The organism is Thauera sp. 27, assembly GCF_000310125.2.
GTDB lineage: Bacteria > Pseudomonadota > Gammaproteobacteria > Burkholderiales > Rhodocyclaceae > Thauera > Thauera mechernichensis.
The window spans coordinates 1-56,651 of record NZ_AMXB01000006.1; the positions used below are offsets into that span (position 1 = coordinate 1).

The 56,651-nt window shown below is 66.4% G+C and carries 51 protein-coding genes and 1 pseudogene (1 of these 52 running past the window's edge); 19 read left to right on the forward strand and 33 right to left on the reverse strand.

Annotated elements, in window-relative coordinates; translation table 11 throughout:
- Positions 1-66: 66 nt before the first annotated feature.
- Positions 67-906 carry an aldo/keto reductase gene (locus tag B447_RS04195; RefSeq protein ID WP_002936902.1) on the reverse strand — a complete coding sequence of 280 codons (840 nt, stop codon included), beginning with the start codon at positions 904-906 and terminating at the stop codon, positions 67-69.
- Positions 907-1,150: 244 nt separating this feature from the next.
- On the opposite strand from B447_RS04195, the gene B447_RS04200 reads away from it, so the two are divergent.
- A complete protein-coding gene (locus B447_RS04200; protein ID WP_002936905.1) occupies positions 1,151-3,799 on the forward strand; it encodes a molybdopterin-dependent oxidoreductase in 2,649 nt (882 codons plus the stop codon).
- A 68-nt stretch (positions 3,800-3,867) separates the two neighbouring features.
- Here B447_RS04200 and torT read toward each other — a convergent pair whose 3' ends face one another.
- A complete protein-coding gene (torT, locus tag B447_RS04205; RefSeq protein WP_002936907.1) occupies positions 3,868-5,007 on the reverse strand; it encodes a TMAO reductase system periplasmic protein TorT in 1,140 nt (379 codons plus the stop codon).
- Positions 5,008-5,160: 153 nt separating this feature from the next.
- On the opposite strand from torT, the gene B447_RS04210 reads away from it, so the two are divergent.
- Positions 5,161-8,151 (forward strand): ATP-binding protein, encoded by a 2,991-nt coding sequence (locus B447_RS04210; protein ID WP_002936909.1) that lies wholly within the window; start codon positions 5,161-5,163, stop codon positions 8,149-8,151.
- Between the two features lie 187 nt (positions 8,152-8,338).
- On the opposite strand, the gene B447_RS04215 is transcribed toward B447_RS04210, so the two are convergent.
- The 7 genes from B447_RS04215 to B447_RS04240 all read right to left on the reverse strand — a co-directional run bounded on the left by B447_RS04215 (position 8,339) and on the right by B447_RS04240 (position 13,677).
- Positions 8,339-9,082, reverse strand: coding sequence for a response regulator (locus tag B447_RS04215; RefSeq protein WP_037982345.1), 744 nt, complete (start codon positions 9,080-9,082; stop codon positions 8,339-8,341).
- Complete coding sequence (gene pgi, locus B447_RS04220; RefSeq protein ID WP_002936913.1) at positions 9,075-10,760, reverse strand: glucose-6-phosphate isomerase; 1,686 nt, start codon at positions 10,758-10,760, stop codon at positions 9,075-9,077. Before pgi ends, B447_RS04215 begins: the two co-directional genes overlap by 8 nt.
- Before the next feature lie 122 nt (positions 10,761-10,882).
- Positions 10,883-11,797, reverse strand: a complete 915-nt coding sequence (gene yghU / locus B447_RS04225; protein ID WP_002936915.1) for a glutathione-dependent disulfide-bond oxidoreductase — start codon at positions 11,795-11,797, stop codon at positions 10,883-10,885.
- An 88-nt stretch (positions 11,798-11,885) separates the two neighbouring features.
- Positions 11,886-12,164: a DUF2789 domain-containing protein gene (locus tag B447_RS04230; RefSeq protein ID WP_332306956.1), complete on the reverse strand. Its 279-nt coding sequence runs from the start codon at positions 12,162-12,164 to the stop codon at positions 11,886-11,888.
- A complete protein-coding gene (locus B447_RS22810; protein WP_269745235.1) occupies positions 12,061-12,381 on the reverse strand; it encodes a thioredoxin family protein in 321 nt (106 codons plus the stop codon). Before B447_RS22810 ends, B447_RS04230 begins: the two co-directional genes overlap by 104 nt.
- 15 nt (positions 12,382-12,396) lie before the next feature.
- On the reverse strand, positions 12,397-13,101 hold the full coding sequence (locus B447_RS04235; protein ID WP_002936916.1) for a hypothetical protein: 705 nt from the start codon (positions 13,099-13,101) through the stop codon (positions 12,397-12,399).
- 129 nt (positions 13,102-13,230) lie between these two features.
- Positions 13,231-13,677 carry a MarR family winged helix-turn-helix transcriptional regulator gene (locus tag B447_RS04240; RefSeq protein ID WP_002928192.1) on the reverse strand — a complete coding sequence of 149 codons (447 nt, stop codon included), beginning with the start codon at positions 13,675-13,677 and terminating at the stop codon, positions 13,231-13,233.
- Positions 13,678-13,738: 61 nt separating this feature from the next.
- Between B447_RS04240 and B447_RS04245 the strand changes: the two genes are divergently transcribed.
- The 3 genes from B447_RS04245 (at position 13,739) to B447_RS22025 (ending at position 16,840) form a co-directional block, all read left to right on the forward strand.
- Positions 13,739-14,923, forward strand: coding sequence for an aminotransferase-like domain-containing protein (locus B447_RS04245; RefSeq protein WP_002936918.1), 1,185 nt, complete (start codon positions 13,739-13,741; stop codon positions 14,921-14,923).
- A gap of 95 nt (positions 14,924-15,018) precedes the next feature.
- Positions 15,019-15,630, forward strand: coding sequence for a sigma-70 family RNA polymerase sigma factor (locus B447_RS04250; RefSeq protein WP_002936920.1), 612 nt, complete (start codon positions 15,019-15,021; stop codon positions 15,628-15,630).
- A gap of 262 nt (positions 15,631-15,892) precedes the next feature.
- Positions 15,893-16,840, forward strand: a complete 948-nt coding sequence (locus B447_RS22025) for a toll/interleukin-1 receptor domain-containing protein (RefSeq protein WP_083491417.1) — start codon at positions 15,893-15,895, stop codon at positions 16,838-16,840.
- A 25-nt stretch (positions 16,841-16,865) separates the two neighbouring features.
- Here B447_RS22025 and B447_RS04260 read toward each other — a convergent pair whose 3' ends face one another.
- From B447_RS04260 to B447_RS04300, 9 genes are all read right to left on the reverse strand, one after another.
- On the reverse strand, positions 16,866-17,063 hold the full coding sequence (locus B447_RS04260; protein ID WP_002936924.1) for a zf-HC2 domain-containing protein: 198 nt from the start codon (positions 17,061-17,063) through the stop codon (positions 16,866-16,868).
- Positions 17,064-17,389: 326 nt separating this feature from the next.
- Positions 17,390-18,505, reverse strand: a complete 1,116-nt coding sequence (locus B447_RS04265) for an FAD-dependent oxidoreductase (protein ID WP_002936927.1) — start codon at positions 18,503-18,505, stop codon at positions 17,390-17,392.
- Positions 18,502-19,158, reverse strand: coding sequence for a TIGR04282 family arsenosugar biosynthesis glycosyltransferase (locus tag B447_RS04270; protein ID WP_002936931.1), 657 nt, complete (start codon positions 19,156-19,158; stop codon positions 18,502-18,504). Before B447_RS04270 ends, B447_RS04265 begins: the two co-directional genes overlap by 4 nt.
- The gene (locus tag B447_RS04275; RefSeq protein WP_232431524.1) at positions 19,155-19,856 is read right to left on the reverse strand and encodes a TIGR04283 family arsenosugar biosynthesis glycosyltransferase; all 702 of its coding nucleotides are present in this window, start codon (positions 19,854-19,856) and stop codon (positions 19,155-19,157) included. The genes B447_RS04270 and B447_RS04275 overlap by 4 nt, the downstream gene beginning before the upstream one ends.
- A gap of 45 nt (positions 19,857-19,901) precedes the next feature.
- Positions 19,902-20,672, reverse strand: a complete 771-nt coding sequence (locus tag B447_RS04280; protein ID WP_002936935.1) for a DUF3047 domain-containing protein — start codon at positions 20,670-20,672, stop codon at positions 19,902-19,904.
- A gap of 97 nt (positions 20,673-20,769) precedes the next feature.
- Complete coding sequence (locus B447_RS04285) at positions 20,770-22,914, reverse strand: FAD-dependent oxidoreductase (protein ID WP_002936939.1); 2,145 nt, start codon at positions 22,912-22,914, stop codon at positions 20,770-20,772.
- A 20-nt stretch (positions 22,915-22,934) separates the two neighbouring features.
- Positions 22,935-23,897 (reverse strand): arsenosugar biosynthesis radical SAM (seleno)protein ArsS, encoded by a 963-nt coding sequence (gene arsS, locus B447_RS04290; RefSeq protein WP_002936942.1) that lies wholly within the window; start codon positions 23,895-23,897, stop codon positions 22,935-22,937.
- 153 nt (positions 23,898-24,050) lie between these two features.
- Positions 24,051-24,929, reverse strand: a complete 879-nt coding sequence (locus tag B447_RS04295; protein ID WP_002936945.1) for a universal stress protein — start codon at positions 24,927-24,929, stop codon at positions 24,051-24,053.
- Between the two features lie 10 nt (positions 24,930-24,939).
- Entirely contained in the window at positions 24,940-26,415 is a 1,476-nt protein-coding gene (locus tag B447_RS04300; protein ID WP_002936948.1) for a SulP family inorganic anion transporter, read from the reverse strand.
- 478 nt (positions 26,416-26,893) lie between these two features.
- Between B447_RS04300 and B447_RS04305 the strand changes: the two genes are divergently transcribed.
- Complete coding sequence (locus B447_RS04305; RefSeq protein WP_002936951.1) at positions 26,894-28,249, forward strand: permease; 1,356 nt, start codon at positions 26,894-26,896, stop codon at positions 28,247-28,249.
- 18 nt (positions 28,250-28,267) lie between these two features.
- Here B447_RS04305 and B447_RS04310 read toward each other — a convergent pair whose 3' ends face one another.
- Both B447_RS04310 and B447_RS22815 read right to left on the reverse strand, forming a co-directional pair.
- Complete coding sequence (locus tag B447_RS04310; protein WP_002936953.1) at positions 28,268-28,498, reverse strand: thioredoxin family protein; 231 nt, start codon at positions 28,496-28,498, stop codon at positions 28,268-28,270.
- Positions 28,495-28,728: pseudogene (locus B447_RS22815) on the reverse strand (hypothetical protein); the annotation flags it as partial. The gene B447_RS04310 and the pseudogene B447_RS22815, both read right to left, overlap by 4 nt.
- Positions 28,729-29,033: 305 nt before the next feature.
- Between B447_RS22815 and B447_RS04315 the strand changes: the two are divergent.
- The 6 genes from B447_RS04315 (at position 29,034) to arsH (ending at position 34,075) form a co-directional block, all read left to right on the forward strand.
- Entirely contained in the window at positions 29,034-30,077 is a 1,044-nt protein-coding gene (locus tag B447_RS04315) for an ArsJ-associated glyceraldehyde-3-phosphate dehydrogenase (protein ID WP_002936954.1), read from the forward strand.
- A gap of 5 nt (positions 30,078-30,082) precedes the next feature.
- Positions 30,083-31,342 carry an organoarsenical effux MFS transporter ArsJ gene (gene arsJ / locus B447_RS04320; RefSeq protein ID WP_002936955.1) on the forward strand — a complete coding sequence of 420 codons (1,260 nt, stop codon included), beginning with the start codon at positions 30,083-30,085 and terminating at the stop codon, positions 31,340-31,342.
- 22 nt (positions 31,343-31,364) lie between these two features.
- Positions 31,365-31,697: an ArsR/SmtB family transcription factor gene (locus tag B447_RS04325; protein ID WP_002936956.1), complete on the forward strand. Its 333-nt coding sequence runs from the start codon at positions 31,365-31,367 to the stop codon at positions 31,695-31,697.
- Between the two features lie 164 nt (positions 31,698-31,861).
- Entirely contained in the window at positions 31,862-32,923 is a 1,062-nt protein-coding gene (gene arsB / locus B447_RS04330; protein ID WP_002936957.1) for an ACR3 family arsenite efflux transporter, read from the forward strand.
- The gene (gene arsC, locus B447_RS04335) at positions 32,923-33,345 is read left to right on the forward strand and encodes an arsenate reductase (glutaredoxin) (RefSeq protein WP_002936958.1); all 423 of its coding nucleotides are present in this window, start codon (positions 32,923-32,925) and stop codon (positions 33,343-33,345) included. Before arsB ends, arsC begins: the two co-directional genes overlap by 1 nt.
- A complete protein-coding gene (gene arsH / locus B447_RS04340) occupies positions 33,305-34,075 on the forward strand; it encodes an arsenical resistance protein ArsH (RefSeq protein ID WP_051018751.1) in 771 nt (256 codons plus the stop codon). Before arsC ends, arsH begins: the two co-directional genes overlap by 41 nt.
- A 66-nt stretch (positions 34,076-34,141) precedes the next feature.
- Here the strand turns inward: arsH and B447_RS04345 are convergent, their stop codons facing one another.
- The 4 genes from B447_RS04345 to B447_RS04360 are packed head-to-tail and all read right to left on the reverse strand — an operon-like array spanning position 34,142 to position 38,255.
- On the reverse strand, positions 34,142-35,434 hold the full coding sequence (locus tag B447_RS04345; protein ID WP_002936962.1) for a TRAP transporter large permease: 1,293 nt from the start codon (positions 35,432-35,434) through the stop codon (positions 34,142-34,144).
- On the reverse strand, positions 35,431-35,931 hold the full coding sequence (locus tag B447_RS04350; protein WP_002936964.1) for a TRAP transporter small permease: 501 nt from the start codon (positions 35,929-35,931) through the stop codon (positions 35,431-35,433). Before B447_RS04350 ends, B447_RS04345 begins: the two co-directional genes overlap by 4 nt.
- 49 nt (positions 35,932-35,980) lie before the next feature.
- Positions 35,981-37,018, reverse strand: coding sequence for a TRAP transporter substrate-binding protein (locus B447_RS04355; protein WP_002936967.1), 1,038 nt, complete (start codon positions 37,016-37,018; stop codon positions 35,981-35,983).
- 10 nt (positions 37,019-37,028) lie between these two features.
- Positions 37,029-38,255, reverse strand: a complete 1,227-nt coding sequence (locus B447_RS04360) for a M20 aminoacylase family protein (protein WP_002936971.1) — start codon at positions 38,253-38,255, stop codon at positions 37,029-37,031.
- 104 nt (positions 38,256-38,359) lie between these two features.
- On the opposite strand from B447_RS04360, the gene B447_RS04365 reads away from it, so the two are divergent.
- From B447_RS04365 to B447_RS22040, 6 genes are all read left to right on the forward strand, one after another.
- The gene (locus tag B447_RS04365) at positions 38,360-39,262 is read left to right on the forward strand and encodes a LysR substrate-binding domain-containing protein (protein WP_002936974.1); all 903 of its coding nucleotides are present in this window, start codon (positions 38,360-38,362) and stop codon (positions 39,260-39,262) included.
- A gap of 100 nt (positions 39,263-39,362) precedes the next feature.
- Positions 39,363-40,679 carry an enoyl ACP reductase FabMG family protein gene (locus tag B447_RS04370; protein WP_037982349.1) on the forward strand — a complete coding sequence of 439 codons (1,317 nt, stop codon included), beginning with the start codon at positions 39,363-39,365 and terminating at the stop codon, positions 40,677-40,679.
- Entirely contained in the window at positions 40,679-40,900 is a 222-nt protein-coding gene (locus B447_RS04375; protein WP_002928273.1) for a VF530 family DNA-binding protein, read from the forward strand. Before B447_RS04370 ends, B447_RS04375 begins: the two co-directional genes overlap by 1 nt.
- Before the next feature lie 153 nt (positions 40,901-41,053).
- Positions 41,054-42,466, forward strand: a complete 1,413-nt coding sequence (locus tag B447_RS04380; RefSeq protein ID WP_002936982.1) for a YdgA family protein — start codon at positions 41,054-41,056, stop codon at positions 42,464-42,466.
- A gap of 110 nt (positions 42,467-42,576) precedes the next feature.
- Positions 42,577-43,995 carry a hypothetical protein gene (locus B447_RS04385; protein WP_232431526.1) on the forward strand — a complete coding sequence of 473 codons (1,419 nt, stop codon included), beginning with the start codon at positions 42,577-42,579 and terminating at the stop codon, positions 43,993-43,995.
- Between the two features lie 214 nt (positions 43,996-44,209).
- Positions 44,210-45,157, forward strand: a complete 948-nt coding sequence (locus tag B447_RS22040) for a M23 family metallopeptidase (protein WP_083491412.1) — start codon at positions 44,210-44,212, stop codon at positions 45,155-45,157.
- Positions 45,158-45,181: 24 nt separating this feature from the next.
- Here B447_RS22040 and B447_RS04395 read toward each other — a convergent pair whose 3' ends face one another.
- Both B447_RS04395 and B447_RS04400 read right to left on the reverse strand, forming a co-directional pair.
- Positions 45,182-45,415, reverse strand: coding sequence for a YdcH family protein (locus tag B447_RS04395; RefSeq protein ID WP_002936987.1), 234 nt, complete (start codon positions 45,413-45,415; stop codon positions 45,182-45,184).
- 121 nt (positions 45,416-45,536) lie between these two features.
- Positions 45,537-46,532, reverse strand: a complete 996-nt coding sequence (locus B447_RS04400) for a cytochrome-c peroxidase (RefSeq protein ID WP_002936989.1) — start codon at positions 46,530-46,532, stop codon at positions 45,537-45,539.
- Between the two features lie 319 nt (positions 46,533-46,851).
- Between B447_RS04400 and B447_RS04405 the strand changes: the two genes are divergently transcribed.
- A complete protein-coding gene (locus B447_RS04405) occupies positions 46,852-47,709 on the forward strand; it encodes a hypothetical protein (RefSeq protein WP_002936991.1) in 858 nt (285 codons plus the stop codon).
- Between the two features lie 24 nt (positions 47,710-47,733).
- On the opposite strand, the gene B447_RS04410 is transcribed toward B447_RS04405, so the two are convergent.
- The 7 genes from B447_RS04410 to B447_RS22820 form a co-directional block, all read right to left on the reverse strand.
- On the reverse strand, positions 47,734-48,927 hold the full coding sequence (locus B447_RS04410) for an HlyD family type I secretion periplasmic adaptor subunit (protein WP_198291743.1): 1,194 nt from the start codon (positions 48,925-48,927) through the stop codon (positions 47,734-47,736).
- A 2-nt stretch (positions 48,928-48,929) separates the two neighbouring features.
- Positions 48,930-51,110, reverse strand: coding sequence for a type I secretion system permease/ATPase (locus B447_RS04415; RefSeq protein ID WP_002936995.1), 2,181 nt, complete (start codon positions 51,108-51,110; stop codon positions 48,930-48,932).
- Positions 51,107-52,333 (reverse strand): TolC family protein, encoded by a 1,227-nt coding sequence (locus B447_RS04420; RefSeq protein ID WP_002936997.1) that lies wholly within the window; start codon positions 52,331-52,333, stop codon positions 51,107-51,109. Before B447_RS04420 ends, B447_RS04415 begins: the two co-directional genes overlap by 4 nt.
- Positions 52,334-52,429: 96 nt before the next feature.
- Entirely contained in the window at positions 52,430-53,725 is a 1,296-nt protein-coding gene (locus B447_RS04425; protein WP_002936999.1) for a tetratricopeptide repeat protein, read from the reverse strand.
- Positions 53,722-54,651, reverse strand: a complete 930-nt coding sequence (locus tag B447_RS04430; protein WP_002937000.1) for an ExeA family protein — start codon at positions 54,649-54,651, stop codon at positions 53,722-53,724. Before B447_RS04430 ends, B447_RS04425 begins: the two co-directional genes overlap by 4 nt.
- Before the next feature lie 50 nt (positions 54,652-54,701).
- On the reverse strand, positions 54,702-55,016 hold the full coding sequence (locus B447_RS04435; protein ID WP_002937003.1) for a hypothetical protein: 315 nt from the start codon (positions 55,014-55,016) through the stop codon (positions 54,702-54,704).
- A 27-nt stretch (positions 55,017-55,043) separates the two neighbouring features.
- Positions 55,044-56,651: the 3' portion of a calcium-binding protein gene (locus B447_RS22820; RefSeq protein WP_002937009.1), read on the reverse strand. The gene runs 33 nt beyond the window's last position; the window shows 1,608 of its 1,641 coding nt (coding positions 34-1,641); its start codon lies off the right edge, out of view; the stop codon is at positions 55,044-55,046.

Here is a 56,651-nt window from a genome sequence, read left to right on the forward strand (position 1 = left end):
TTTTCGGACCCGCGCCCGCCCCCCCCCCGCCACAGGCGTGAGCGTATGCCGTGGCGGGCGGACCGATCAGTGCCCGAAGCGATCGGCGTCGAACATCTCGGGGTCGGGGCGGTCGAGCCTGCCCAGCGCCGCCATCTCGTCATCGCTGAGAGCGAAGTCGAAGATCGCCAGGTTTTGCGCCATGCGGGTCGGGTTGGAGGATTTCGGCGTGGCGACGAAGCCCTGCTGTACCAGCCAGCGCAGCACGATCTGCGCGCTCGTGCGACCGTGACGCTCGGCGATCGCGGTGATCGCCGGGTCGGCCAGCATGGCGTTGCCGCAGCCCAGCGGGCGCCAGGCGCCGGTGACGATGCCGCGCTCGCGGTGGAGGGCGACGAGGTCGTCGCGCAGGTGGTAGGGGTCGAGCTGGATCTGGTTGAGGTGCGGCACCAGGCCGAGGTCGAACAGGCGCTGCAGGTGGGCGGGCTTGAAGTTGGAGGTGCCGATTGCACGCACGACACCAGCCTCGAGCAGCTTCACGAGGCCCTGGAAAGCTTCGAGGTAGCGGTCCTGGTCAGGGTTGGGCCAGTGCACGAGCAGCAGGTCGATGTAGTCCAGCCCGAGGCGTTTCAGGCTGGCCTCGCAGGCTTGACGGGCGCCGTCCACGCTGTGCCACTTGCGATTGAACTTGGTGGTAACGAACACCTCGCGGCGCGTGACGCCCGAGTTGCGGATGCCTTCGCCGACGCCACGCTCGTTCTCGTAGTTCTCGGCGGTGTCGATATGGCGGTAGCCCATCTGCAGCGCGGCGGCCACGGTGACGGCGCACTCGGCATCGTTCATCGGCCAGGTTCCGAGTCCAAGCTGTGGAATCTGCACGCCATTGAGCAGACTGAGGCAGGGCGCGGGCTGGATGTGTTGGGTCATGGTCTCGTTCTCTGAGATCGTTGGCGGGGAGCGCCGGGGGGAGTGGCTTCGAGCATAACGCAGGGCTGTCCGCTGCCGCCAGCCGTGGTGGCGTGTGCCGCCATGTGAATGTGATTAACACATCCGCAGCGTCCATTCGCAATTCTCCGGCCGGTGTTAACCGTGGGTGTGGAAGATGATCCTCAGCAAAGGCACTCGCCAAGCGAGGCCTCACGCAAACCAGATCCGCTCGAGGAGAATCGTCATGTCGCTCAGCCGCCGCGCCTTCCTGAAATCCACCGCCGCCATCGCCATTGCCACGGGTGGCCTCAAGCTTTTCGGCGTCAACGAGGTGTTCGGTTCGGACACCATACTGATTCCGCACGCCTCGCACTACGGCCCCTTCAAGGCGGTGGTTAAGAACGGCGTGCTGATCGGTGTGCAGCCGCTGAAGGATTTCGACCCCATGCCCACGCAGATGCTGCTCGAGGGCGTACTCAGTCGCACCTACCACCCGACCCGCGTGCAGTACCCGATGGTGCGTCGCTCCTACCTCGCCAATCCACGCGGTGACACCAAGCCCCACCTGCGCGGCAAGGAGCCGTTCGTGCGCGTGTCCTGGGAAGATGCGCTGGCCCTCGTGGCCGACGCCAGCCTGCGCACGATCGAAGAGCACGGCAACGATGCGCTCTTCAGTTCCTCCTATGGCGGCTGGTCGCACGCCGGCGTGCTGCGCCCGCAAGTGCTGCAAGGTCGCCTGTTCGGTCTCATCGGCGGCCACAGCGTGACCACCGGCGACTACTCGGGCGGCGCTTCGCAGATCAGCCTGCCTCACATCATCGGCGACATGGAGGTGTATTCGCCGCAGACCTCGTGGGAGGTGATCCGCGACCACACCGAGGTGTTCGTGCTGGTCGGCTGCGACCCGTGGAAGAACAACCGCATCGAATACACGGTGGCCGACCACCAGATGTATTCGCGCTGGGAGGCGATCCGCGACGCCGGCGTGAAGTTCGTGTCGATCAACCCGCAGCGCACCACCACCGATGAGGCCATGCGCGCGGAGTGGGTGAAGATCATCCCCAACACCGATACCGCGTTGTTCCTGGCGATGTGCTGGCATGTGTATACGACCGGCAAGGTCGACAAGGCCTACCTGGACAAATACACCGTTGGCTTCGAGAAATTCCTGCCCTATCTGCTGGGCAAGGACGCCGACGGCACCCCGCCCAAGACCCCGGAATGGGCCGAGAAGATCACCGGCATCCCGGCGACCAGGATCGTCGAGATGGCCGATCTGTTCGCCAGCAAGCGTACCGAGTTTGCCGGTGCCTGGTCGCTGCAGCGCGCCCACCACGGCGAGATGAGCCACTGGGCGATCATTGCCTTCGCCGCCATGACCGGCAAGATCGGCAAGCCGGGCGAAGGCGTCGGCTTCTCGTGGCACTACGGCGGTGGCGGCATGCCGGTGTCGGGCAAGCGCGGTGCAGTCGGCATTCCGCAGGGGCGCAACCCGGCCAAGGGGCGCTGCCCGGCCTCGCGCATCTCGGAAATGCTGCTCAACCCGGGCAAGGCCTATACCCGCGACGGTCAGCGCTTCGAATACCCCGATGTGCACATGATCTACAACGCCGGCAACAACTTCGTCCATCACCAGCAGAACACCAACGAACTGATCGAGGCGATGGCGAAGAAGGTGCACACCGTGGTCAATCAGGACCCGTGGTGGTGCGCGTCCTCGCGCTATGCCGACATCGTGCTGCCGGCCACCAGCCACCTCGAGCGCGACGACATCAGCACGGGCGGCACCTACAGCAACGACAAGATCTGGGCGATGCGTCAGGTGATCCAGCCCTACGGCGAGAGCCTGGACGACTTCGAGATCTTCCGCCGCCTGGCCGAGCTCTTCGGTGTCGAGTATGGCTTCACCGAAGGCCTGACCGTGATGGACATCGTCAAGAACAGCTATGCCAACACCGACGCCACGATCCCGTTCGAGGCGTTCTGGGAAGCCGGTGTCGCCGAGATGGAGGTGCCCGAGTCCGCACGCGGCTGGGTGCGCCATGGTGACTTCTACACCGATCCGCAGAAGAGCCCGCTGCACACCGCATCGGGCAAGATTGAACTCTACTGCGAGAGCTTTGCCCGCTTCGGTACCGAGGAATGTCCGCCGATCCCGAAGTATCTCGAGCCCGCGGAGTTTCTCGGCAACGCCAAGCCCGGCCAGGTGCACGTGGTCAGCCCGCACCCCTACATGCGCGTGCATTCTCAGATGGCCAACGCCGAGTGCGCCAAGCACCTCAACATCGACGGCCGGGAGTTCGCTCTGGTCAGCGAGGAGGATGCCCGTGAGCGCGGCATCAAGGACGGCGACCTGATCGAGGTCTACAACGACCGCGGCGCGCTGATCGTCGGCGCCCGCGTGTCGCCCAACATCATGAAGGGTGTGATCAGCATCTACGAAGGCGCCTGGTTGTCGAAGGACAGCAAGGGCCGCTGCAACAGCGGGGCGATCAACGTGCTCACTACCAGTGTGGCGGCGAGCGATCTCAGCCAGGCGACCAGCGCCAACACCTGCCTAGCCTACTTCCGCAAATGCACCGACGTCGAGGGGCCGAACCGTGCCTACGAGCCGCCCCTGGTCGAAAACGCCTCCGGTCGCATCGAGGCGGCTGCCTTCAGCCTCACCGAGCGTGCCGCCAAGGCCAAGGCCGCGGCCACCGCAGGCATGACGCCGGGCGAGAAGCTGTTCTACGAGCGCTGCACACTGTGTCACGTGCCGCGCGAGCCGGGCGACTTCACGGTCAAGCAGTGGCATGGCATCACCGAGAGCATGTTCCCGCGTGCCGGGCTCACCGACGAGGAGCGCAAGCTGGTGCTGGACTTCCTGCACAAGAACGCGCGCGCCGATTGAGCGCGCGATCCTGATGGCACGCCCGGGTGTGCAGCCAGGGCGTGCATCTGCGAGACGCCGGTAGTGGCCTATGGCCGGGCCGGCGTCGTCGTACGAGGCTTCTCCGGCTCGACGGGGATAACCTCGTAGATGGGGACGAAACCGGCTGGCGGTAGCATCCAGTCGAGCGGATACTGAGCCAGATTATCCGCATCCAGGCGTTCAACCCTGGGGCCCAGGTAGGGGGCGACAGCCCGGCCTTCGAGCAGGTGCAGGGCCTGGCGCACGGCCAGGCGACCCTGCAGCACCGGGAAATCGCTTACCGATACACGGATGCGACCGCGTGCGAGGCCGCTGTGCACGCCTGGCGTGATGTAGGAGGCGATGATGCCGACGCTGTCCTCGCGGCCACGTCGGCGCAGTTCGGCAATTGCCGCCTCGGCCATCGGCGCGTTGCCCACCAGATAGTCGAGCCGGGGGTGAGCGTCGAGCACCGCCTCGATCAGCTGACGCTGAATGGAGCGCCCCGTGTCGCCGCCGCTAACGACCACGATGCGCACCGCGCTGCCGTCGAGGGCGGCGCGAAAGCCACGGTCGACGAAGTTGACCCAACTCGCTTCGAGCGGCCCGGGGAGCCAGGCCATGGTCGCCTCCGCACTGCCCGCCGGGTGGCGTTCGGCCAACCAGCGGCCGATCTGCCAGCCGAGCTGGTACCAGGGCACGCCCACCCGGCTGCTCACCACGCTGGCATCGATGTCATTCACCAGCCCCAGCACGGGGTGCTGCGCCGCATAAGGGCGGAGCAGGTCGTTGAGGCCGGCAAAGCTCACCGTGCCGACCAGCAGCGCATCGGTGCGCGTGTCGGCGATGCAGTCCGAAACGCCCGCGCGCTGGCTTTCGAGATTCTCGTAGCCCTTGCCCATCAACACTCGCAAGCCCAGCCCGAGCGCGCGTGCTTCATCGACCATGCCGTAATTCACCGCCAGCCAATAGCTGTCCTTCAGATGCGGGTACACCGCACACAAGGTCCACGGCCGTGATGCAGGGATGCGCGGCAGCTGTGGCGGCGCGCGGGTGGATTCTGGGGCGCCAATATCCAGGCGGGCTGGGCCATCACCTTCCCAGCGCTCGAGCGCCCATTCCATGCCGTTTGACGCCGATGCGGCCGGCACCGGGGCGAGGGACAGCAGCGCGGCGAGGATCGGTGCGCATAGTGCGCACATGGACATGCTGCCCGTGCTCCGGTGCCGGTAAGATGAAACCATGTCTTTACTGCTCGTCGCATGATGTAAGGCGGTTGGTCGTGCTCCAGCGCCCGGGCGCGCGAGCGTGTGATGGCCACCTTCTGCCGTCCTTCCCCACCGCCCGCGCTTGCCCTGACTATGGACGCCTCATCTTACGTCAAAGCCCCGTCCCGACGCCGCTTCGGCCTGCGTGAACGCCTGCTGCTCGGGCTGCTGCTGGCGGCGCTAGGCACCGTGATGGTTGCCGTGGTGGGCTGGGTCAGTTTCCAGCGCGTGGTGGCAAGCCAGCAGGCCATCGTACGCGATACCTTGCCGGCGGCTGACGCACTGCATGAGACGGTGCGCGGCAACGCCCGCCTGGCGGCGCTGGCGCCGCGCCTGGGGCGTGTCGAGTCGAGGGATGAGCTGGCGCAACTGCAGGCAGCGCTGGAGAAGGATCTTGCCCTAGTGCGTGAGCGCCTGGACAGCCTGTCGGCCGCCCACGTCGAGGCCGAGTTGCGCAGCCGCCTGATGGCCACCGCCAGCCGCCTTGCCGAACGCCTGCGCACAATGGCCGATACGGTCGGTGCGCGCCTGCTGCTGCGTGAGGCCAGCCTGGCAGAGGGTCAGCGCCTGCGCGTCCAGGTCGATGCACTCGACGCGCTGGCCCGCACGCAGTCCGACAACGCTACGGCCTTGCTCGTGTCCACGCTGACTGTGCTGCTGCAGGACGGGGAGGCGTCCTCTGCTGCGATCGAGGCTGTGCGGCCGGGTGCTCGTGACCGCCTGCTTGATCTGGATCTCGATACACTCGAGCGCATGCACGAGCTCGTGCTCGCCGCCCATGCGCTCGGGGGCTTGCTTGACCGGCTCGATGAGGTGGACGGCGAAGACCGCCTGCGGGCCGCACGCCAGGCCTTCGACGCCGAACGGGTGTTGCTCGGGCGGCGCCTGCGTGATATCGCCGACCCAGCGGGCAGGGCCGAGGGTGAGATGCTGCATGCAGGCCTGGGGGCTGCGTTGGCGCCGGCGGGTGCTTTCGCCCTGCGCGGGCAGGAGATCGCGCTGCGCAGCAGCGCCGAGGGTCTGCAGGCCGAGATCGGCCAGCTCACCACCGAGCTCGACGCCCTCGCCGGCGAGCTGATTCACCGTGGCGGCCGTCTGCTCGCCGCCGCTGGCCTGGCCGCCGAGCGCAGTGCCACCTCCGGCCTGGTGGCGTTCGGTGCCATTGGCGGTGCGCTGCTGCTGGTCACGGCGCTCGTCATCATCCATGTCCTGCGTCGCCACACGCTCGGCCGCCTGCTGGCTTTGGAGGAGGCGACCCTGGCGCTGGCCGCGGGCCGGCGCGACGTCGTCATCGACACCGCCGGCGATGACGAAATCGCTTCGCTGTCTCGTGCCCTGGTGCACTTTCGCAACGATGCCCTCGAGCGCGATCGCCTTGCCGAGGCCTTGCGCGAGCAGCAGCAGGCGCTGGAGCGCCAGGTCGCGGAGCGCACTGCCGAGCTGCGCAGCAGCAATGCCGCGCTGGCAATCGAGACGGCGGAGCACGCCAGTGCCCGCACTGCGGCGGAGCGTGCCGACCGCGCCAAGACAGCCTTCCTCGGCACGGTCAGCCATGAGCTGCGGACCCCGATGGCGGGCATTCTCGGCCTGCTCGAACTGCTCGAGGATAGTCCGTTGCAGCCCGAGCAGCACCAGTATGCGGTGCAGATGCGCGCCGCCGCGGTGCTGTTGCTCGAGCTGCTCGAGGATATGCTCGATTTCGCTCGCATCGAGGCCGGCGGCGTGCATGTGGAGCGTAGCGTCTTCAGCCTTCGCGACACCGTCAACGATGTGTTCGCGGTACAGGGCACGCGCGCAGCGGCACGCGGGCTCGCATTGGTGGCGGACATCGCACCCGCCGTGCCGGACCTGTTGCACGGCGACCGCCGCAAGCTCAGCCAGATCCTGCTCAACCTGGTTGGCAATGCCATCAAGTTCAGCGACGAGGGCGCCGTAACGGTGCACATCACCTGTGGCGCTCGTCCGGACACCTTGCTCTTTGCGGTGCAGGACCATGGCATCGGCATCGATCCCGAGCGCCAGCGCGAGGTGTTCGACCCCTTCGTGCAGGTGCGCGACAGTGGTCGCCACCATGCCGGCACCGGGCTTGGACTGGCGGTGTGCAAGCGTCTGGTCGAGGCGATGGGCGGGCAGATCGGCCTGCAGAGCAGACTGGGCGAGGGCACGACGGTCCACTTCGAGCTGTACTTCGAGCGTCAGGTTGGAGTGGACGAGGTGCACGCGCAGGGGGAGCAGGGCGAGCGTGCAGGGGAAGACAATGTGCAAGCCGCCAACGCATCCACCCCGTACGCCCTGCCGACGCGTCAGCGCGTGCTGGTGGTGGAGGACGACGCGGTCAACCGGATGGTGATCGAGCGTTTTCTCGAGGCGCTGGGGCAAGAGGTGCTGAGCGCGCCCGATATCCACCACGCGCTGGAGATCGCGGCGAGCCAGCCGCTTGCGCTCGCGCTCATCGACATGAACCTGCCCGATGGCGATGGGCGCGAACTGCTCGCCCGTTTGCGCAGCTCGCCGGCCACGCGTGACCTGCCAGCGGTGCTGATGTCTGCCCATGTACCCGCCCAAGAGGTGCAAGCCCTGCTGCGGGCGGGCTTCGCCGCCTTTCTGCCGAAGCCCTTCTCGCGGGCGCAGTTGCGTAGTTTGCTGAGCGGACTGCTCCATGGTGCGGCACCGGTTGCTCCTGTACGGGTGGTGATGGCAGACAGTGAGGTGCAGTCCGCTCTGGACCCGACCGCGGCGGTATCGGCTTGGGTGGATCTGGCGTTCCTGCGCAGCGAGCAGGCGGCCCTGGGTACTGCGGTGGTTGCCGACATCGCCGCAGTGTTCGAGCGCCAGGGCGACACCCTGCTGGCTGAACTCGAGCAAGCGGCAGCGCAGGGCGACGCCATGGGATGCGCTCGTCTGGGACACAAGTTGCGCGGCGCGGCGCAAAGTATGGGGTTGGCGCGCCTTGGCGAACTGGCGGCTAATTTCGAGTCGGCGTGTCACGCTGGTGGCGAAGCACTCGATACTCGCGTCCAGAAGCTGGTGGAGGGCTACCGAATTACGCTGCAGGCGCTCCGTGCAGCATTGGATGAAGATTAGTAAAGTGCTGCAGGTGTTCAGTCCTGTTGCAGGCGCTGATTGACGGCATTGGCACGATGTGGTTGAAGTCGGAATTTGTGAAGAAGGCCTGACGCGGCCCGCCGCAGCGCAGGCCGAGTGCAGTGCATTGGCTCGTTCGAGCGTGACGACACCGCGAAGTTCGCATGTCCTTCCGTGGCGCCAGCGTTCAGGTGGCGGGGCCGGCCACCACGTCTACCGCCAGCCGGTAGCCCTCGCCGCGTACGGTGGCAATCAGCGAGGGGGCACCGTCATCGCCCGTTCCGCCATCGAGCTTGCCGCGCAGGCGGCGGATCAGGACATCCACGGTGCGATCCTGCGGATCCCAGTCGCGACCGCTAACGGCGCGCGACAGGCGATCGCGGCTCAGTACCTCCTGGGGGTGGCGTGCGAGCAGCGCCAGTACCTCGAACTCACCCCGGGTGAGCGCGACTTCGTTCGCGTTGATATCGATGAGGCGGCGCTTTGCGAGATCAAGGGTCCAGCCGCCGAAGCACAGCGGGCGCGTGCTGGCCTCGGCTGTAGCTGCGTGTTCACCACTGCGCCGCAACAGGCTCTTCACCCGCGCCAGCAGTTCGCGCGGGTTGAAGGGCTTGGTCACGTAGTCGTCGGCACCCACCTCGAGGCCCACGATCTTGTCTATGTCGTCATTGCGCGCGGTGACCAGAATGATGCCGATGCCGGCGTCGCGTGCACGCAGCGCTCGGGCAAGCGACAGGCCGTCCTGCCCAGGCAGGTTGATGTCGAGCAGCACCAGGTCGACTGCGTCGCGCGCGAGCGCAGCCCAGAAGCCTTCGCCGTCGTCGGCAGCGAGCACGCGATAGCCTTCCTGGCTGAAATAGGCCTTGAGCCTTGCCTGCGCGACGAGGTCGTCATCGACCACCAGGAGCGTGGGGACGCGGGCCTCACGCATGTTGGGCGGGGTCTGTCGCGCGCGCGCCACGGCGATAGCGGTCGATCAAGGCCGTCGTGCTGGCGTCATGGGCGTTGATATCGGTGCTGCGATCCATGTCCTCGAGTATTCGCCCGGCGAGCTGCTTGCCCAGTTCGACGCCCCACTGGTCGAAAGGATTGACTCCCCACACCACGCCTTGCACGAAGGTGCGATGTTCGTAGAGCGCGATCAGGGCGCCGAGAGTGCGAGGGTCGAGGCGATCGAGCAGCAGGGTGTTGCTCGGGCGGTTGCCGGCGAACACCCGATGCGGCAGCAGTGCGTCAATGCGTTCCTGCGGCAGGCCGGCGGCGTGCATCTCTGCGGCGGCCTCGGCTGCGCGCTTGCCACGCATCAGGGCTTCGGCCTGCGCCACCATGTTGGCGAAAGCGATGCGGTGTTGTGCGTGCAGATGGGCGGGGTGCTCGAGCACGCCGATGAAATCCACCGGCACCGGGCGCGTGCCCTGGTGCAGCATCTGGAAGTAGGCATGCTGGCCGTTGATGCCGGTCTCACCCCAGATCACCGGGCTGGTGTGGCAGCCGACCGCGTGTCCGTCCGATCGCACCGACTTGCCGTTGGATTCCATGTCGAGCTGCTGCAGGTAGGCGGGCAGCCGGTGCAGGCCCTGGTGGTAGGGGGCGATGAGCTGGGTGGGCGCGTCGAGGAAGTCGACATTCCAGATCCCGAGCAAGGCCAGGATGACGGGCAGGTTGTGCTCGAAGGGCGCGTCGCGGAAGTGCACGTCCATTGCGTGCGCGCCCGCAAGCAACTCGTCGAAGCGCTCGGCACCGATCTGCAGCGCGAGCGGCAGGCCAATCGCACTCCACATCGAATAGCGCCCGCCCACCCAGTCCCAGAAGCCGAACATGTTGGCAGTGTCGATGCCGAAGCGTGCAACGGCCTCGGTGTTGGTCGACACGGCGACGAAGTGGCGGGCGATGGCCGCTTCGCTGCCCGCATGGCCGAGCAGCCAGCGCCGTGCGACATTGGCGTTGGTGAGGGTTTCCTGGGTGGTGAAGGTCTTGGAGGCGACGATGAACAGCGTCGTGCCTGGATCGAGCGTGCCCAGCAGGCGGTCGAGTGCGATGCCGTCGACGTTGGAAATGAAGTGCAGCCTCAGCTCGCGGTGGGCGAAGTCGCGCAGGGCCTCGCAGGCCATCTGCGGACCGAGGTCGGAGCCGCCGATGCCGATGTTGACCACGTCGGTGATGCGACGGCCATCATGGCCGCGCCATCCGCCCTCGCGCACCGCCGTGCTGAAGCGGCGGACACGTTCGCGCACCGCGGTCACGTCCGCCACCACGTCGTCGCCGTCGACCATCAGCGTGCTGCCTGCCGGCATGCGCAGCGCCACGTGCAGCACCGCGCGCCCCTCGGTGCGGTTGATGCGTTCGCCGCCGAACATGGCTGCGCGCTGCTCGGCGACGCCGGCCTCGCGTGCGAGCTGGAAAAGCAGGGCCAGGGTGGGCGCATCGACACGGTTCTTGGCATAGTCGAGGAAGATGCCGCAGGCCTCGGCCTGCATGCGCTCGGCGCGCCCGGGGTCGGCAGCGAATTCATCGGCGATGTGGCGCCCGGCCGCGGCCTCGCCGCAGGCCCGAAGGGCCTGCCAGGCCGGCAGCTGCGTGGTACTGGGGCGGGGCGCGGGTTGGTTCATTGCGGGCACTCGATCGGCCGTGACTGGGTGGGCGGCCATTCTATCGTCTATCCCGTACGCTTGAAATCGTCGTGTCCGCAACACTGGCCAAGGGGGCTTCAGCCCCCTTGCGGGTCCGCCATTCAGACCTCCTGCAGCTTGTCCTGGGTGCGGGTGTCGAAGTCGCTTGCGTCGTGGCGCTCGTGCAGCTGATGCTCCAGCGGGCCGGTGACGCGGTTGACCATGCGCCCGCGCTGCACCGCCGGGCGACGCGCGATCTCATCGGCCCAGCGCACGACATGGGTGTAGTCCTCGACCTGCAGGAACTCGCCCGCGTCGTAGAGCAGCCCCTTCGCCATCGCACCGTACCAGGGCCAGATCGCGATGTCGGCGATGGTGTAGTCGTCCCCGGCCACGAAGCGGCTTTCGGCCAGGCGGCGATCGAGCACGTCGAGCTGGCGCTTGACCTCCATCGAGAAGCGGTCGATGGCGTACTCGATACGGGTTGGCGCATAGGCGTAGAAATGGCCGAAGCCACCACCGAGGTAGGGCGCGCTGCCGACCTGCCAGAACAGCCACGACAGGCACTCTGCGCGCTGTGCCGGCGCGGTGGGCAGGAAGGCGCCGAACTTCTCGGCCAGGTACATCAGGATGGCGCCGGACTCGAATACGCGGGTCGGCTGCGGGCTGCTGCAGTCTAGCAGGGCGGGGATCTTCGAGTTCGGATTCACGCCGACGAAGCCGCTGCCGAACTGGTCGCCCTCGTTGATGCGGATCAGCCAGGCGTCGTACTCCGCCCCGGCATGGCCGAGCGCGAGGAGTTCCTCGAGCATCACCGTCACCTTCACGCCATTGGGCGTGGCCAGCGAGTACAGCTGCAGCGGGTGCCGGCCGCGCGGCAGCTCGCGCTCATGCGTGGCGCCGGCGATCGGACGGTTGATGCTGGCGAAGTGTCCGCCATTGGGCTTGTTCCAGGTCCACACCCTGGGCGGGGTGTAAGTGTCGGCGTCGGTGTTGCCGAGGCCCTGACTTGGGGCTTGTGACTGCGAGTTGCTCATGATCGATCGTTCCCGGGCTCTCCGGCCAAGCCGTTCGCGGCATGATAGGCCATCTGGTGCGCGCCATGTCGGCCGCTAAATCTTCCGCTCAAGTGCGCCGCAGCGCTGCACTGAGCTGATCGATGACCTCGGCCCAGTCGGCGTCTTCTGCCAACTCGTCGCGCAGAAAGGCCGCCTGCGATTGTGTCCAGCATGGCGCGTCCGCCAACTTCACGAAGTCGGGCAGTGGGCTGTGAGCCCGGATGAAATCGGCGATCTCAGCGTCACTGTTTGGCAAGCCAAGTTGAGCGAATAGGTCCCTGAAGGCGTGGATACCGGTTTCCATGGTGAACTCCTTTTCGTTGAATCCTGTTGCAAGGATGACGATGAGCCGAAAGGCTGCGACAGCCGCGTTTTCCGCCATCAATGGTTGCGCTCGCCCGGCAGTCCTGCACAGCCGGGCATGCTCGGAAGCAGCCTTCGACCTTGCTGCGTGCGGGCACTCTGTCGGTGTGCACTACAGTACCGTCGATGACCACTTCCGGTGTCGACATCACGCCATAGTTCATGATTCTCTGTATGCCCTCAACCCTCTCGAGCGCGATCTGCTTGCCCTTGGCTCAGTCGTCAAAAGGCCCCCGGCCTCCAGGGCGGGCGAAGCCGCTGACGATCCAGGCCGTCGCGCTCGTGGTGTTGAGGCGAAAGTCCGGCGCCACGCGTACCTGGGCGACTTCATCGCCGGCTTCGTCGTACGCGCTCAGGGTTGCAAAGGGCTCGTACTCGTCCGGCGTGATGTCGAGGCGAACGTCCCATTGGGCGTCAAGTGCGAACACCGTGAGCGACTTGTGCAGCATTGCGTGGGCCTGCTGGGCATGGCGCTGCAGCACTTCGGTCGCGGTCTTGACCAGGGTGTTGAAGGCCGTCTGGTCGAGCGGCTTGGGGTTCTTCTTGTCACGCCCCATGGTCCATGGGCCGACCAGCGCCGGCTCGGCCTCGCCGTCCTTGAGCATCTCCACTGCCCAGCCGTCGTCGTCCTCGTTCTTGATCACGCGGGCGGTCCAGCCGTCGAGCTGCCACAGGCGGTCGCTGCGGATGGCGTCCGGGGTGTCGTCGGGAGCGGGGGCGATGGAGGGCAGGGGCTCGTTATCGGTCATGGCGGGTGTGGCCTCGTGGGGAATCAGTTGCAGGGGCAGCAGCGCAGCCTGGGGCGCATCGTCGGGCGCGGAGCGTGTCCGGACCGCTCGCCGAGGTAGTGCCTGACGCGCGGGCTGCGACTCGGTTGGGGCGGTCGGGACCGCGAACAGGGTCATCTGGTCGTGAGTCATCATCAGTCTTCCTGGGTGACTGATATTTTATACAGTTTAAGGAGTGGGGAACACCTCAGGTGTCCGTGCCGGATGCTGCGTCGTCGAGCGTCGCCGGGATGTCGCGCCGGTGCTTGCCGTCCGGCCCGTTCAGTTGGCGGCGAGTCGCTTCATGACTGCGTGCCAGCCATCGGTCGCTTCGCCGCCGCAATCGGCAAAGGCGCGGCCGAGCAGGTCGGTCTGGATCTCGGTGAGCTGGGCTTCGAGCGCCTGGCCTTGTGCGCTGAGCGACAACTGACGCACGCGGCGGTCTTCGGCGGCAGGCTCGGCACGGATCAGGTCGCGTTCGACGAGCTCGCGCAGCGGGGCGTTGAGGGCCTGCTTGCTGACACCCAGGGCGTCGATCAGGGCGCCGACGGAGATCCCGGGATTGCGGCCGATGAAGTAGAGCACGCGGTGATGAACGCGCCCAAGGCCACGCGCTTCCAGCAACTGGTCGGCGCCCGCAGTGAAGGCGCGGTAGGCGAAGTAGAAGCGCTCGATCGCGCGACGCGGGTCCTTGTCGTCGAATGCGTCGGTTGTTGATTGGTCAAGCATATTGACATGATAGGCGGAGGTGCCTATCTTGGCAAAAGGTCAACAACATTGACGCTTAGCCATGAACAGCCGACAACAGCCCAAGCTTTCCGAGCGCGTGGATCGCCTCCAACCCTCTGCGATCCGCGAGATACTCGCCGTCATCGATCGTCCCGGCATGATCTCGTTCGCGGGCGGCCTGCCGTCGGCAGACAGCTTTCCCGATCTGTCGGGCATGCCATTGCTGCGGGAGGTGCTGCAGTACGGTCCAAGCGAGGGCGAGCCGGCGCTGCGCGAGCAGATCGCGGCCGAGGTCGCCGCCATCGGCCTGCGCTGCACGGCCGACCAGGTGCTCGTGCTGTCGGGATCGCAGCAGGGCATCGATCTGGTGGCAAAGCTCTTCATCGACCCGGGTACGACGGTGGCGGTGGAAGAGCCGACCTACCTCGCAGCGCTGCAAGTGTTCCGCTTCTTCGGAGCCCGTTTTGCGCCACTGCGCCCGCGGCAGGCGCTCGCTGGCCTCGACGCCGATGTGCCGCCCGCGCTGGCCTATGCGATCCCGAGTTTCCAGAATCCCACCGGCCATTGCTACGACGCCGCCGAGCGCGCTGTGCTCGCCCGCGCCTGCGACACCCTGGGCGTGCCGCTGTTCGAGGACGATCCGTATCGTGACCTGGCTTACGACGCCTGCGAGCGCACGCCGGTGTGCGCTCATCTCGAGCGCGCACCGTGGATCTACCAGGGCTCCTTCTCCAAGACGCTGGCACCCGGCCTGCGCCTGGGCTATCTGGTGGCCGCGCCCGCGCTGGTGCCGCTGCTGGTGCGTCTGAAGCAGGCGGCCGACCTGCACAGCAACCGCGTCAGCCAGCATGTCGTGCTGGCGCAACTGCGCTCGCCCGACCGCGCAGAGCGCATGCAGCGGGTGGTGGACGCCTATCGGCGCAAGCGCGACTTCTTCGCCGCCGCGCTGCAGCGCCATTTCGGCGAGCTCGCGCGTTGGCGGACGCCGCCTGGCGGTCTGTTCTTCTGGATCGACCTGCTGGCGCCGATCGACACCCGTGCCTTGTTGCCAGCAGCGATCGAGCGCGGCGTGGCATTCATGCCGGGCGAGCTGTTCCATGCCGGCGAGCCAGCCGCGAACGGCAGCATGCGGCTCAACTTCAGCCATGCGGACGAGGCGGGCATCGAGCGCGGGCTGGCCGTGCTGGCCGAGCTTGTCCGGCGCGCGATCGAGCACCCGGAAGCCGGCAGGGTGGCGGCGCGTTGAGCACCAGCTCGTGCGCGGGTCTGCTGCAACTGCGCACGGAGCTGTCGTCTTCGCGATCGCGGTATTCTTGCGGAGACAAAAGACAGGAGCAATCTATGACCGAGGTCAGCGCGCAGGCCCTGAGCCCGCCCTGGGACGACGCCTCGATCACCGCGATCCGGCGCGACATGCTGCGCTTCGCGCGCCTGCAACTGCGCGACAGCGCCGCGGCCGAGGACATGGTGCAGGAGGCGCTGATGGCGGCGATGACCGGCGCCAAGCGCTTCGCCGGGCGGTCGGCCTTCAAGACCTGGATGTTCGCGATCCTGCGCAACAAGATCGTCGATCACATCCGCGCGTCGGCGCGCGAGATCAGCCGAAGCGACCTCGCTGCGCGCGCAGAGGTCGATGCCGGCCTGGAGGACTTCGACGCGCTGTTCGAGCAGCGCGGCCACTGGAACCCCGATGACCGGCCATCGACCTGGTCGGACCCGGAGGCCTCTTTCGAACAGGAGGCGTTCTGGACGGTTTTCGACGTCTGCATGAACAACCTGCCCGAGCACATCGCTCGCGTCTACACGATGCGTGAACTTCTGGAACTCGAGACCACGGAGATCTGTGCGGAGCTCGGCATCACCAGCAACAACTGCTTCGTGATCCTGCACCGCGCGCGGCTTGGCCTGAGGGAGTGTCTGGAGAATCGCTGGTTCCAGGGAGAGGGCCGATGAAGATGCTGAGTTGCAAGAATGTGATGCGGCTCATGTCCGCAGGCTAAGAGCGCACGCGCGACGCTCGCCTGAGCGAGGGCAACGCGGGCGGCGAGCACGACGCGCCAGGTCTCTCCCGAACGGCTAGAATCGAGGCGCGCTGCCGCTCGGGAGTGCCCCAACTTCCATGGCGCCAGACCGGCAGCACCATCAAGGCTTGCACAAGGACGACATGAGCGGCGTCGATCGCGCCGCGGCGAGCACATTCACAGCGGAGGCCGGCATGGCAGCGAAGCACGAAGAGACACGCCACTACGCGCTGGCGACAGCCCTGCTGTTCGAAGGAGGCCGCGCCGCCTTGTCGGATTGCGGCTTCACCATCGAGCGTGCACTGCCGGACGAAGGACGTATCGAGGCGAGTGCAGGCGTTAACTGGAAGTCCTTCGGCGAAGACATCGAGCTCACGGTGCGGGACGGTGCCGTCCATGCGCGCAGCAGTTGCAAGGTGAGCACGACGGTATTCGACTTCGGCCGCAACAGGCAGAACGTCGAAGCGGTCTTCAGAGCGCTGGAGTCGTCCCTCGCTCGGCTCCCGGCAGGCCGACCCGATACCATCGTTGGCGTCGTCCCCGCTGCTGCGACAGGCCGGGCGCCCGTGCCCGGCGAGCTGACGCGCGAGGTCTTCGTCTCCTATGCCTGGGGCGGCGAGAGCGAGGCCTTGGTGGAGCGGCTCGAGCGCGCATTCGCAGAGCACGGCATCACGGTCGTGCGCGACAAGCAGGCGCTCGGCTACAAGGCAGATATCCGTGCCTTCATGGAACGGCTGGGCGGCGGTCGCTGCGTGATCGCAGTGATCGGCGACAAGTACCTGCGCTCGCCGCACTGCATGTTCGAGCTGATGCGGGTCGCCGCGCAGGGCAACTTCCAGGACCGCGTATTCCCGGTGCTGCTCGACGACGCGAAGATTCATCGATCAGTTGATCGGGTGCGCTACGTGCAGCACTGGGAAGCCGAGATCCGCGAACTCGACGAGGCCCTCAAGACCGTCTCGGCAGCCGACCTGAAGGGCTTCCGCGAGGACATCGACCGCTACGCCGAAATCCGGCGCACGATCGCCGAACTGACCTCCATCCTCGGCAACATGAACACGCTGTCGCCACAGATGCACAGCGAAAGCGATTTCGCCGCGCTCGTCGCCGCAGTCAGCGCGAAGCTGGGCGCACAAGATTGACGGCGGGCTGCTGGTTGCGGCCTGCTCATCGCTCGTCGCTGGTCTGTCCTTCGCGCAACCGAGCCATGGCCTTGCGCAGCACGTCCATGTGCTTGCCGTAATTCGTGCAACCGATGCACATGGCCGTATGCACCTTCAGCGACAGCCGCTCGCGCAGGCTGAGCGTGCGCTCATAGCGTTCGGACATGAGCCGCGTCACATCCTTGCAGTCCATCATCCTCATCGGACCTCTCCCTGGTAACGGCGATTCTCGAGACACGCCCGCAGGCCGAGCCGTGCCCGGTGCAGGATCACGAAGCAGGCCACGTGATCCGACCATATCGCGGGGCGATCGTCGGGGTTCCACAGTTCCCGCTGGTTGAACAGCACATCGAACTCGTCCGGCGTCGCGCAGTTGCATGCGCGCGAAGCGCAGCATCTCATGCCGGATCGCGGTGATCGAGGCGTCGTCCCAGGGCGGGTTACTGAACCGGGCGCTTGCCCGTGTTGCAGGCGCAGGCCCGTGACGGAGCTTGTGGTCGATCTTGTTGGCGCCAGCACATGCATGGCTCATTCTTCGCCCGAGGATTGATACTGGCGCATGAAACGCCGATCGATCCAGTCCTTCCATCGCCACGCCAGACGCCCGCTTGCCGCCACCGGCCCCCAGGAGACGATCGCCTCGCGTGGACCGGTGGCCAGCAGGTACAGGCTGCGGCGTTGCGGTCGATAGGCCTCGATGGGGCGCCCTTCCAGGGCACGCCGCAGATTCCCGCTCAACACCGGGCCCGCGCGCACCGCATAGACCCCCGACTTGGCATGCGGCGCATCGATGCGTGAGGCGGCGTCGCCCGCGGCGAACACGTTCGGGTGTGAAACGCTCTGCTGGCCTTCTCCCACAGCGAGGAAGCCATCCGGCGCGAGCGCCAGCCCCGATTGGGCGAGCCAGCCGGGTGGGCCCACGCCGGTTGCCGCGATCACCCACGCTGCGGCAAGCGGCGTCCCGGCTTCGGTCTCCAGTGCGGATGTGCCGGCACGTACCCGCTGTTCGACGAGTTCGACGCCCTGGCGTGCCAGCGCTGCGCGCGCGCGCTTGACGACCCCGGGCGCGTGCCCCGGCAACAAGCCACCCCCGCAGGCAAGCGTCACCCGCTGCACTGCGGCGCCGGTCTCGCGACGCAGTCGGTACGCGACTGCCAACGCGAGTTCGACGCCCGCCGCGCCGCCACCGATTACGGCCACCCGCGCCTGCGCGTCGTCAAGCAGCGTTGCCAGCGCCCGCTCCCATCGCGTCACGAAGGACTCGAGCGGGCGTACCGGCAGCAGCCCAGGGTGGTCCGACAGGCCTTCATCCATGGCGAGGCCGGCACCGGTGTCCAGCGACAGCACGTCAAAGTCGATGCGGCCGCCTTTTGCCAGCGTGACATGGCCCCGCTTCGCATCGACTGCGCACACGACATCCTGGACGACGCGCACACCCGCGGCAGCTGCCAGCGGCAGGACGGGGGCGACGCAGTCCTCGAGGCGGTAGTGCCCGGCGATCCAGCCCGGCACCATGCCGGAGTAGATCTGGCGCGGGTAGGGCGTGACGAGGACGACCTCCACGCCCGGCCAGCGCGCCGCGCCGAGCGTGCGCAGCACGTGCAGGTGGGCGTGCCCGGCGCCGGCGAGGACGAGGCGCTTCATGCCTGCTCCGGCGTGGCGACCAGCGCGCGCAGCGCCGGCATGCCTGCGGCCAGACGCTCGAAGTCGGCCGGGCGGTCGACATCCCACAAGGGCGCGGTTTCGTGCCAGTCGAGACCGAGGTTTTGCAGGCGCAGGCGCGTCTGCGCCATGACGCGATCCGTGCTCCAGTCGATGGCCTCGAACAGGCGCGGATCTGCACGCCGCAGCGCGATCAGCACATAGCCGCCATCCTCCGCGGGGACAAGCACCGCGTCGTGGCGGCCGAGGGCGTCGGCCACCTGCCGGATCAAGCCGGGCGTCAGCGCCGGGCAGTCGGTGCCTATGATCAGCGTGCCCGCCGGCGTGCGCGCTGCGGCAACTGCGGCATGCATGCGTGCGCCAAGATCCCCCTGTGGCTGGGGCAGCAGGCGGACATCGCCGAAGGCCCGGCAGCGCTGGAAGTCGGGGTGGGTTTCGTCGGGCGCACACCACAGGCTGAGCGGCCCGATGTCGGCGCTCACCGCCGTGGCCACCGCGCGCTGCAGCAGCCAGCCTTGCAGCGCCGCCGCGCCGGCCGCGCCGAGGTGCGGAATCAAGCGGGTCTTGCACAGGCCGGGCAGCGGCGCCTTGGCCAGGATTGCCAGTTCCATGCGCGTCGAGGCGTCGTCGTTCATCGCGGGGTGTATCCGTAGGCGCGCGCAAGCGCATCCGGCGAGGCACCGAGCCAGAAGCGAAGCCGCAGCCACCACATGGTCAGCACCGTGCGCACCAGCCCATGACGCGCCCAGCGCCGGCCGGACGTCTCCACCCGCTGGCGCAGGCAGGCCGGGCGTGAGCGCGCACGCAAGCGCTGCGAGAGCACGATGTCCTCCATCAGCGCGATCTCGGGAAAGCCACCCGCCGCCGCGAAGGCCTCGCGTGTGCAGAACATGGCCTGGTCTCCGGTCGCGATGCCGGTGATGCGCGAGCGCAGGTTCATTGCCCAGGCGACCACCGCAATCCCCGCGGGCCCGTCCACGATGCGAACGTCGAAGCGCCCCCATGCGGCACCGCTTGCGCGGGCCTGGCGCACGGCCGACATCGCGTCGGGGGGCAGGGTCGTGTCGGCATGGAGAAAGAGCAGCACCCCGCCGCGCGCGCAGGCTGCACCGGCGTTCATCTGCCGCCCGCGTCCACGGCCTGTGCTCAAAAGCCGATCTGCCAGGGGAGCGGCCCGTTCGACGGTGTCGTCCCGGCTGCCACCGTCGACCACGATGAGTTCGACCCCCTGCCTGCGCAGCGCCTGCAGCGACTGCAGGCGCGCGACGATGCCGGCGGCCTCATCGAGCACCGGCATCACGATCGACACGTCGTTCTCAGCGCCATCGTGCACGGACCTTGGCGTCCGTTCCGGCGCCTGCATCGGATCACTCAACTTTCAGCCTCCATCCACGGCCCCAGGCTGCGGGGTGTCACAGTCGCCTGCATCGGCGACGAAGCGGAGCTGCGCAAAGCCGGCACGCGCCACGCTCGCAGTGTTGTCCGTATCGGAAGCCAGCGCCAGGCCGCTGAGCTTCGCCGGCAGGTCGCCGAACGCGCGCCGGAAGTCCTCGGCGACATTGCGCCGCTCCAGCACCCAGCGCCCGGCATCCTCCGCGCCCGATCGCAGCACGAGCATGCGTGTGCGATCGGTGTAGGCATTGTCGCGCAGCGTGCCGATCGGGTGGCGGTTGTCCCACACGTAATTGAGCGCGGCGTCGGGTACCTGGTTGCCGTAGATCGAGCGCGCAAGGGCCAGCTTGGTGCGGGTGCCGAAGCCGAGCGCCTCGGGTGCCACGTCGAAGCTCAGATACACGCGCGCCGCGTAATCGTCACCCGCCTTGCGCGTCATGTCGGCGTTTGCCACTGGGGCATCGACCCGCCACAGCCAGCACAGGTGCGGCGTTGCCGCGAGGTCCACCTCGAGCGGGCGGCCGAGCAGCGCCATGCTGCGCTCGGCCAGCGCCTCGACGGCAGGCACGCCGTCCCACTCGCGCAGCGTGTAGCGAGTGGGCGGGATGCGCTCGTCGAGCTGCTGGATGCGCCAGGGCTCGGGCGGCGGTCCCTCGCCGTCAAAGCGTCCTACCCAGACGGTGGCGGACAGCGTGCCAGGGGCGACCAGCATGAGCAGCAGGCCTGCGGCCCATGAGACGTGACGGTGCCGATTCATTCGATGGGCTCGAGTTGGGTCTTCATGCCTCGGGTGTTCAAGAGCGGGGTGTTGATGCGCCTGTGTTCGGCGTTGCACCGCATCCGGGTGTCGACACCTATCCGCGGCGCCAGGTGTGGAAGCGCTCCACCCACTGCAGCAGGCGCTCGGGGGCGTGAGCCCGCTTCCAGGTGCCGGCCACGTACTTGTTGGCTTCGGCCAGGGTCGGATAGATGTGGATGGTGCCGAGGATGCGGTTGAGCCCGATGCCCTGCTTCATTGCCAGCACATACTCGGCGATGAGGTCGCCCGCGTGCTCGCCGACGATGGTCACGCCCAGGATGCGGTCCTTGCCGGGCACCGTCAGCACCTTGATGAAACCGTGTGCCTCGCTGTCGGCAATGGCACGATCGAGGTCGTCGATGCCGAAGGTGCTGAGTTCGTAGGCGATGCCCTGTTCGCGTGCTTCCTGCTCGTTGAGTCCGACGCGGGCAACCTCGGGCTCGATGAAGGTGGCCCAGGGGATGACGCGGTAGTCCGCCCTGAAGGTCTTGATCGGGTCGAACAGCGCGTTGACCGCGGCGTACCAGGCCTGATGCGCGGCGGTGTGGGTGAACTGGTAAGGCCCGGCCACGTCGCCCGCGGCGTAGATGCTCGGATAGTTGGTCTGCAGCAGCGCGTTCGTCTCGATCGTGCGGCCACAGCGCACCCCGAGTTCCTCCAGCCCGTAGCCCCGCAGGTTGGCGCTGCGCCCGAGCGCGATCAGCACGGTGTCGAAGGGGATGCGCACCTCCTTGCCCGCATGCTCGGCAATCAGGATTTTCTGTTCGCCGTCCTTGATGAAGGCCTTGGCCTGGTGCTCGAGGCGCAGGTCGATGCCCTCGGCGCGAAAACGCTGCATTACCAGCTCGGAGACATCGGCGTCCTCGCGCGGCAGCAGGCGCGGCCCGCGCTCGACCTGGATGACCTGGGCACCGAAGCGGGCGAAGGCCTGGGCCAGCTCCGAGCCGATCGGCCCGCCGCCCAGCACCAGCAGTCGGCACGGCAACTTGCGCAGCGACCAGACCGTGTCGGAGGTGAGGTAGCCCGTATCCTCGATACCGGGCAGCTCGGGCACCGTCGGGCGGGCGCCTGTGGCGATGACGATGGCGCGTGTGCTGAGGCGTCGGCGCTCGCCGTCGGCGGTATCGATCTCGACTTCCCACGGCGACACGATGCGCGCAGCGCCCTGCACTACGTCGACCCCCAGCCCGGTGTAGCGCTCGGCCGAATCGTGCGGCTCGACCTGGGCGATAATGCGCTGCACCCGCTCCATCACCTCGGCGAAATCGAAGCGCGCATCGGCCGAGGCAATACCGAACTCGGGCGCGCGCGCGACGTGCGACAGGAACTTCGCCGAGCGGATCAACGCCTTCGAGGGCACGCAGCCGGTGTTGAGGCAGTCGCCGCCAAGCTTGTGGCGCTCGACCAGCGTCACCTTGGCCTTGACCGCTGCGGCGATATAGGACGTGACCAGGCCGGCGCTGCCGCCCCCGATCACCACCAGGTTGCGGTCGAACTGTTTCGGCTGTGTCCAGCGCGCATTGACCCGATTGCGGCGGACGCGCTCCACTACGCGCCGCGCAATCAGCGGGAACACGCCCAGGATGGCGAAGGAGCCGAGCAGGGCGGGCGACAGGATGCCGCCCAGGCTGTCGATGCGCGCAAGCTGGGTGCCGGCATTCACATACACCACGGTGCCCGCGAACATGCCGAGCTGACTGACCCAGAAGAAGGTCCAGGTGCGCATCGCCGTCAGGCCCAGCAGCAGGTTGACCAGAAAGAACGGAAACACCGGCACCAGGCGCAGCGTGAACAGGTAAAACGCACCTTCACGCTTGATGCCCTCGTCGATGGCCGCCAGGCGCTGGCCGAAGCGCTGCCCGACCCAGTCACGCAGCAGGAAGCGGGCGATCAGGAAGGCGGCGGTGGCGCCGAGGGTGGAGGCGAAGGAGACGATTACCGTCCCCCACAGCAGCCCGAACACGGCGCCGCCGGCCAGCGTCAGCAAGGCCGCACCGGGCACCGACAAGGCGGTGACGGCCACGTAGATGAGGAAATAGACGGCGACGCTCAGCACCGGATTGTGGTCGCGATAGTCCGCAATGGCGGCCTGCTGCGCCTTCAGCGTCTGCAGGTTGAGGTACTGGCCAAGATCGAACAGGAAGAAGCTGCCGATCGCGGCGGCAAGGGTCACGAGGACGGCGAGTTTGCGAGGATTCATCTGGATGTCTGCCAATGCGCTCAATGCTCGAGCGCGCCGCCGCAACTGCTGCCCTGGCCGGCGGTACAGCCATAGCAATGCTCGCCAACCCGGATTGTGCCGTCCTCCATGTCATTGCCCAGAAGATCGGGCAGATGCGTGGCCTGTGACCGAGCCCCGAGCGGCAGCCCTAGCATCTGATTGAAGTCACAGTCATGAACCTGCCCCTGCCAACTCACTGATACCAGCGCCCGACACATCACCCCGACCAGGTTTTCTGGCCGGTGGGCACCCTTGAGCAGGGCCATGTAGCCGTCGAACTGCCCGCGTGAGATCAGCTGGCTGCCGAAGCGCTGGATCGGCATGTTGGCGAGCGCGAACAACTGGTTGAACACGATGCCGTAGCGCGCCGCCAGCTCGCGCTTGTACGCCTGCTCCAGCCCGTGCTGCTCGGGCGGGAGGCTGGGGCCGAGCGGGTTGTAGACCAGGTTCAGCACGAGCCCGGAGCCGGGCTGGCCGTAGCCGAGCGCGTTGAGCGTGCGCAATCCGTCGATGCTCTGCCGGAACACCCCGTCGCCGCGCTGGGCGTCGACGTTGTCCTCGAGGTAGCACGGCAGCGAGGCGACGACATCGACGCGCTGCGCGGCGAGGAAATCGGCCAGCCATTCGTAGCCCGGCTCGCCCAGGATGGTGAGGTTGCAGCGGTCGATGACATTCAGCCCCATCGCCCGCGCTTCGGCCACGAGCCGGCGGAAGTTGGGGTTCATCTCCGGCGCGCCGCCGGTGAGGTCCAGGGTGCGCACCCGGTGACGGCGCGCCACCTCGAGCAGCAGCGCCATCGTGTCCCAGCTCATTTCTTCCGTGCGGCGCGGGCTGGCGGCCACGTGGCAGTGCAGGCAGGCCTGGTTGCAGCGGTAGCCGAGGTTGGCCTGCAGCACCTCGAGACGGCCGCGCGTGAGCGCGGGGAAATCGGTCTTGACCAGCAGGGGGAAGGTGTCGCGCATTGGAGTGCTCCGGGTCGGTTTTTACCTTGGTCGGAGGCGCGCGCGAATCCTTACAGCAAATTTCACGAAACGACCGAAGCAAGGGCCGACGGCCGGAGCGGGCCGCGGCTCATGATCCGCTGCGGCCCTGTCTGGCTCGAAGGCCTGCCCAATTTAGCGCAACAGCAGGGTCGGGATAGTGGCGGCGCGCAGCAGGTCGGTGGTCTTGCTCCCGAACAGCAGCGCGCGCAGTGGCGAATGCGCGTAGGCACCCATGAGCAGCATGTCGATGTTGCGCGCCTTGACCTCGCGTGAAATCACCGCTTCGGGGTCGCCCGGGAGGATGTCGGCGACCACCTCGAAGCCCGCGGCGGTGAGGGTGTCCTTTGCCCAGGCGACCTGCTTCGGTGCGTCTGCGCTGTCCTTGCCAGCCATCACGATGTGGATCGGCAGGCCCTTGAACAGCGGGCTGCCGGCGATCATGTCCACGCCCTTGCGCGTCACCGCGCTGCCGTCGTAGGCGAGCATCACGCGTGCGGGCTCCTTGAAGCCCTCGGTGACGGTGAGGATGGGCTTGTGGATGGCGCGCACCACGCGCTCGACATTACGGCCGAGCGTGTTCGATCCTTCCGGCCGCGTTTTTGCGGCCGAGGCACCGCGCCGACCGAAGACGAAGAGGCGTACGTTGTCCTCCTGTTCGGCCAGGGTGTCGTCGAGCGCGCCGTGGCGCTGGCGCATGTCGGCCGAGGGGGCGCCTGCAGCCAGTGCGCGTTCGCGCAGATGGTTGAGGAAGATGCGCCCCTGCTCGCGCTTGCTGCGGGCGAGGGCGGCGTCCTTGTCGCTGAGGCTGTGCAGCAGGTGTTCCTGCGCGTTGAAGCCGATGGCGCCGCTGTGGTCGTCGCCCGAGCCTTGCTCGAGGTGGCGGTCGATCACGTGCAGGAGCTCGAGCGGTGCGTCCATGCGGCGCGCGGCCCAGGCTGCGTAGTCGGCGACGGTGTCGGCAAAGTGGGACTGGTCCACGCAGGCCAGCACTTTTCTGTCTTGCTTGTTCATGCTGTTCTCCTCAGTGGCCGGTGAGCAGGTCGGTGCCGTCGCTCTTGTCGTGCACGCCGAACTTGTCGACCATCGTCGCGCTGGCTTCGTTGAGGCCGACGACTTCGACATCGGTGCCTTCGCGGCGGAACTTCACCACCACCTTGTCCAGTGCGCTGACCGCAGTGATGTCCCAGAAGTGGGCGCGCGAGACGTCGATCACCACCTTGTCGATCACTTCGCGGAAGTCGAAGCTGGCGATGAAGGCGTCGGCCGAGGCGAAGAACACCTGCCCGGTGACGGTGTAGCGGCGCTGACGCCCTTCGTCCTCGGCAATCGAGCGCACCCTCAGGATGCGCCCCACCTTGTGCGCGAAGAAAAAGCCCGAGGCCAGTACGCCGACCAGCACGCCCTGGGCCAGATCGTGGGTGGCGACGGTGACCGCCACCGTAGCCATCATCACGATGCTGGAGCTGGGCGGGTGTTCGCGCAGCTTGCGGATCGAGTTCCAGTCGAAGGTGCCGATCGACACCATGATCATCACCGCCACCAGCGCCGCCATCGGGATCTGCGCCACCCAGTCGCCCACCAGCATCAGCAATGCGAGCAGGAACAGGCCTGCCGACAGCGTCGACAGCCGGCCGCGGCCGCCGGACTTCACGTTGATTACCGACTGGCCGATCATCGCGCAGCCGGCCATGCCACCGATGAAGCCGCTGGCGATGTTGGCCACGCCTTGGCCGACGCATTCGCGGTTCTTGTTGCTGGTGGTGTCGGTGAGATCGTCGACGATGGTCGCGGTCATCAGCGACTCGAGCAAGCCCACCACCATCAGCGTCAGCGAGTAGGGGAAGATGATCGCCAGCGTCTCCAGGTTGAGCGGCACGTCGGGGAGCAGGAACACCGGCAGGCTGTCGGGCAGCTCGCCCATGTCGCCCACGGTGCGGATGTCGAGGTCGAGCACGATGGCCACTGCGGTCAGCACCACGATAGTGACCAGCGGCGAGGGAATCGCCTTGGTTATGTAGGGAAACAGATAGATGATGCCCAGGCCGGCGGCGGTCATCGCGTACACGTGCCAGGTGACGTTGATCAGCTCGGGCAATTGCGCCATGAAGATGAGGATGGCGAGCGCGTTGACGAAGCCGGTGACCACCGAGCGCGACACGAAGCGCATCAGCCGGCCGAGCCGGATCCAGCCGGCGATGATCTGCAGCACCCCGGTGAGGACGGTGGCGGCGAGCAGGTACTGCAGGCCGTGATCCCTCACCAGCGTCACCATCACCAGCGCCATGGCGCCGGTCGCGGCCGAGATCATCCCGGGGCGGCCGCCCGTGAAGGCGATGACCACCGCGATGCAGAAGGAGGCATAGAGCCCGACCTTGGGGTCGACACCGGCGATGATGGAAAACGCAATGGCTTCGGGGATGAGGGCGAGCGCGACGACGAGACCCGCGAGCAGGTCGTTGCGAATGTTGGACAGCCAGTCCTGGTGGAGGGATTTCATTTGTCGTTATGAGTCCATCAAGTTTGCGCGCGTCCCGGGCAGGGGCGCGATGAACTCACGCGAGGCGGATTCGCATTGAAGCGCGGAGCCCTGGACGGCCGGGCACGCAGCCCGGCCGCATGGATTGGGGCCGATGCGGGCCGGCCATGTTGCGCAGCCCGTGCACGGATGAGTCAAGCGAACTCGTTGCAGCAGCCTCGCGCGAGCGGAAAGGGGTGGCGCAGCTCGCAGGCTGGGGCAGGGCTTACATGGGTCGCTTGTGGGCAGGCTTGTCTGGGGGGGGCGCGGCTCGGCGCAAGTACTTGGGCCGCGCAAGTGTGGCGGATTCTAGCAATGATGCTGCGCCGCAGCAAGGTCGGCAGGCTGTATCGAGGCCTGAGCGAAGTCATGGCACCCGACCGGGCGTTGTCGCGGCGACGCCCTATTTGCGGCCAAATAGTCGCATCATTGCGGTGAGGCTTCTTGTGTGGGGTGTCCCATGGATGGCAACAGCTTCTGGCGCAACGAGTGGAAACCGCTGGCGCTGATCGTGGGCGTTTTCATCGCCTGCTTCTACCTGCCGGTCGAGGCTCTGCAGGGCTGGGACCGGCTGCATAACGCCTTCTGGGAAGCGCTCTATCTGGTGCGCTGGTATGCCGAAGAGCATGTGCTGCTGTGCCTCATCCCTGCCTTCTTCATCGCCGGTGCAATCGCGGTCTTTGTCAGCCAGGCGGCGGTGATGAAGTACCTCGGGCCGGCTGCACCCAAAGGCATGGCCTATGGCGTGGCTTCGGTGTCGGGGACGATCCTGGCCGTGTGCTCCTGCACGGTGCTGCCGCTCTTCGCCGGCATCTATCGCATGGGCGCGGGCCTGGGGCCGGCGATCGCCTTTCTGTATTCCGGGCCGGCGATCAATGTCCTGGCGATCATTCTCACCGCCCGCATCCTGGGGCCGGAGCTCGGCGTCGCGCGCGGCATCGGTGCCGTGGTGTTCAGCGTGCTCATCGGCCTGATGATGGCCTTCCTGTACCGCAAGGAAGAGCTCGAGAAGCTCAATAACAAGATCGTGATGCCTGACGAGGGCCCGAGTCGGCCGTTGTGGCAGAACGCGGTGTTCTTTGGCGTGCTGGTCGCCATCCTGGTGTTCGCCAACTGGGCGAAGCCGGCGGTCGAGGAGGGGGCCTGGCACGCGATCTACGCGGCCAAGTGGTGGATCACGGGGGCGTTCGGCATTGCGCTTGCGGCCATCCTCGTCGGCTGGATGAAGATGTCGCACACACGCGTGTTGCTGGTGGTCGCCGCCGGCGTGGCAGCGGCGGTCGTGTTCGGCGAACAGCCGCTCGTGCCCTTTGCGCTGCTCATCATCGGTCTGTCGTGGATCACCAGCACCGACAAGGGCGAGGGCGCCGGCTGGTTCGCTTCGTCCTGGGACTACGCGAAGAAGATCCTGCCGCTGCTGCTCATCGGCGTGCTGATTGCCGGCGCGCTGCTTGGCCGTCCCGGCGAGGAAGGCCTGATCCCCTCGGAATGGGTGGCCTGGGCGGTGGGGGGCAATTCGCTGTCGGCGAACTTCTTCGCCGCCTTCGCCGGCGCCTTCATGTACTTCGCCACCCTCACCGAGGTGCCGATCGTGCAGGGCCTGATCGGCAATGGCATGGGCCAGGGGCCGGCGCTGGCCCTGCTGCTGGCCGGGCCGGCCCTGTCGCTGCCCAACATGCTGGTGATCCGCAGCGTGCTGGGCACGAAGAAGACGCTGACGTTCGTCGCCCTGGTCGTGGTGATGGCGACGATCAGCGGGATGCTGTTCGGCATGTGGGTGGAGAGGGGGCTGCCGGTTTCCTCGCTACCCGGCTGATCGCCTGCTCCGCCGCGATCAGAACCAGCCCTCAACCTTGCTGCGCGCGGGTACGCCGCCGGAATGAACTACGCTGCCGTCGATTACGACAGCTGGCGTCGCCATCACGCCGTAGCTCATGATCTTCTGTAACTCCTCGACCTTTTCGAGCGCAATCTGCTCACCCATTTCGCCGGCGACCTCTTCGATGAGCTTGACCGTGTTCTTGCAGTTGGCGCAACCGGTACCGAGAACCTTGATGTCCTTCATGATGCTTCTCCTTCGCTGGTCATTGTGTCGGTGAGAAACACGGGCGCAAAGCCTCCACCCGCGGTACGGAAGTTGGTGGTCTGCCCCGTGTAGAGCCTTGCTGCGACAAGCTGAATCTCGCCTGCATAGGCATAGGCGCGAATGTCGAGCTTGAGATCGTTACCGGCGTCGTCGACCCGGACACGCCGTTCGGAGGGCAGGGCAAGGCTCTGGGCAACGCCTGCGCTACCGCCAGCGCACTGCTCGTGGCGCTGGGGCGGTGTTGTTCGGGCGCTACGGCGGTTGGTATCACGAGGGTCTCACTGGGCGGACTAAAAGCGCAGGTCGGCGCGGCTGACGTTGCCGCAATGCAGTGCTTCGCGATGTGGCTAACGCTGCAAGTTTAGTCGAGCACAGGCCGGGGAAGGTGCGTGGGGGATGCGGTCAGGGAGTGACCGCTGTACGAAGGGACGGGTTGGTGGTCAGTAACCTGCATGTCACACATCGTTGCTAAGATTTCAATTATTCTAAAAGTGTTGTGTTATTGGAGATTGACATGAGGATTGGCATCAATGGCATGGGTCGCATCGGCCGCCTGGCGCTGCGCGCCGCGATGGGGGCTGCGGAACGGCAGGCGGACGACCCGCGCGCGGGCAACCGGCTGGAAGTGGTGCACCTCAACGAACTGAAGGGCGGCGCAGCGGCTACTGCACACCTGCTCGCCTTCGACAGCGTGCAGGGCAAGTGGCGTGCGGATATCGCCGCCGAAGGCGAGGGCGCGATCGGCATCGACGATCGCCGGCTGTCCTTCTCCGCGCACGCTACCGCGGCCGAGATCCCCTGGGGCGATCTGGGTGTGGATGTGGTGCTGGAATGCACCGGCAAGTTCCTTACCCCCGAAACCCTGCAGGGCCACCTCGACCGCGGCGCCAAGCGCGTGATCGTGGCTGCCCCGGTCAAGACCGGCGGCGTGCTCAACGTGGTGGTCGGCATCAACCACGAAGCTTATGACCCGGCGCGCGACCGCATCGTGACCGCGGCCTCGTGCACCACCAACTGTCTGGCGCCGGTGGTGAAGGTGGTGCATGAGAACCTGGGCATCCGCCACGGGCAGATCACCACCATCCACGACCCCACCAACACCAACCTGGTGGTCGATGCGCCGCACAAGGACCTGCGCCGCGCGCGCAGCTCGCTGATGAGCCTGGCGCCCACCACCACCGGCAGCGCCACCGCGATCGCGCTGATCTACCCGGAGTTGAAGGGAAAGCTCAACGGCCACGCGGTGCGCGTGCCGGTGTTGAACGCCTCGCTCACCGACTGCGTGTTCGAACTCGAGCGCGCGACCACGGCTGAGGAGGTCAATGCGCTGTTCAAGGCCGCGGCCGAAGGCGAGCTCGCCGGCATCCTCGGCTACGAGGAGCGCCCGCTGGTGAGCGTCGATTACGCCCGCGATACGCGCAGCTCGATCGTCGATGCACTCTCCACCATGGTCACCGACGGCACGCTGCTCAAGGTGTACGCCTGGTACGACAACGAGATGGGTTACGCCTGCCGCATGGTCGACCTCGCCTGCCATATGGAAACCGTGGGTATCTGAACATCATGCAACACGCTGCGCGCAACTACGCCATCGTCACCGCCGCTTACTGGGGCTTCACGCTCACCGATGGCGCGCTGCGCATGCTGGTGCTGCTGCACTTCTACCGCCTGGGCTATTCGCCGTTCACGCTCGCCTTCCTGTTCCTGCTCTACGAGGCGGCGGGCGTGCTGGCGAACCTGGTCGGGGGCTGGCTGGCGACGCGTTACGGCATCGCGCGCATGCTCAGCGTGGGGCTGGTGACGCAGATCGTCGGCTTCGTGCTGTTGTCGCTGCTCGACCCGGGGTGGACGGCGGCGATGGCGGTGGCGTGGGTGGTGGTGGCGCAGGGCATCTGCGGCGTGGCCAAGGATCTGACCAAGACCGCGAGCAAGTCGGCGATCAAGCTGACCCAGTCCGAGGCTCAGGCCGAGGCGAAGGCTCAGGGCGGGGATCAGGGCCAGCTCTTCAAGTGGGTGGCCTGGTTCACCGGCAGCAAGAACGCGATGAAGGGCTTCGGGTTCTTTCTCGGTGGTCTGCTGCTGGAAACCTTGGGCTTTCGTGGCGCGCTGTGGGCGATGGCGGGTTTGCTGGCACTGGTGCTTGCCGGCGTGCTGCTGTCCTTGCCGCCGATGATGGGCAAGAGGAAGGCCTCGAAGTCGGTGCGCGAACTGTTTGCCAAGAACCCCGGCATCAACGCGCTGGCCGCGGCGCGCGTGGTGCTGTTCGGCGCGCGCGACGTGTGGTTCGTGGTCGGTGTGCCAGTGTTCCTGTACTCGGCAGGGTGGTCCTTCACCATGGTCGGTACCTTCCTCGCTGCGTGGACCATCGGCTACGGCCTGGTGCAGGCGGCCGCGCCGCACATCGTGCGCCGCAGCGCCGACGGCCTGAGCCGTGAGGTGCCGGCGGCGCGCTTGTGGTCGGCGCTGCTGGCGCTGATCCCCGCTGGGCTGGCAGTGGCGGTGTGGCTGCAGCTGCCCAGCCTGGAATGGGTGGTGGTATGCGGCCTGGGGCTGTTCGGCTTTGCCTTCGCGGTGAACTCCTCGGTGCATTCCTATCTCGTGCTCGCCTACGCGGGCTCGGAGAAGGCGGCTGAGGACGTGGGCTTTTACTACGCCGCCAATGCGCTCGGCCGCTTCATCGGCACGCTGCTGTCGGGGCTGCTGTACCAGTGGGGCGGGCTGCTTTACGCGCTTGCGGGTTCGGCGCTGATGCTGCTGATCTGCTGGCTGGCGACGCTGGCATTGCCGCTGGTGCGTGACGCCGCCGCCCGGATGGAGACCTGAGCTGACGGTCTGGAGAACAAACATGGAAAAGAACACTGCACTGCCGATCTTCGAGGCGCTGTCCTCCGGCATCCGGCTGGACGTCTTTCGCCTGCTCGTGCGCGTCGGACCGGCCGGCATGGTGGCGGGCGAGCTGTCGGCCGCGCTCGACATCCCGCCCACCAACATGTCCTTCCACCTCAAGACGCTGAGCCATGCGGGCCTGGTGTCGGCAGAGCAGGAGGGGCGCTTCCAGCGCTACCGCGCCAACATGGCGCTGATGCGCGAACTGGTGGCCTATCTCACCGAAGAATGCTGTGCCGGCATGCCTGAACTGTGCGGGGTCGATACCTGCGCCGACGGGCTCGATTGCTGAGTCGAATCACATCGCCCGATCCGGGCTCATAACGAAAAAGGGGCCTCCCATGTCTGACAGGATCTACTGCGTGCCCTCACGCGGCCTGACCTCGATCAATCACGACCGCCTGGTCATCAATAACGAGATTGGCCACATTGGCCATCTGCCGACGGAGGCTTGATATGGGGCTGTTCGAGCGTTACCTGACGGTCTGGGTCGGGCTGGGGATTCTCGCTGGCGTGGGGTTGGGGCTGGTCGCACCGGGTGCGTTCCAGCTCATCGCCGGACTGGAGTTCGCGCAGGTGAATCTGGTGGTGGCTGTGTTCATCTGGGTGATGATCTACCCGATGATGATCCAGATCGACTGGCACGCCGTGCGCGATGTGGGCAAGAAGCCCCAGGGCCTGATCCTGACCCTGGTGGTGAACTGGCTGATCAAGCCCTTCACGATGGCGGCGCTGGGGGTGCTGTTCTTCCACTACCTGTTTGCGCCCTGGGTCGATCCGCAGTCGGCCAGCGAATACATCGCCGGCATGATCCTGCTCGGCGTGGCGCCGTGCACCGCGATGGTCTTCGTATGGAGCCAGCTCGTGAAGGGCGACCCCAACTACACCCTGGTACAGGTGTCGGTGAACGACATCATCATGGTGTTCGCCTTCGCGCCGATCGCCGCCTTCCTGCTCGGCGTCACCAACATCACCGTGCCTTGGGAAACGCTGGTGCTGTCCACCGTGCTTTACGTCGTGCTGCCGCTGCTTGCCGGCATGGCAACGCGGCATGCGCTGGAGCGGCGTTCGCCGACGGCGGTGGCAGATTTCGTCGCCCGGCTCAAGCCCTGGTCCATCGTCGGCCTGATCGCCACCGTGGTGCTGCTGTTCGGCTTCCAGGCCAACACCATCGTCGACAAGCCGCTGGTGATCGCGATGATCGCGGTGCCGCTGATGGTGCAGACCTACGGCATCTTCCTCATCGCCTACCTTGCCGCCAAGGCGCTCAAGTTGCCGCACAATGTGGCCGGTCCGGCCTGCCTGATCGGTACCTCGAACTTCTTCGAGCTGGCGGTGGCGGTGGCGATCTCGCTGTTCGGGCTCAATTCGGGTGCGGCGCTGGCAACCGTGGTCGGCGTACTGGTCGAGGTGCCGGTGATGCTGTCGCTGGTGGCCATCGTCAACCGCACGCCGCACTGGTTCGCCCCTGCCGCCGTTGCCGCGCGGCGGGCTGTCATGAAAGAGGAAACACGCTGATGAGCGACATCACGATCTACCACAACCCGCGTTGCGGTACCTCGCGCAACACGCTGGCGATGATCCGCAACAGCGGGGTGGAGCCGGCCGTCATCGAGTACCTGAAGACCCCGCCCAGCCGAGAGCAACTTGTCGCGCTGATCGCGGCCGCCGGTCTCGGGGTGCGCGGCATCATGCGTGCCAAGGAGGCCATGTTCTCCGAACTGGGCCTCGCAGACCCGGCGAAGACCGACGGCGAGCTGATCGAGGCGATGATGACCCACCCCATCCTCATCAATCGGCCGATCGTCGTCACCCCGCTCGGCACGCGGCTATGCCGGCCGTCCGAGCTTGTGCTCGACATCCTGCCGCAGCCGCAGCGCGGCGCCTTCACCAAGGAGGATGGCGAGAAGGTCGTCGACGCGGAGGGGCGTCGTGTCTGAGCCGCTGCCCGGCCAGTCCCTGCCTGACCTGCCGAACGTGGACGCGGCGCTGTTCCGTGAGCCCGATCCCGCGCAGTTGCAGGCTACCCAGCCGTCGACCCATCCGCCGCGCATCGTGCTGCTTTATGGTTCCTTGCGGGCGCGCTCGTTCAGCCGCCTGCTGGCAGAGGAAGCCGCCCGCGTGCTTCGCGCCATGGGCGCCGAGACGCGGGTCTTCAACCCGAGCGGCCTGCCGCTGCCGGACGATGCGCCCGACACCCACCCCAAGGTGGTCGAACTGCGCGAGCTCACCCAGTGGGCCGAGGGCATGGTGTGGTGCTCGCCCGAACGTCATGGCGCGATGACCGGCATCATGAAGACGCAGATCGACTGGATACCGCTGTCGGTCGGCGCGGTGCGCCCGACCCAGGGCAAGACCCTGGCGGTGATGCAGGTGTGCGGCGGCTCGCAGTCGTTCAACGCGGTCAATCAGATGCGCGTGCTCGGGCGCTGGATGCGCATGCTGACGATCCCCAACCAGTCTTCGGTGGCAAAGGCCTTCCTCGAGTTCGACGAGCATGACCGCATGAAGCCTTCGGCCTATTACGACCGCGTGGTGGATGTGATGGAGGAACTGGTGAAGTTCACCCTGCTCACGCGCGACATCGCGCCTTACCTGGTCGATCGCTACAGCGAGCGCAAGGAGAGTGCAGCCGAGCTGTCGGCGCGGGTGAACCAGTCTGCCATTTGAACGCGAGGACGATTGCCTGCCTGAGTTCATCATGCGCCAGACCTTGCTGCGAGATCCTTGTGCCTGCTATTTCATCATCCACACCAGCCCCATGGTGAGCGAGGGGAAAGCGACCAGCAGCAGCAGGCGCAGAAGGTCGATTCCGACGAAGGGGAACAGCCCGCGGAAGATTGCCCCGAGCCTGACGTGGGGCAGGGCGGCCTTGAGCACGAACACGTTCATGCCGATCGGTGGCGTGATGAGGGCGATTTCGGTGACCACCACGACGATGATGCCGAACCAGACCAAATCGAACCCGTGGCTGATGAGGATGGGGATGAAGAGGGGCACGCAGATCAGGATGATCGCGAGCGACTCCATCACGCAGCCCAGCAGCAGGAAGATGAGCAGGATCGCCGCGAGGGTCTGGTATGGGCCGAGGCCCGCTTCCTGGACGAGTTCCAGCATGCCTTCGCCCAGGCCCGAGAACGAGATCAGCTTGGCGAACAGCAGCGCGCCGAACAGCACGCTGTAGAGCATCACCGAGGTGATCGCCGTCTCGATGAAAATCTGGCGGAAGCTCTGCCAGCCGATTCGCCGCTGCGCAATGGACAGGATCAGCGCCAGGCCGGCACCCATGCCCGCAGCCTCGGTGGCGGTAAAGAGCCTGCCATACAGGCCGCCGATAATGAGTACGAACAGCAGGGTGAAGGGCCACACGCCGCGCAGTGAGCGCAGCTTTTCCGCGGTGGTAGTGCGCTCGCCGCGGGGGGCGTCCTGCGGGCTGATGCAGGCTATGGCGTAGACCACGCCCAGATATAGGAGCAGGCCGAGGATGCCGGGTATCACGGCGGCGACGAACAGATCGCCGATATTGGTCTGGGTGAGGATGCCGTAGATCATCAGGATGATCGAGGGCGGGATCAGGATGCCCAGCGTGCCACCGGCAGCGATGGTGGCCGCGGCGAGTTGGTCCGAGTAGCCGTAGCGCTTCATGCTCGGATAGGCGACCTTCGACATCGTGGCCGCAGTGGCCAGGCTGGAGCCGCACACTGCGCTGAAGCCCGCACAGGTGACCATGGTCGACAGCGCCAGGCCCCCGCGCACCGGGCCGAGGAAGGCATTGGCGGCGCGGAACAGGTCGTCCGAGATGCCCGAGCGCGCTAGGATGTTGCCCATCAGGATGAACATCGGTACTACGGCCAGTTCGTAGGAGAACACGGCCTCGGAGATTGTCATCGGCACCAGCGAACGGGCGACGTCCCAGCCCATGACGACGCTGATGCCAGCGAGTGACACCGACAGCAGCGCGAAGGCGAGTGGTACGCGCAGGAAGGCCAGCACCAGCACGGCCAGAAGGGAAAGCAGACCGACGGTCATTTGGCGTGCTCCTCGGTGGTGTGCTGGGGGTGCGAGGCGGGCGGGTTAAAGCAGCCGATCAGGGCAGCCAGAGCCGACAACAGGGAGGCGAAGGCGATGAAGGCATACATGCCGCTGCGCGGAATCGACAACGCCTGGCTGATCTCCTGGATCTGGCCCGCCTCGATCGCTGCGTTGAAGAACTCGTAGGCAATCAGCAGCAGCACGGCCGTCATCAGTGCCGAGATCAGTCGGTGCCACCACGCCATAGCCGGGCGCAGCAACCACTTGTCGAACAGATCAACGCTGAGATGGCCGCGTGCGAGGGTGAGCAGGGGCAGGCCGCAGAACACCATGATCGCCATCAGGTGCTCGGTGGCGTCATGGGCGCCAAAGACCGGAGTCCCGAACAGGCGGCGACCGGTGACGTCGGCGAAGGTGAGCAGGACCATGCCCATCAGGGTGAGGATGAGCAAGGACTCTACGGCATTGCGCAGGCGGGACAGATACGCGTCCATGTGTTTCTCCTTGTGGGCGAGGCCGGCCTCTGCCGGTATCACGGGGCGATCAGCGGCTGCCTTGGGCCTTGTAGCGCTGCTCGAAGAACTCGAGCATTTCCATCGGCTTGTCGACACCGAAGCTCGGCCCTTCGGCTGCCCAGTCAGCGAGCATGCGCTCGCGCACCGCGCCGATGCGTTCGACCAGCGCCTGCGAAGGCTCGTTGAAGTTGTGGCCCTCGGCGCGCAGCTTGGCCTCTCCAGCTTGGTTCTGCGCGTCGAAGCGCTGGCCCCAAAGGCGCGACAGCTTCTCGCCCGACACGCTCATGATGGCCTTGCGGTCGGTCTCGGAGAGCCTGTTCCACTTGCCCTCGTTCATGACGATGAAGAAGCTCGCGTCGTAGAAACCGCCGGGGACGATGGTGTGGTGCTTGAGCTTGCCCTCGACGCGGAAGTTGATGACCGACTCGATGGTGTGCAGGGACGCGTCGACCACGCCGCTCTCGAGCAGTTCGTAGGCCTTCGGACCGGGACCGGCGACCGGCACCGCGCCGAGGTCTTCGAGCAGACGCTTCTGGATGGGGCCGCCCATGCGCACTTTCTGGTTCCTGAGGTCGTCGGGCTCGACGATCCCCTTCTTGCCGTGGTGGATCTGGCCGCCGCCGAAGAGGCCGACACCGAGCATGACCACGCCTTCGAAGGCCGGTTTGCCGGCGAGGTACTTCTCGTAGGTCTCCCACAGCGCCACCGAGGACGCCTCGGCATTGGTGCCGATGAAGGGCATCTCCGAGAACCACAGCGCCTTGAAGCGATCGGGCTCGTAGGTGAAGTTGCCCCAGGTGATGTCCGCCACGCCCTTGCGTGCCAGTTCCCAGTGCTGGGCGGGGCCGCCGACCGGCTTGGGCAGGATGCGCACGTTGACGCGGCCTTCTGTGACACGCTTCACGTCTTCGATCCAGGGCTGGAAGACTTCGGGCGTCAGGAAGTGGGTCGGGGACACCCAGCTCGACATGGTCAGGGTGATGGTGGCCTGGGCTGCCGCGCTGCCAGCGCCGATCGCAAGGACGAAGCCAGCCGATACGGTGGCAAAGAGTTTGTTGATTCTCATACTTGTCTCCTCAAGGGGTTTCGTTAGCAAGGTAGTGTTCGACCAGACCGACCCAGAGCCCGGCACCAACTGCCAGGCAGGCATCGTTGAAATCGTAATGCGGGTTGTGGACCATGCAGCCGCCTGCCCATCTGCCTTCGGCGTGGCCGTTGTCGCCATTGCCGACGAGTACGTAGCAACCGGGGACCTGCTCGAGCATGAAGGCGAAATCCTCGCTGCCGGTAAGTGGCTGGGTGTCGGTCACGACGTGATCGGTGCCAAACAGCTTGCCTGCGACCTCGACGGCGAAGGCGGTTGGTGCGGGGGCGTTGATGAGGACCGGATAGCCGCGCTCGTGGCTGATCTCGCAAGTGCAGCCGTAGGCGCGCGCCTGGTTCTCGGCGAGCTCGCGGATGCGGCGCTCGAGCAGGTCGCGGGCACCGGGGTCGAGCGCACGCACGCTGAGCTCGAGCTCGGCAGTTTCGCCGATCACGTTGTAGGTCGAGCCCGCCTGCAAGCGGCCGACGCTGATCACTGCGGCGTGGTTGGGATTGATGTTGCGGCCGACGATGGACTGCAACCCGAGCACGGTCGCCGCTGCAGGCAGGGTCGGATCGATTGCTATGTGTGGCATGCCACCGTGCCCGCCGCGTCCGATGAAGCGAACCAGCACCTTGTCGGAGGAGGCCATGAAGGCGCCCGGGCGGACATGAACCTCGCCAACCGGGATGCCCGGGAAATTGTGCATGCCGAAGATGACGTCACAGGGGAAGCGTTCGAGCAGTCCCTCGTCGATCATGCGACGTGCGCCGCCGCCGCCGCCAAGCTCCTCTGCTGGCTGGAAGATCAGCACCAGGGTGCCCGTGCCCTTGAACACGCCTTGCTGCGCACGGGCAGCGAGCGCCTGGGCTGCGCCGAGCAGCATCGCGGTGTGGCCATCGTGGCCGCAGCCGTGCATCTTGCCGGGGACGGTGCTCGCCCATGGCAGGCCGGTCATCTCCTGAACCGGGATCGCATCCATGTCGGCACGCAGTCCGATCGTGCGCCCGCGGCTGTCACCCACACGCAATACACCCACCACTCCGGTCACGGCGATGCCGGTATGTACCTCATAGCCCCAGGTGCGCAGTCGTTCAGCCACGAGTGCGCTGGTGGCGTGCTCCTCGAAACCGAGTTCGGGGTGCCTGTGAATGGCACGGCGCCAGGTGGTCATGGCGGCGAGGTCCAGGTTTGCGGAGCTGCGGTCAGCTGCGTTCATATCGGCTTTCGATAAAAATAGCTCATGTGTTGATATTAAAAACTTGATGAGAACACCGTAAGGCGATATTTTTTCCGAGGTGACAACCAAGGAAGATCACCTGGATGAAGGATCACCAACTGAAGGCCTTGCTCCAGGTTGCGGAATGCGGGTCGATCAGAGCGGCAGCGCGCAACATGAACCTGAGCCAGAGCGCACTGACCAAGGCCTTGCGCGAGCTCGAAGAGGACGTGGGGGCCGAGTTGCTTTTGCGCAGCTACAAGGGCATCGAATTCACCGACGCCGGGATGACCCTGCTGAGCCGGGCCAGGCTGGCACTGTCTGCGCTGGACAAGGCCCGCGAAGAGATCCGCCTGATGCGCGGCGGCGCGGGCGCGCACGTGGAGGTGGCGATCACGCCGCTGGTGGCCACCACCGTGCTGCCCGAGGTGCTGGCCGCGTATTCACGCACACAGCCCGACGCCAGGCTTACCCTGCACGAGGGCCTGCTGGTGCAAGCCCTTCCAGGCTTGGTCGAAGGCCGCCTCGACTTCGCCATCGCGCTCGCCAGCCCTGAGGATCTGCCCTACGACATCAGCTTTGAGCCGCTCACCGAGATCGGCGCCGTGGCGTTCGTACGCAGCAGTCACCCGCTGGCTGGTGCGCAAGGCTGGCAGGCGCTGGAGGGGGGGCACTGGGTGCTCAACCTCAGCGCCGGCAGCCAGAGCATGGGGCTGGTCGGATGGCTGGAGCGCCAGGGCTACCCGGTGCCCCACAAGGTGACCCACTGTTCGTCGCCTTTCCTGATCCTCGAGCTCGCACGCCGCAATGACCTCGTCGGCTTTGGGCCCAAGGTCCTCATCGCCGATCCGCTCGTCGGCAGCGGTCTGTGCATCCTGCCGCTGCAACCGCTGCCGCCACCTATGCCGCTGGGCATCCTCACCCTGCGTGGGGTTCCGCTCGGCAGCGCAGCCAAGAAGCTTGCCGCCCTGTTCAGGCGGCGGCTCGCTGGCGCGTTCGGCGAATGAGGGCTATTGGTCGCTGGAGGTGCCGGTGGTGGAGCCCAGCGGCCGATGTAGAATCACGCGATTCCAACCAGACCAGCCCCGGGCCTTGCCCCACATGATCATGATCCAGCCGACTCCCCTGACCCAACTTCCGCAGTCCGAGCTCTTTCGCAAGGATGACGTGTTCGTGCTCTTCGGCGAGCTCTTCGGGCGCGGATACGCCACCGGCCTCGTCGACCAGGCGCGTGCGGCCGGCATGCAGATCGTCGGCATCACGGTGGGGCGGCGCGACGACAACAACGCCCTGCGTCCGCTCAACGACGAGGAACTGGCAGCGGCCGAGGCCAACCTGGGCGGCAGGATCATCAACGTGCCGCTGATGGCCGGCTTCGATCTCGACGCGCCCGCTGGCGAGCCGACCCCGACCGAACTGCTCAACGCCATGACGCTCAAGACCTGGGAGCAGGACAAGCTCGACTGGGCGCATATCGACAAGTGCCGTGCGATCGGCACCGAGCGCTTCCGCAAGGGGGTGGCCGAGGTCATGGCCGTGCTCGACGGCATGATCGCCGACGGGCGCAATGTCCTCTTCGCGCACACCATGGCGGGCGGCATCCCCAAGGCCAAGGTGTTCATGGTGATCGCCAACCGCATCTACAAGGGCCGCGGCGAGCGCTTCATGTCGTCGCAGACCCTGCTCGACAGTGACCTGGGCAAGCTCATCCTGCAGAACTTCGACGAGGTTTCGGCCAACACCTTCCTGCACCTGATCGAAGGCAGCGCGGCGATCCGCGCCCGCGTCGAGGCCGCGGGCGGCCAGGTGCGCTACACCGCGTACGGCTACCACGGCACCGAGATCCTCATCGACGGGCGTTATCAGTGGCAGACCTACACCAACTACACCCAGGGCTACGCCAAGATGCGCCTCGAACGCATTGCGCGGGCGGCGTGGGAGCAGGGTGTAAAGGCCACGGTCTATAACTGCCCCGAGATCCGCACCAACTCCACCGATGTGTTCGCCGGCGTGGAGCTGCCCCTGATCGCACTGCTCGAGGCGCTCAGGAAGGAAGGCGGCGGCGCCTGGGCCGAGTCGCAGTGGCAGGCATGTCGCGACCTGCTGGTCGACGGCGTCACCCTGGAAGACGTGCTGAAAAAGGTCGCCGATTTCCAGACCAGTGCCGTGATGCAGCCCTTCCACGACTTCGACGCCTGGCCGATGCCGAACAACCCGGAGCAGGCCGACCTGCAGATCGGTACCTCCGAGGACATCGTGCAGATGCACAAGGACCGCAAGGCCCTGGTCACCGACCTGCTCAGCACGCTGGTGCTCGAGGCCAGCGGGGCGCTCATCTTCCGCGAGTCCGCGGCGCCCGCCGGCCCGGTGCTGTGGCTCAACCACGACATCGTGGCGCGCCAGCTCAACCAGCTGCACGCCTGATGACACCGGCCCAGCCCAACAACCCACTTCATGGCCTCACCCTTGAGCGCATGCTCACCGAGCTGGTCGCCCGCTACGGCTGGGCGACGCTCGGCAGGCGGGTCAGCATCCGCTGCTTCAATCACGAACCCAGTGTCGCATCGAGCCTGAAGTTCCTCCGCCGAACTCCGTGGGCGCGGGAGCAGGTCGAAGCGCTCTACCTGGAGTCGCTGCGGCGCTAGCAGGGGGCGCCCGCATCGCTTGGTCGTCATCGCGGCTGTCGCCGGATTAGCGCTCTGGCATATACTCGGCCGCGCCAGGGTGCTCGCGGGGCACGGCCACGCACCTGCCTGCCCCTATCCCTGGATTACTTCAAAGACACGGAGTTTCACCACATGAGCCGCCCCACCCGAATCGTCGCCGCGCTGGTCGCGGTCGCGTTGATCTATCCCGCCGCAAGCTGGTATTCCGGCACGCGCATCCAGCAAGTCCTGGACGAGCACTACGCGGACATGAAGTCCCACCCAGCGCTCAAGGTCAGCGAACGCGTCTACGAGCGTGGATTCTTCAGCAGCACGGAAAAGCTGAAGTTCGACATTGCCATGACGGTCACGGCCGAGGATGGCTCGCTGCAGATGGGCGAACCCCTGCGCATGAGCGTGCTCAACCGCATCCAGCACGGCCCCCTGCCTCGACTCGGAACCCTGGCGGCGGCAACGCTCGACAGCGAGCTTGACGTCGAAGGGGAGGCGGGCGCCAAGTTGCGGGAGACGCTGGGTGACAAACCAGCACTGCAGGCGCAGACCGTGGTCCGGTTCGACGGCAGCGGCCATTCGCGGATGACGACGCCGGCACTGGAGCTCGAACTCGCGGCGGATACGGAGCGTGCCCTGCGCGTCGCCTTCAGCGCCTTTCAAGTGGACATCGATTTCGGTCCCGGCATGCGCCAGTACGCGATGAAGCTCGGTATCGACCGCTTCTCGATGGAGGATCCGAGCCTGCGCATCGTCATGTCGGAGCTGGCGCTCGATGCCGACCAGCGTCGCCTGTTCGACGATGAGGCCTGGCTCTATGTCGGCAAGCAGCGTGCAACGATCGCCTCCCTGCACGCCGAGGGCAAGGATGATGGCGAGATGGCGGGGACCGACCTGCAGCTCGAACGCCTGAGCTACGAGGTCGATGCCTCGGCCGAAGGCGACTACGTGGATGTCATCGCCATGCTGGGGACGGAGGTGCTGCGTGTCGGGGGCAGCGATTACGGCCCCGCGCACTACGACTTCTCGATCAAGCATCTGCATGGGCGGACGCTGATGGAGCTGTATCGCAGCTTGATCGAGGTCAGCAGCGACCCCGCCCAGGTTGCGCTCCAGGCCGAGGATCCGGCGGCAATGTTCGCGCCCCTTGCCGAGCCGGCGCTCACCCTGCTGGCCCACGACCCCGAGTTCAGCATCGACCGCATCAGCTTCACCAGCCCGCATGGGACGGCATCGCTGTCTGCTCACGTCAATCTCAAGGGCATCGAGCCCGACGAGCTCAACAACCCCATGATGCTGCTCGCCAAGATCAACGCCGCCGCGGAAGCCTCTTTGCCGCAGGGCCTGGTCGTCGCCCTCATCGGCGCTCAGGCTCAGTCCCCGCAGGAGGCCGCGGTCGTCGCTGCTCAGTTGCAGCAGCAACTCGACATGCTCGAGGCCCAGGGCTTCATCGTGCGCAAGGGTGGCCAGCTCGGCAGCCGTGCCGCGCTCTCGAAGGGCCAGCTCACCATCAATGGCCAGCCGCTCGACCTGTTCGGGCTGGGCGGGCGCTGAGCGCGGACGCTGTCATCCCCGTGTAACTGCGGGGTCATCTTCCCTGAGTAAGGTGCGCGGTTCGACTTCATGCGAAGTCTCCGTCAACCCACACCCCTCAGGGAACCATGATGAATCGATTGACCGCCGTTTCGGTTGCGCTGCTCTCCGCTTTCGCCTTCAATCCTGCTCATGCGGCACCGACCTGTGCGTCGAGTACCGCCATCGACGGCACCCCTATGCTGATCTGCGCCGAGCCGGGCTCGGTGCCGGTCAGCGACAGTCGTGACGCGCTGCAGGTGCAGGTCCAGGCCGGCGCCGGGATCACCAGCACCAACCGCAATACTGCTGCGCTCGACCTTCGCGGCGTTGGCCAGCAGGTCTCCAACGCAGGCCGCATCGAGAACACCGACACCCGCAACAACGGCTACGCGATTGCGGTAAACGGTGCCAACGCGAACATCGTCAATAGCGGCGTCATCAGCAGCGGCGACCGCGCCATCGAGGTGCTCGGCGGCACGGGTGGCATGCGGGTCGAGAACACCGGCGAGATCCTGGCGCGCCGTCAGGCCGTGCGCTCGCTGGAGGGCTTCGAGAACGCGGAGGTCATCAACCACGGTCTCATCGAGTCGCGCGACGGACGCGCCCTGCAACTGCGTGGCGATGGCGCCCGTGTGATCAACCACGGCACCCTGATCGGCGGCGAAGAGGTCGTCGAGGCGCGCGGCAACTTCTACATGGAGAACTACGGTACGGTATTGCTGCGCGATGGCATCGATGACGAGGACGGCGTGCAGTTCGCATCTGGCGAGATCCACAACTGGGGGCTGATCCAGGGCAGCGATGACGGCGTGGATATCGACGAAGGCCTGGTGCGCAACTACGCGACTGGGCGCATCATCTCCACCGGCGACACGGGCAGCGGCGTCGACATCGATCCGGAATTCGACAACGGCGTCGATCCGATTCGCCCCAGCGGTCCGCTGACGATCATCAACGAGGGCTACATCGAAGGCCCGCGTGCCATCGGTGCCGACCCCGCCGCGCAGTCGAACGTGGATATCATCAACAGCGGCACACTCGTCGGCCGCAGTGGGGCGGCGATCGAACTCGCGCCGGGCCAGGGCGATAGCACGCTGACCCTCACCGGCGGCAGCGAGATCTTCGGTGACGTCTTCTTCGGCGCCGGCAATGATGGCGTCTTCATCGACAGCCTCGGCGCGGCCGGTGTGCTCAGCGCCGGGGTGATCGACGGCGGCCTGGGCATCAACAGCGTGCGCTTCGTGAGCTATGCCTTGTCCGACCTGCTGTCCTTCGTATACGAAGACGAGCGGGTGGAGCTGTCGTTCATGACTGCCTTCGGCAAGGTCAGCGGCGCCTTCCGCAACTTCAGCCAGTGGGACTTCGGCGTCGATGACGCGCGCTTCGATACGCTCACGCTGGCCAGCCGTTTCGATGGCTCGAACGCGGTCCCGGCGCCGGCCACCCTGCCGCTGCTGCTCGGCGCACTCGGCGGGCTGTGCCTCGTCGGCCGTCGCCGTCGCGGCTGATCTTTACGTAAATATCGACGCGAGCAACTATCGTAGCTGTTAACAGGCTCTCGGCAGAGGCAGACTGGATCAATTCATGATGGTAAGGTAAACTATAGGCCTCTCTGGCCTTGCAGGCCATTACCAACGGCGTGTGAGCTATTTGTTCGCTGGCGTACTGTATGTCAGCGAGCGCAGTGCGCGTGTTGCCGTACGTTCCGTGGAATGGTGATCGATGCATGCACTGCGTTTGGGCGCTTTGGTGACGAGTCTTCTGGCGGCGGGCGTGACTGGCTGTGGCTCGACGCCAGAACAGGGAACGAAATATTCGCCTACGCTGTGGCCGACAGAGGCAGCTTCCTTTCGCCAGCGGCCTGGCTCTCCGGTTCTGAGTCCGAGTCAGCGGCGTCTCATCCAGGCACAGCTAGAAGCTCAAGCTGCTGAGCGACTTCGGCTCGAAGCGGAGAACCAGCGCCTCGTTGCCAGCCTGTTCGACATCGGCTTCAAGCCCACCGAACTCGTCGACGTACTCGACGCGTATCAGCCTGCGGGCGGTGTCGATCGTGCCCTCCCCGTGGTGGAAGCGTGCTCGCATCATACGGCGTCGATGGGCAGTCAGTTGTCGTGCGCAGCGAGTGAGTTGGCACAGGGCAATGGAACGGAGGTTACCGTTGCGTACGATGGCGGCGGGCAATCTGCAGGGGCCTTCGACCTATTCGCGCTTAACAGTGATCTGCGCGCCTTTCTGGCAGCTATCCCAAGCGTAGAGCCTGTTCGTGGCGCGCGGGTTACCTCTGGCTTTGGCGTCCGGCGCCACCCTATCTCGCGACAGATCGGTGCGCACGAAGGAACGGACTTTGTCTCTGACGACCGGACCGTGCGCTCAGCCGGCGATGGGGTGGTGAGGTTCGCCAGTCGACGCGGTGGCTTCGGCAAGCTCGTCATCGTGGAGCATCCGCTCGGGTTCGAGACGCGATACGCGCATTTGTCGCGCATCGCCGTGCGCGACGGCCAGCGGGTTGCTGCGGGTCAGGAACTGGGGACGATGGGCAGCACGGGGGTGTCGACCGGGGTGCATCTGCACTTCGAGATGCGCTTCAGGGATCGCCCCCTCGATCCGCTCAAGGCGCTCCGTGCATCGCACATGCCGCTTGTGAGCGCCCGCTCGGGCTTGGTCTGGTGAGCGGGTGGCGATAACGGAGGCAAATCAGGCGGTCGTTTCCCGTGCGGCGGTGCTGCGCGTCAGGATCGCGTAGATCTGATCCTTCAGGCGAAGCTTCTCCTTTTTCAGCACTTCGATCTCCTCGTGGGTGCGGTGCTCCAGATGCATCTCGAAATTCTTGATGCGCTGATCGAGCTCGTTGTGGCGATCGAAAAGATTCAGGAAATGCCGATCACTTGTCTTGAGCTCGGTGATCAATTCACGATGTTCGGGGAACATGGTCTAACTCCCTCAGGGTTTCAAGTTCTCATCCACGATGGCCTGCGGTGACTGAGCCTGCAGGGACGGTGCAGCCCAGTCACCGAATATGTCGGGCGGTGTTCCGCCGCCCGACGCCTACTCACTGGAAGGGATCCGGGCGCGGCGTGGCGTTGCTCGACGGCGGCAGGATCGGCATGGTGAGTTGCGGCTGGTCACCGGTCATCGTCTTCAGGAAGGCGACGATCTTGCCGATCTCGTCATCGTTGTAGGTACGACCAAGCTGCAGGCGCCCCATGATATCCACCGCTTCCTCCAGCGTGGCGGCTTCACCGTCATGGAAGTAGGGGTAGGTCATTTCGACGTTGCGCAGCGTCGGCACCTTGAAGTTGAAGCGGTCCGCATCAACCCCCGTGACGGCCGAGCGCCCTTCGGCCGGCGAAGTCGACTGGTACGGCTCGACCAGGCCCATGCGCTGGAACGAGGTACCACCGGCAGCAGGACCGTTGTGGCAAGCCACGCAGCCGCTTTCCTTGAACAGCGTGTAGCCGGCGAGTTCCTTGGCGTCGAGTGCCTTGTCGTCGCCCTTGAGCCAATTGTCGAAGCGCGAGTTCGGCGTAACGAGGGTCTCCTCGAAGGCCGCGATCGCGCTGGTCACCATGTCCATGTCGATCTGCTCCTTGCCGAACACACCCTTGAACTCGGCAACGTAGCCCGGGATCGACTGCAGCACGTCGAGCGCCAGGGTGTGCGGCATGTTCATTTCGATGTCGGCCTGGATCGGGCCTGCAGCCTGCTCCTGCAGGTTCGCGGCACGGCCATCCCAGAACTGGGCGATGGCAAGGCTGGAGTTGAGAACGGTCGGCGAGTTCACCGGACCTGCCTTCCAACCATGGCCGATCGAGGTCTTGAGGTTGTCGGTACCACCGCGCGACAGGTTGTGACAGGTATTGCAGGAGATGATGCCGGACATCGACAGGCGGGGCTCGAACCACAGCTTCTTGCCCAACTCGACCTTGGCGGGGTTCTCCACCTTGGCGGGCTGGATCGGTTGGATCGGCTCATCGCGTACGGTGGGGGCTGCAAAGGCGCTGCCAAGCGACGCGATGGCGATTGAGATGGTCAATATGTATTTCATGTGCAGACGCTCCGATGTAGAGGTAATTATAAGACAGTGCGATCAATGGGGCTGCGCCGTGACCCTTGGCGCATACAGGTCGTAAACCCATATTTCAGCAATAGTTACGATGCCTGCAGTTGATAAAAATCAACGGACGAACGAATTCTGGCGTTTGAGCAAGTTCCGGTATGGTTTAGCTTTTCTCAGGCTGTTGCGAGGGTCTTGAATAAGGTAAACAATACGCAGCCTGCGGGGTGTGCGCATCTCACGATGATGTTTGGCGCCAGCCCTCGCACAATGCCCGAATTGGGGCAAATGCTGATCTTGAGGTGAGCAGATGATCATCGATCTCGATGAGCAGCGACGCAGGAGACTGGTACATAAACCCTGGGCATGGCGCAACCTGTCCAAGGAGGCCTTTACCGAGCTCTGCCTCTCGGCGCTGCTGGATCTACCCCCGCCGTTCAACACGCTGCCGGAGGCCGTCGCAGGGCAGCTTTACGGCGTACTCTGCTCGCGTCTGGACTGGAAGGAGCGGGTCAGCTTCATCGACAGGGTCATCCTTGAGCCCAATTTCGTGCTTCGCGAGTCGGCCTTGCTCACCATTCTGGGCAAGGAGTTCGACGCGCCCGTCGCTGCAGCGGCGGCGGCGCGGCTGATGGCTGGCGCCCCGATCGATCCGCAGGGTGTCCCCGTCAGCTTTCATGAGTTTGCCGAGATGTTGTGCGAGGGCTCTGTTGGTAACCCTGGGGCGGTGGTCGCCGGTGCGCTCATGGTTGCCGACCGGCAGTTGATAACCGCGATCGAGGGGGTGCGACCCTTGCTGGCGGTGGATACGGTCGCGTCGGCGGCGCAGTGTTGCTGTGGCTTTGCTTCGGCCCTCGTCGTCGACTTCTGGCTCGACTGGATCGAGGAGTTGCTCGACAACCGCTTCGACTCCTTGGCATTGGCCTACGCCCATGCAGCGGTGTCGGCCTTGTTCATCCCAGCCGAGGCGCCCGCACGCCATGAGATCTGCGAGTACGAGCGTGTGCCGTGCAGTGAGGACCTCAGGGAAGAGGCAATTACCGTCGTCCGGCGGTGGAGCTTCGACGCCTTCCGCAGGCGTATTGAGCCGCGCATGCGCAGGATCGCCGCGCACGAGCAGCGCCCGCGCCTCATGCCAGTGATCATGCGTTCCTGGGGATATGACTGAGCGAGTCGGCCACAGCTTCGGCGTTCAGCGCTCGCCAAGTGCCTCTGACAGGGTCTTGGTGACAGGCTTTGTCAGGTATTGAAGTACCGTGCTCGAGCCCGTCTTGATCTCCACTGTCGCCGTCATACCGGGCAGGATATCCAGGTCGGCATCTGGTCGGCCGCTGAACTGGCGACCCTCGGTGCGCACGAGGATGCGGTAGTAGGGTTGTTCGCCCTGGCGCAAGTCCTCACGCAATGTGTCCGCGCTGATATAAGTGAGGCGGCCAGGCAAGTCACCGTAAATCGTGTAGTCATAGGCATCCACCTTGACGGTGGTGGGCAGCCCCTGGCGCACGAAGGCGATGTCGGCCGGGTTCAGGCGCGCCTCGATCACCAGGTCATCCTCGAGCGGCACGATCTGCATGATGTCCTCGCCTGGGCGGATCACCCCGCCCAGGGTCGTGATGCGAACATTCTTTACCACGCCGTGCAGGGGGGCACGGATCTCGGTCTGCTCGAGCACGTTACGACGCTGAGCGAGGGTCTGCTCGACGCCGGCGAGGTCTTCCTGCGCTTTGTTCAGCTCCGCCTGCGCGTCCTGGAAATACTTGTTGCGCTTGTTGGTAATCTGGGCCTGGAGTTCGGCCAGCTGGCGCTCGAGGCGCAGTACCTCGCTGCGGCTCACGTCCCCGGATGCGAGCAGGGGGCGGTTCATCGCCAGCTCTTCGAGCACCAGCGAGGCCATGCTCTCGAGGGCGCCGATTTCCTCGTCGATCGCCGCCCGGCGCTTGCGCAGCAAGGCGAGTTGGTTGTCGCGGAACTGCGGGTAATCTTCCACCTCGGGCGGGAACACCGGCGCGGCGGCGAACACCTCGGCGCGCAGCCGAGCGACCGTGGCCGCCAGGCCGGCCGCGCGCGCCCGGGTCTCGAGGTAGGCCGCTTCGGCGCGGGTGCGCTCCAGGCGAGCGAGCAACTGGCCGCGCTCGACGACGTCACCCTCGCGTACCAGCAGCTCGTCCAATGTGCCGCCTTCCTGCGACTGGATCACCTGCGTGCGTGAGCTGGCGATCACCGAGCCCGCAGCGCGGCTCACCTGGTCGAGCTCCGCGACCCAGGCCCAGCCCAGGAACACCGCCACGGTGGCGATCGTCGCCCACATGATGGTGCGCGGCGCATGAAGGCTGGCGGCGAGGGGACTCGGGTGGTCAGGGTCGGACGGACGTAGAAACCAGAACATGCTCATGCACTTGCAGAAAGGGGAGGGGGCGGAGCGCCATCGCTGCGCCCACGTTCGGCGAGTTGGCTGGCCTTCTCGCGGGCACGGGCGAGCACCTCGTCGCGTGGGCCGTCGGTGAGGATACGGCCGTGCTCGAGCAGGATCACGCGATTGACCTGCATCACCAGCGCCGGTTTGTGGGTTACCAACACGATCGTGGTCTCGCGCGGCAGCGCGCGGAACAGATTGTGCATCACCAGCAGTTCGAGCTGCGCATCGAGCGCGGCCGTCGGCTCGTCCAGCAACAGCACGCGTGGCCGCATCAGCAGCAAGCGGGTCAGGCCGACGAGCTGGCGTTGCCCGCCCGACAAGCCCCGGCCGCCTTCGCTGATCTCCAGTTCCAGGCCGCGCGGGTGGCGCTGGATCACCTGCGCCAGTCCAGTCAGGTTGGCCACTTCCAGGATGCGGCTATCGCTCTGCGTCGGCAGGCCAAGGCACAGGTTGTCGCGCAGGCTGCCGTTGAAGAGTCTCACGTCCTGCGGCAGGTAACCCACGTGCTCACGCACGAATGCCGGTGCCAGGTGGCTCACATCCACGTCATCGAGAAACACCGAGCCCGAGCGCGGTCGGTACAAGCCCGACAGCACCTTGATTAGCGTCGACTTCCCCGACCCCACGGGCCCCAGCACCGCCACGCGCTCACCTGGGGCAATGTTCAGGGCGGGCACAGTCAGCGCCGGGCGCTCATCGCCGAACCCATACACCACGTTGTCCAGGCGCAGGCGGCCCTCGCACTGCTCCGGTACCACCAGCCGCCGGTCCTCGTCGCGTTCTTCGGGCAGCGCCATGATCGCGTCCAGCGCACGTAGCGCGATGCGCGCGTGCTTCCACTGCACGATCAGGTTGGGGATCTGCGCCAGCGGCGCCAACGCGCGCCCGCTGATGATCGTGCACGCGATCAGCCCGCCCATCGTCAATGCCCCGGTGGTGATCGCGTAGGCGCCGGCGGCAACGAGTCCGACGTAGCTCAGCTGCTGCAGGGTCTGGGTGAGGTTGGCCGCGAAAGTGCCATGCAGGCGCATGCGCAGCTCACTCTCGGCCAAGGTGGCGGTCAAGGCACGCCAGCGGTCGAGCAGCTTCCACTCGGCGCCCGCCGCCTTGACCGACTCGATGCCATCCACCGCCTCGATGAGCAAGCCGTTCTTGCGGTTCGACTCCTCGATGTGGGCGGCCGCCAAGCGCTCGAGCGGTGCGCGCAACGCCAGGCCAACAATGAGCGCCAGCCCGGTCACCACCAGCGGCACCAGCGCAACCGGCCCGGCGATGAGAGCGATCACGCCGATGAAGAGCAGTGCGAACGGCGCGTCGGCCAGGATGAACAGGGTCGATGAGGCCATGAAGGCGCGCACCGACTCGAACTGGCGAATCTGCGCCGCAAAGGTGCCGACAGTGCGCGGGCGCGCGTCCATGCGGATGTCGAGCGCCTTGGCAAAGAACACCGCCGACAACTCCTCGTCGATTGCCTTCGAGGCGCGGTCCACCATCTGCGCCCGCACCTGCTTCATCAGCAGCTCCAGCCCAACGGCGAGCAGCACGCCCACGGTCAGCACCCACAGCGTCGAATAGCCCTTGGTCGGCACCACGCGGTCATACACCTGCATCGTGTACATCGCCGAGGTCAGGCCGATAAGGCTCACCACGAAGGTCGCGAACACCGCCTCGACGAAGATTCGCCGGTGGCGGCGAAGCGCGCGTGCGAAGCAGTCGCCCGCGCTCGGCGCGGCCGCCGTGGCCTGCGTGGGCGCCATGCGGGCATGGCCGGTGCTCAGGCAGAGCACGGTGCCCTGCTCGGCCTGGGTGGCCGTCAACACCTCGCGTGCGCCGGCCGCATCGTCCACGACAAGGTCGCCATTGCTCAGCCGTGCGCGCACGAGCAACAGCTGCGCACCATCGCGCGCGAGCCATAGCGCGGGCAGGTCGTCGCGCTCCAGCGCGCGCGCCGCCCGCGGCCTGATCTCGCCGGCCGGGAAGCGCGCCTGCCAGCATGCTGCGGCACGCTGCAGCAGCGGCAGCGAGTCGATGGCGATGCCATCGTGCGTTTCCTGCTGCATGGCGAAGCGATGCACCGGCACCGCCTGTCCAGCCAGGGCTGCGAGCCGGGCGAGCAGGACCGGTAGCGTATGCGCGTCGCCGCTCGAGCTCATTCGGTGCCCGCCGCTGCGGCCTGCACGCCGCTCGCAATCAGCACGCGCAGCGTGCTGAGCAGTGCGCCAGCGCGCGCATCGGCTTGGCCGTATAAGGCCTGGGTGAGCTCGCGCTGGGCGTTTAGCACGTCTAGCCAGCTCTTGCGCCCCACGGTGTATTGACGGATGTAGGAGTCCACCACCTCACGCGTGGCACCCACCAGCTCGGCGCTCGCGGGCAGTTGCTCGCGCAGCGCCATGGCCTGGCTCCAGTCGGTTGCGACCTGTTGCTCGAGCTGGCGGCGGGCGACGGCCAGCGCATCCCGGGCGCCCTCCGCACGGGCCACGGCAGCCTGCATCGCCGTCGCCGCAGACAATCCAGCGCCGGGTTGATACTGCAGCGCCACATAGGTAAAGTCCCGCGCCTGTCCGGGCAGCAGGCTACCCATGCGCTGATCATGTCCAATCACCAGCTGTGGCAACAGGCTCGCTCGATTCACGCCGACCTGCGCGGTCGCGGCATCGATGCGGGCTTGCAGCAGGCTCAGCTCGGGCGAGCGCGCGACCGCCATCCTCACCGCCTCGGCCTGGCTCAGCGACAAGGGCGGCAAGCGCGCCGGCGGCTGCAGGGTGAAGTCGTCCTCACCGACCAGCTGCGTCAGGCTGGCATGGGCGCTATCGAGCAGGGCGCCGGCCTGGATCAGTTCGGTACGGGCCTGCTGCAGGCGCGCCGCAGCCAGGGTTGCGTCCGAGCGCGGGCTCACCTCCGACACGACCCGGCGCAGGATCATGTCGTACAGCCGTTCATGTTCGCTCACGTTCGCGTGCGCAGCGCGCTGGCGCATCTCTGCGCGCCACTGTTCGGCAAACGCGGCGACGGTCGCCAGCTGCAGCTCCTGGCGCGTCAACGCGACGGCCTCCACCGCGGCCGCCTGGGTCCGCTCCGCGGTGTCGATCTGCGCCGTGATGCGCCCGCCGGTCCAGAGCGGCTGCTGGACACGCACCATGGTCTGCACGCCGCCGGCATCGAGCCGCGTGCTCTCGGCGCTCAGGCTCGGGTAGCGGCCCCAGCGTGCGCTGGCGACATCGCTCGCGGCCGCCCGCACATCCGCCTCGCGTTGGGCGACCTGCGGATGGGTGCGTGCCACCTTGTCGAGTGCGGCATCCAGGCTCAAGGGCGTGGCGCCGACCGCGCAGGGCAGCAGGAGCAAGGCGAGCGCAACGGCTTTTACGGGATAGGTCATTCGGTCACACCTTTGCGATGACAAGGCCGTCAAGGCACTGGATGTCGCAGCCGTGGGCGGCGACGCTGATGGTCAAGTGAGCTGGGGATGGCGTGATTAACCCGCACCTGCAAGCAACTGCTCGACCAGGACGCGAAGTTGCGGAGCAAGCTTGCCCGTGGCTAGCGCGCGCTTGAGAACGAGCTGGGCTTCTGGGCGTTCGCCCGCGTCATGCAGCGATAGCCCCAGGCCGACCAGCCAGCTCGGCTCCTCAGGGCGCTCGCGCAAGGCAATTCGGAAATGCTCCGCCGACGCCTTGTACTGCTTGCGCCCTTGCAGCAGGCGGGCATACATGGCGTGATAGCTGCCGTCGTTGCCTGCGGCGGGCAGGTTCTGCCGCAGCAGGGTGAGCGCGTCGTCCTGCTTGCCGGCGCCGGCCCATACCTGAGCAAGCGCGAGCGTAAGCGCCGTGTTGGTGGGCAGCAGCATCAGGCCCTCGGTCAGCACATCGGCAGCAGCGCCAGCCTCTTTGGACGACACCAGGCTGCTCGCTAGCGCCAGCCGTGCTTTTACCTGCTCCGGGTCGTCGGCGAGTACCTTGCGCAATGTCTCGCGCCCCTCTGTGGCGCGCCCCTCCTGTAGGTCGCGCATGGCCTGCGCAGTCGCCTCTTCGGGGTTGGCGCCGCGTGGTTCGCGGCGTGCGCGCGCAGTGTCCGGCGTTTCGGGTGCCGGGGCTGCAGAGGGTCGTGGGGGAGTCCGTTCGGGCGTTTGCTCGGGTAGTGCAGCAGGCGCCGCGTTTGCGGGGCGCGCCTGTGCAGGCTCGGTGATTCCGGTGATGCGGTGTGGCTTATCGGGAGCTGACCGCTGCTCGGTGCTACGCGTAGGCTGCGGCGGGCGAGGTGCCGCTTGCGCCTGCACCGGCGGCCAAGGCTCAGCGGGGCGTGGCTGGCCCTCCGCAATCACCGCGGCAGCAGCAGCGGCCGCCGCCGCCGCGGCAGCGGCCGCCGCCGGCACCGCCGCTGTCACTGCGGCGGTGATGGCGGCGCTGACCGACTCAGGCGTTGCCAGCACTACGGGCGCAGGTTGCTGCAGTGTGGCGTGCGCCTCGACCGGCGCCACCGGTGACAGCGGTGGCGCCGGGCTTGCATGCACCGGCAACCGCGACGGACCCTGCTGCAAGGCAGTGGGGGTCCGCGCAAATGTTGGCCATGGGATCTCGTCTCGCCACCACCAAGCTCCGGCAACCAGAGCAGCCAGCAAGAGCACGCCGCTCCCCATGGCGAGATACTTCCAGCCGCCTGCCTCGTCATCCCGCACGCCCACCAATGGGCCCAGACCCGCTGCCGTGTTGAGCGGAATGCCGTGGCGCTGTCGTGCATCGAGCGACAACAGCACCTCGTTGATCAGGCTCATGGGGCCAGCAGTCCGTTGTAGATCACGATGCCGCCAACGACCAGAATCATCAGCAGCGACAAGGTCAGCCCCACAGCCAGCGCTTTCCAGCGCTGTTTCGAGGCGACCCCCGGGCTGCCCTCAGTGTCATTGACGGCCGCCACCACATGCCGTCGTTCCACGCGCGGGCAACTGTCGCCGTACGCGCATAGCAAGGCCTTGTGGGCGAGGATGTTGATGCGGCGCGGTACACGTTTGGAGTGCGAGCGCAGTGTCCGTAGGGCAGCACTGGTAAAGAGTTGCCCGTCCACATGGCCTGCAGCCAGCAAGCGATGGCGAATGTAGGCGTCGAACTGGTTGCCGGCCAAGGTCGGCAATTGGTAACTATAGGTAATGCGCTGCTTGAGCTGACGGATCGACGGATGGTTGAGCTTCTCGTCGAGCTCGGGCTGGCCGAAGATCACGATCTGCGCCAGACGCTGCTTCTGCGATTCCAGGTTGGTCAGCAGGCGCAGCGTCTCCAGCGTGGCCACCGGCATGGCCTGGGCCTCGTCCAGGCAGATCACCACGCGCTTGCCCGAGCGGTTCAGCTCCAGCATGCGCACCGCCAGTGCCTGCAGCACCTGGTACTGGTTCTCCATCTGCGACTCGGGAACCCTGACCCCCAGCTCCTTGCACACCTCCAGGCACAGCGACAGGGGCTCGCGGTAAGGGTTGAAGATGTACGCGACCTTGTAATCCTTGCCCAGCGAGTTGATCAGCTTGCGGCACAGCAAGGTCTTGCCCGTGCCCACCTCGCCGGTGATCTTGATGAAGCCCTCGCCCATATGAAGGGCCATCAGCAAGGTGTTCAGGGCTTTCTGCGCACCACTCGACTTGAAGAAGAAGCTCGTGTCGGGCGTGATGCTGAAGGGAAATTCCCGCAGGCCGAAGTGCTCGAGGTACATGGGGTGTCAATATGTCCGCGCACGCCGCGGAACTGCCGCGGCGGTCATTGTCAGTCGCGGGGCACGCAATAGTAACCACCGCCGGGTAAGGGCAGGCCATCCAGCCCTCGCGCAGCGGAATGATAACCCAGTGGGCGATACTTTACCTTATCCGTGTCGAGGGCAGCGCAGCGCAGCGCGCCTGTGCTTGCCAGGTGCGACGGCACGGGGCCGAACGCGCTGGCGTTGTTCCAGGCGATGATGTCGCCGCGCTTGGAGAGCTGAGGCGGTTCGTCGGCCTGGCGGTTGCCGGGGGTCTGGGCGCAGGCGGCGAGCGTGAGCGCAACACAGGCGAGCGCGAGTCGGAAGGGCAGGGACGTTTGCATTGGGGTCTCGGAGCGTCGGTGTGGGAGTCAGGCAATGGTTGAAAGCGATGCAAGCGCGACATTGCTGGAGGCAGTACCCCAATAGAGCACGCCGCTGTCGTGCCATACCGTTGGGGTCGTCCCGGGTGCCGCGGTCATGACTTGCTCGTAGCTGTAATCCAAGTGCGGAGACAGGCCGCCAATCCTGATGCGGTCACCGGTAGAGAAGTCGGTAATGACGTTGCTGCCGTCAGCCCCGCCGCCGCCGAACACGAACACATCGTTACCTGCACCGCCAGTCAAGGTATCGTTGCCCATCCCGCCCACCAGCACGTCATCGCCATCGCCACCAATCAGGATGTCGTTACCGTTGCCGCCGAGGAGGAAATCGTTACCGGCGCCGCCATTCAGGGTATTGCCGGGACCGCCGCCGACATTCTGGGCGCCGAAGAGCAGGTCATTACCGCCACCACCTGTCAGCATGGCGCCGGCCACGGTGGGGGCGTACAGGATATGGTCGCATCCGCTGCCGGCGACGGACTCGGAGTTTGACAGCCGGTAGTAGTCGCCATCGCTCGCGAGCGCGAGCTGGTAACCCAGGAAGCTGAGGGCGTTGTCGTCATTGGTGAAGCCGACGAACTCGACCTGCTTTGCGGCAGTTCGTTGGTCATCCAGGGTCAAGGTCTTCCCGTGCAGGAGAATATCGAGATCGTTGGTGCCCACAGGCCTGAAGTACAAAGCCTTGTCAGCCGCCAGGCTGAAGGCATCGACTGCGCCCAGATCGATCGTCAGCAGGTTGATCGCGCTCGTCCCCGCCAGTTCCGAGGACACGAGCGCGGTGTCGTAGTCGTAAGCCAACCGGTTCTCTGCCGCCGGCACCCCCAGGCTCAGCGTGGTGCTCGCTTGCGTGGTTTCCGTGCCGCGCGTCGCCGACACCGTGATCTGGTAGGCCGAGCCAATGCAACCCAGCGCGTTGGCGGCCTTGAGCAGGCTGATCTCGCCGGTGAGTGGGTCGACCTGAAACAGCGTCTGCCACTCGACAGCGCTCAGCGCCTCGCCCCCCGGCTGGCGGCTGACCGCGACGATCGCATATTGCGTGCCGTTGCCTTCGTAGTTCGAGCCGAAGTCCGCCCCGGGGATCTTGCCGGTACCCTTGTCGATACCGAGCGTGACCGGGCCGGGCGGCGTGATCGTCAGCGCGGGCGGCGGCGGAGCGCTCCCGCCGCCCCCTCCACCGCCCCCTGCCAGGCCGAGCAGGCCAAGCAGGGCCCACGCAGGCGAAACACCGGCGTGGGCGTCGGCGGCGCCGGTGTAGCCGCAATGCAGCGGGGTGCCGGGTTCGCAGGCTTCCACCCAGCCTGTATCCACTGCGGCACCCGCGTCGCTGACCGGCATCGCTGCGGCCTGGGCGAGCAGCACCGGTTCGCTGTCGGTCATGGTGGCGGCGAGTTCCTCATCATCTTCCCGCTTGTCCATATCCGCGACCGCGCGCGCGCGGCTGGCGAGCGGCTGGGCGGGGGTGGCCTGGGCAGCCTTGTGGGTGGGCTGCGCGGGTCCGCCCTTGGGGGTGAGCGCGGCGGCGACGGGCTGGCCCTGGGCAAGGCTCGCAAGGCGGGCGGCGACATCTGCCGCCGCGCTGGTGGGGGCGGCGCCTGC

Bases quoted from the DNA above. Each gene is read 5' to 3' on its own strand.
- B447_RS04195 (WP_002936902.1), bottom strand. From the start codon at position 906: ATGACCCAACACATCCAGCCCGCGCCCTGCCTCAGTCTGCTCAATGGC.
- B447_RS04200 (WP_002936905.1), top strand. From the start codon at position 1,151: ATGTCGCTCAGCCGCCGCGCCTTCCTGAAATCCACCGCCGCCATCGCC.
- torT (WP_002936907.1), bottom strand. From the start codon at position 5,007: ATGTCCATGTGCGCACTATGCGCACCGATCCTCGCCGCGCTGCTGTCC.
- B447_RS04210 (WP_002936909.1), top strand. From the start codon at position 5,161: ATGGACGCCTCATCTTACGTCAAAGCCCCGTCCCGACGCCGCTTCGGC.
- B447_RS04215 (WP_037982345.1), bottom strand. From the start codon at position 9,082: ATGCGTGAGGCCCGCGTCCCCACGCTCCTGGTGGTCGATGACGACCTC.
- pgi (WP_002936913.1), bottom strand. From the start codon at position 10,760: ATGAACCAACCCGCGCCCCGCCCCAGTACCACGCAGCTGCCGGCCTGG.
- yghU (WP_002936915.1), bottom strand. From the start codon at position 11,797: ATGAGCAACTCGCAGTCACAAGCCCCAAGTCAGGGCCTCGGCAACACC.
- B447_RS04235 (WP_002936916.1), bottom strand. From the start codon at position 13,101: ATGACTCACGACCAGATGACCCTGTTCGCGGTCCCGACCGCCCCAACC.
- B447_RS04240 (WP_002928192.1), bottom strand. From the start codon at position 13,677: ATGCTTGACCAATCAACAACCGACGCATTCGACGACAAGGACCCGCGT.
- B447_RS04245 (WP_002936918.1), top strand. From the start codon at position 13,739: ATGAACAGCCGACAACAGCCCAAGCTTTCCGAGCGCGTGGATCGCCTC.
- B447_RS04250 (WP_002936920.1), top strand. From the start codon at position 15,019: ATGACCGAGGTCAGCGCGCAGGCCCTGAGCCCGCCCTGGGACGACGCC.
- B447_RS22025 (WP_083491417.1), top strand. From the start codon at position 15,893: ATGGCAGCGAAGCACGAAGAGACACGCCACTACGCGCTGGCGACAGCC.
- B447_RS04260 (WP_002936924.1), bottom strand. From the start codon at position 17,063: ATGAGGATGATGGACTGCAAGGATGTGACGCGGCTCATGTCCGAACGC.
- B447_RS04265 (WP_002936927.1), bottom strand. From the start codon at position 18,505: ATGAAGCGCCTCGTCCTCGCCGGCGCCGGGCACGCCCACCTGCACGTG.
- B447_RS04270 (WP_002936931.1), bottom strand. From the start codon at position 19,158: ATGAACGACGACGCCTCGACGCGCATGGAACTGGCAATCCTGGCCAAG.
- B447_RS04280 (WP_002936935.1), bottom strand. From the start codon at position 20,672: ATGAATCGGCACCGTCACGTCTCATGGGCCGCAGGCCTGCTGCTCATG.
- B447_RS04285 (WP_002936939.1), bottom strand. From the start codon at position 22,914: ATGAATCCTCGCAAACTCGCCGTCCTCGTGACCCTTGCCGCCGCGATC.
- arsS (WP_002936942.1), bottom strand. From the start codon at position 23,897: ATGCGCGACACCTTCCCCCTGCTGGTCAAGACCGATTTCCCCGCGCTC.
- B447_RS04295 (WP_002936945.1), bottom strand. From the start codon at position 24,929: ATGAACAAGCAAGACAGAAAAGTGCTGGCCTGCGTGGACCAGTCCCAC.
- B447_RS04300 (WP_002936948.1), bottom strand. From the start codon at position 26,415: ATGAAATCCCTCCACCAGGACTGGCTGTCCAACATTCGCAACGACCTG.
- B447_RS04305 (WP_002936951.1), top strand. From the start codon at position 26,894: ATGGATGGCAACAGCTTCTGGCGCAACGAGTGGAAACCGCTGGCGCTG.
- B447_RS04310 (WP_002936953.1), bottom strand. From the start codon at position 28,498: ATGAAGGACATCAAGGTTCTCGGTACCGGTTGCGCCAACTGCAAGAAC.
- B447_RS04315 (WP_002936954.1), top strand. From the start codon at position 29,034: ATGAGGATTGGCATCAATGGCATGGGTCGCATCGGCCGCCTGGCGCTG.
- arsJ (WP_002936955.1), top strand. From the start codon at position 30,083: ATGCAACACGCTGCGCGCAACTACGCCATCGTCACCGCCGCTTACTGG.
- B447_RS04325 (WP_002936956.1), top strand. From the start codon at position 31,365: ATGGAAAAGAACACTGCACTGCCGATCTTCGAGGCGCTGTCCTCCGGC.
- arsB (WP_002936957.1), top strand. From the start codon at position 31,862: ATGGGGCTGTTCGAGCGTTACCTGACGGTCTGGGTCGGGCTGGGGATT.
- arsC (WP_002936958.1), top strand. From the start codon at position 32,923: ATGAGCGACATCACGATCTACCACAACCCGCGTTGCGGTACCTCGCGC.
- arsH (WP_051018751.1), top strand. From the start codon at position 33,305: ATGGCGAGAAGGTCGTCGACGCGGAGGGGCGTCGTGTCTGAGCCGCTG.
- B447_RS04345 (WP_002936962.1), bottom strand. From the start codon at position 35,434: ATGACCGTCGGTCTGCTTTCCCTTCTGGCCGTGCTGGTGCTGGCCTTC.
- B447_RS04350 (WP_002936964.1), bottom strand. From the start codon at position 35,931: ATGGACGCGTATCTGTCCCGCCTGCGCAATGCCGTAGAGTCCTTGCTC.
- B447_RS04355 (WP_002936967.1), bottom strand. From the start codon at position 37,018: ATGAGAATCAACAAACTCTTTGCCACCGTATCGGCTGGCTTCGTCCTT.
- B447_RS04360 (WP_002936971.1), bottom strand. From the start codon at position 38,255: ATGAACGCAGCTGACCGCAGCTCCGCAAACCTGGACCTCGCCGCCATG.
- B447_RS04365 (WP_002936974.1), top strand. From the start codon at position 38,360: ATGAAGGATCACCAACTGAAGGCCTTGCTCCAGGTTGCGGAATGCGGG.
- B447_RS04370 (WP_037982349.1), top strand. From the start codon at position 39,363: ATGATCCAGCCGACTCCCCTGACCCAACTTCCGCAGTCCGAGCTCTTT.
- B447_RS04375 (WP_002928273.1), top strand. From the start codon at position 40,679: ATGACACCGGCCCAGCCCAACAACCCACTTCATGGCCTCACCCTTGAG.
- B447_RS04380 (WP_002936982.1), top strand. From the start codon at position 41,054: ATGAGCCGCCCCACCCGAATCGTCGCCGCGCTGGTCGCGGTCGCGTTG.
- B447_RS04385 (WP_232431526.1), top strand. From the start codon at position 42,577: ATGAATCGATTGACCGCCGTTTCGGTTGCGCTGCTCTCCGCTTTCGCC.
- B447_RS22040 (WP_083491412.1), top strand. From the start codon at position 44,210: ATGCATGCACTGCGTTTGGGCGCTTTGGTGACGAGTCTTCTGGCGGCG.
- B447_RS04395 (WP_002936987.1), bottom strand. From the start codon at position 45,415: ATGTTCCCCGAACATCGTGAATTGATCACCGAGCTCAAGACAAGTGAT.
- B447_RS04400 (WP_002936989.1), bottom strand. From the start codon at position 46,532: ATGAAATACATATTGACCATCTCAATCGCCATCGCGTCGCTTGGCAGC.
- B447_RS04405 (WP_002936991.1), top strand. From the start codon at position 46,852: ATGATCATCGATCTCGATGAGCAGCGACGCAGGAGACTGGTACATAAA.
- B447_RS04410 (WP_198291743.1), bottom strand. From the start codon at position 48,927: ATGTTCTGGTTTCTACGTCCGTCCGACCCTGACCACCCGAGTCCCCTC.
- B447_RS04415 (WP_002936995.1), bottom strand. From the start codon at position 51,110: ATGAGCTCGAGCGGCGACGCGCATACGCTACCGGTCCTGCTCGCCCGG.
- B447_RS04420 (WP_002936997.1), bottom strand. From the start codon at position 52,333: ATGACCTATCCCGTAAAAGCCGTTGCGCTCGCCTTGCTCCTGCTGCCC.
- B447_RS04425 (WP_002936999.1), bottom strand. From the start codon at position 53,725: ATGAGCCTGATCAACGAGGTGCTGTTGTCGCTCGATGCACGACAGCGC.
- B447_RS04430 (WP_002937000.1), bottom strand. From the start codon at position 54,651: ATGTACCTCGAGCACTTCGGCCTGCGGGAATTTCCCTTCAGCATCACG.
- B447_RS04435 (WP_002937003.1), bottom strand. From the start codon at position 55,016: ATGCAAACGTCCCTGCCCTTCCGACTCGCGCTCGCCTGTGTTGCGCTC.